Here is a 57,671-nt window from a genome sequence, read left to right as displayed (position 1 = left end):
TTACATTGATTTGGTTGCAGTTATAGGTGTTCCCAATATAATAAGACGTCTTAATATCTTAGGCTTGTCGATTTTAAAACCTTTGCGGATTAGGTTTGTTTTGGCTATAACAATAGGTTTAAGTAATTCCAATCGAATGTTATTTAAACTTTTTTTTAAAGCTAAACTGAAAATCAAACCTCTTAATAAATCGATTATGAAAAAACTACTCTTTCTATGCCTGATTCTACTATTTACTAGTTCAATTCAAGCACAACAAGAAACAGGACATTACACCAATGGTGTTGAAGGGATTAAACCAGCATCTGTTCCTCCTCCAGGATTTTATTACAAAATGTATAATGCTTACTATTCTTCAGACAAATTAATGGATGGGAATGGTGATGAGATGGATATTGACTTCGATGTAACTGTTTTTGCTAATGTGCACCGATTCGTTTACATCACAAATAAAAAGTTTTTGGGCGCTGATTATGGTGTGAACGTAATTATTCCTTTAATTTCTACAGATATTAGTATTGGAGCTTTTGGAATCTCTGATTCTCAATTTGCCCTTTCCGACATTACCGTAGAACCTTTTGTGCTGGCATGGCACGGCGCTAGATACGACGCAGCCTTGGCCTTAGCTGCTATTGTGCCAATTGGTAAATATGATGTTACAGAAGCTGCATCGGCAGGAAAATCAATGTGGACTGGAATGTTAACTTTTGGGGGAACCTATTATCTGAACAAAAATAAGTTGTGGGCTATCTCGGCTTTAGCCAGGTACGAAACACATAGCGAGAAAAAAGATTATAAAGTAACTCCAGGCGACGATTTTCATTTTGAATGGGGCCTTTCCAAAACTTTCCCTAAAGAGAATGCCGTATGGGAACTTGGACTAGCTGGTTATGCTGGTTGGCAGGTAAGCGACGATAAAGGAGATGATGTTTATTACGATGCAAATGACCACGATCGTCAGTTTGCTATCGGTCCCGAAGTAAACCTTATTCTTCCAAAAGCAAAATTTCTGATTTCGTTACGAGGACAAAAAGAATTTGGAGTACGAGATCGTTCTGAAGGTTTTATGAGCTGTTTAACACTCACAAAAATATTTTAAGTAGATAATTATCAACACTTAAAGAAACGAAGATGAACAAAAAGAATTCTGAAGGTTCGAATGCCATAAATAGGAGAAATTTCCTCAAACTAGGTGCCGCGGGTGCTGCTATTGGAGCAGTAGCATTCCCAGCGAAAGCTAAGGAAGAGATAATCAATAAAATTAATGAAAAAACAGCCGGAGATTTCATTAAAACGCATGATAAATTTCCTTATGAAATTAATGAGGATTATAAACCCCACAGCAACAAAGACATCATGTTTACCGGTAGTTTTTGGAACTTTCATTCCGAAGATGAAGATGTGATTAACTCCGGAAAAGAATTCTCCTACAAAACATTTATGCATTTTGAGGAGAAAAAAGGATTTGATCAGCTATCAAAAGCTATGAATGCAGGAGGTTGGGCGCTTCACAATACTGTGTCGCCACTAGGTTCTCAAGCAATTTCAGGTTCCGGAATTCTTAAATGGGATCAGTATCGAAAAAAAGAAGGCGAATTTATCCCGCATCACGATTGGATTAATGAAAGTCAATATCAATTTGGCAATAAACAAGAAGCTGCCGATGCGATTAAAAGAGCTGCCAGACTTTATGGTGCTGATTTGGTTGGAATTACTCATCGAGATAAGCGTTGGGATTATACCGATTTTGTTGATGCGCAGGCCATAATGGAAGGTAGACACGAAGATGCAGTTTATGGTTGGGAAAGATTTCCTTTCGAACCAAAATCGGTAATTGTAATGGCATTTGAAATGGATTATGAAGCCATTGCCACCGCACCAACCGATATACAAGGTGCTGGTGCTGGTGCCGAATATTCGTCAATGACCAAAACAGCTTATCAATTATCCATCTTCCTAAAACAATTGGGATACCATGCAATTCCGTGTAGTAACGATACCGGATTAAGTATTCCGTATGCCATTGCCGCTGGCTTGGGAGAAGGTTCACGAATGGGTAATTTAATTACCTACAAGTACGGACCTCGTGTACGATTGGCTAAAGTTTATACCGATTTTGATTTCACAGAATACGACAAACCCATTGAATTTGGCGCAATGGAATTTTGCAAGAACTGTATGAGATGTGCTGATGCTTGTCCGGGGAAAGCAATTTCTTTCGACAAAGAACCTAGCTTTTATCCTACACATGAAAACAAGGACAATGCATGGTATAACGCCCAAGGAATTAAAAAATACTATATGGATGCTAAAAAATGTTTCCATACTTGGGGCGAATTTGGTACCGATTGTGGCTCGTGCATGGCTTCATGTCCATATAATAAACCAGATTTCTGGCACCACAGATTAGTAGATAAAATTACCGCCGCAATGCCAGGTCCGGTTCATGATTTCATGAGAGAAATGGATGAACTTTTTGGATATGGAGATGTTGGAAATCTTGAAAAAATTGATGTTTTCTACAATCCAAAAGGTAGAAGTTACAATGGTCATTAATCTATAAAACATTCATATTATGGTTTTTACAGGAACAGAAACATTATTCTTCCTATTGGGAATAATTACCACATTATTTATTTTAGGATTAATAAAATACAATAAACAGTTAAAATTTAACGCTTTAAGCTGGGCTTTATTAGGAACAGGTAGCTTTTTATGCATCTTTTGCATTGCTTGGTCGGTTAGTGCAGTACTCGAAGGAGTTCCTAGAGCTGCAAGTATGGGCATGGTGGTATTCGGAATACCATCCCTCCTTATGCTACTGCTAGGAAGACGTTTTGCGATTAAAAAAAGTAAATAATGGCCTTTACTAATTTAAAAAAATCAATGATCAATGGGTTCGCTATCGTGAGCCTATTGATCTCTTTTTACATCGGTCAGTCCGATTCCAAAGAAATCGATCAAATTTCAAAAACGCAATTATTTCAAGAAAACCTAATTACCAAAATATGCAAAGAGCATGGTAGTATTACAGCCTACCACAAAAACAATTTAGTAGGTTATGTTTCCACTGGGCAATCACAAGGTTACGGTGGACCATTAAAAGTCCTTATTTTATCGGATACTTTAGGAAATACCATTAACACCGAATTAATTCATAATACGGAAACACATGCTTATCTCGAAAAGTTAAAAAGAAAAGAATATTTTGAGCAATATGTAGCTAAAAAGTTAAATGATAAATTTTTAATTGATGCTGATATTGTTGCCGTTTCGGGAGCTACAATTAGTTCCAATGCAATTGCCATAGCAAGTAGAGAAGCTGCTTGGCAGATTGCAAAACACGATTTCACGATGAAATTACCCGATATTGGCAGCGAATGGCGTATCGGAACTTACGAACTAATTGTAGTAGCACTATTAATTATAGCCACTTTGGCAGTTTATTTAAAAAATAAAAAGTTAAGGTATTTTACTCTTTTTAGTTCGTTCATAATCATCGGATTTATTATTAATGCTTCCCTATCCTTATCGAGTATTTCTCGAGTTCTATTAGGTTTTATTCCCGATATCAGGCATCATTTAATATGGTGGATTTTAATGTTTGGTAATTTAATTGCAATTCTCGTATTGGGAAAAAATATTTATTGCAATGCATTATGCCCTTTTCATGCAACACAAATTCTACTCAATAAAATATCAGGTATCAACTTTAAAATTGCACCTAGTTTCAGTAAATATTTAATTCAAAGCCCTAAATACCTTTTGTGGTTTTCATTAATGATCATTTTTATATCAAAAAACCCAACCATAGCATCTTACGAACCTTTCGCAATGTTTTTCTCATTAGATGGTATTGGTATCCAATGGTATATTCTGCCAGCAGCTCTAATTGGCTCCTTATTCATGTCTGATTTTTTCTGTCATTATTTTTGCCCTGTTGGTGCCAGTTTTACTTTATTGGTAACTACCCGACAAAAATTCATTAAACAAATTAAGAAAAACCATGAATAAACGACAACAACAACAAATAGTAGCTTTGTTTTTTTATGGAGTACTACTAATCGCAATATTGGCTTTTTTAGCCTCAAACATAAACTTTTAGTTGGCGCTAGGGGTTTAAAAAAAACGGTTTTATTGTCCAAATTTGGTACAATAAAACCGTTTCTGGTTCTAAAACAAAGGATAGTTAAGCTTCGTTCTTTAAACAACATTGCTTGTATTTTTTACCCGAACCACAAGGACAAGGATCATTCCTATTGATTTTTCCCCCCTGCTCTATTGGCGAATCGGCTGAAGAAAAGATGTGTTCCATGTGCTGATAATGGTTTTTCCATTCCGGATCGCGCATTTCACAAAATGCTACTCCCTTCTGAAAATCAGTAGCCTTTCCTTCCATCACATCAATATAGTATTGCAACTCAATAGCGGTATGCGTTCCCTTAAACTTAGGAAGAATGTCTTTAAACTTTTGAAGCGTATCAGTACGCTGTAAATCACCCAACACACGAATGTAATGATCGACCCAATGAAAATTCTTTTTGTCTAGTACCGAATGAATCCTGTTAAACTGCTCATTAGTTGAATAATACAACGCCTCAAAACAATAAAGGTATGGTTTCTTATTATCTGCTTTTATATTTTCTTCAATAAAATCGAGCACTTTATCTGTAAATTGCACTGGAAATTTTTTGGCTAATGAGCCAACCAAATAAACTGCCTGCTCATTTAATAAATCCCAATCTTCTTCAACAGAGAACATATCCAATAAAGGTTCGAATAAATCCTCGCTAAGATGCTTCTCGGCAACAATAGCATACCAAAGTGGTGTTGGTAACATTATTCTAAACTCGTCAGAATAGTATGCTTCCCCATTGTAAGCGTTCTTAAGAGCAAAAACCAATTTCTTTGTCAACTCCTCACTATTTTCCTGATTTCTCAGAAAATCAATTGCTTCATAGGGAATTCCCTTCACTTGGGTATCGATTATTTCGAATGCTTGTGCTGTAGTTTGTATCATAGTTCTTTATTATTCGGCAAATATAGAGAATAATCGAGTTTTTTGAAGAAATATAACTATGCTTTATGGCTTTTTACTAGTAAAAAGTATCCCTTCCAAGTCAAAAAGTATCTTTATAAAGAATAAAATTTTTGTTAGTAACATCGGATTTAAAATGTAAAAATAACTGCTTAACTAAAGATTATTTGTATAAGAAATCAATTAACAGCAAAAAAATAAAGCCCTGAATTTGCATTCAGAGCTTTATACCCAAATTAGAATTAAAATGAATTAATTTTCCACTTTAAAAACTTTCTTTAAAATATCATCTAACAAACACCATTTGGTAATGGATGATTGTAATAAATTTAATCCCACAAAAGCAGTAAGCAGCAACCAGTTAATATGCACATAGTACGCCAGTAAAATACTCACCAGTACCATTACTCCAACAATTGCTCTAAATATTCTGTCTCTCATTTTTCAATCATTTAATTTTTAAATAAATTTTTCAACATCCAGCATATAAGCATGCATTGGATTGCAACAATCTATATCATTGTTGAATAGAGTAATTTGATTCAGCAGTTCAGAACCTCTTTCATCATTTAAAAAGGAAAAAGAAGCAATAGAATCATAATAGTCCTTATTGGAGGCAAACCAGTTTGGTACCTGACCATCTTTAATATGTTTTTGAGTATAGCCTTTTACATCAAATTCACTATAAGCATCAACTCCTGAGCTTCGATAAATTTTCTTCAAATCATTGTAAAAAGAACTCGCACAAAATATGATTACAACTTTCATATGATTATAATTTTAAGTTTTTGCCTTATGGAACTTACCATGTTGGGATAATCATTTCCCTGTGTGTCAAAATTGCTTTGCCATGGACGTTTCATATGATTATAATTTTAAGTTTTTGCCATATGGAACTTACCATGTTGGGATAACCATTTCCCTATGTGTCAAAATTGCTTTGCCATGGACGTTTCATATGCTTTAGATTAGTTTAAAATTTATTTCTCTTCGTTAATCACCTTTGTTTCTTGCTCAATTACAGGATATTTCTTTTTCTCTGTCATATAGTAAATTAGTGGTACAATTACCAAAGTAAGAAATGTAGATGCAATAGAACCTCCCATTAAAGATATGGCTAAACCTTGAAAAATAGGATCGAATAGAATTACAACCGCTCCAATTACAACGGTTCCCGCAGTAAGTAGAATTGGGGTTGTTCGTACCGCTCCTGCTTCAATAACCGCCTCTTTTAATGGAACTCCATCCTCCAAACGAAGATTAATAAAGTCGATCAATAAAATCGCATTCCGCACCATTATCCCCGCAAGGGCAATTAAACCAATCATTGATGTAGCGGTAAAAAATGCTCCCATCAACCAGTGTCCAACCAATATTCCCACCAGCGATAATGGAATAGAAATCATCATTACAAAAGGAACTTTAAAATTCTGAAACCATCCAATTATCAGTAAATAGATAACCAATAACACAACGGCAAATGCGGTTCCTAAATCGCGGAAAACTTCATAAGTAATTTGCCATTCGCCATCCCATTTTAAGCTGTAATTATCCTCTAAAAATGGTTGTTGCGTATACTCTTCGGCTAAATCGTAGCCTTCAGGAAGTTTAATCTCACTTAAGTTTTCGGATATATTCATGATTCCATAAACCGGACTTTCTAATTTTCCAGCTACATCAGCAGTCACATAAACTACTCGTTTCTGATTTTTACGATAGATACTTTTGTCCTTAATTCTCTCGTTTATATCCACAATATCTCCCAGCGCAACTAGTTGTCCCGATTGAGTTAAAATATTGATTCTCTTTAAGTCTGCAACGCTACTTCTATCCTGCTCTTGCAATCGTAAATCAATTCCTACCTGATTGTGTTCCGACTCTTGGTACAACTGGGTAACTTCATGTCCGCGTAATGCCATATTTAAAGTATGAACCACCTGCTGGGTGGATACTCCGGCCAACATGGCTTTTTCTTTGTTCACATTAAACTGAAATTCAGTTTGATCATCTTCAACAAACCAATCCACATCAACAACATCTTCTGTTTTTGCAAAAAGAGTTTTTACCTGAGCTGCAATATTTTGTTGTTCTTCTAAATTAGGACCATAAATTTCGGCTACCAAAGTCGACATCACCGGTGGTCCTGGTGGCACTTCTACCACTTTAACATTTGCATGGTATTTTTTTCCAATCTCCTGTAAGCCTGGCCTCATAAGTTTCGCAATGTCATGACTTTGCACATCACGCTCGTCTTTATGAGTTAAATTCACCTGAATATCAGACACGTTTGAACCACGACGTAAATCGTAATGACGAACCAAACCATTAAAATTCATTGGTGCTGCTGTACCTACATAAGACTGATAATCAACAACATTCTCCTGTTGAGAAATATATGCTGCCAATTCTTTAGTAACAACAGCAGTTCGTTCAAGTGTTGTTCCCTCTGGCATATCAATAACTACCTGAAATTCATTCTTATTATCGAATGGGAGCATTTTAACGGCAACCTGCTTAAAATAAACCAAAGTGGTCGAAGCCAATAAAAGAAAAGTAACAATGCCGATAAATCCCCATCTCTTCCATTTCGATTCCAACATTGGTGTAATCGTTGCAGAATAAAATTTATATACTATCGAGTCTTTTAAGCTAAAAGCTTTCTCGGTAGGATCATCCTTTTCTTTAAATCGTAACAAGCGATACGCCAAATAGGGAGTAATGGTAAGAGCTACTAGTAAGGAAAAAATCATTGCAATGGATGCTCCAATCGGCATCGGGCTCATGTATGGACCCATTAATCCGGACACGAAAACCATTGGCAAAACTGCCGCAATAACTGTAAATGTTGCTAAAATAGTTGGGTTCCCCACTTCATCAATTGAGCGCAAAGCCGCTTGCATAAATGGCAACTGTTTCATTTTAAAATGCCGATGCATATTCTCTGCAATAATAATGGAGTCATCCACCACTATTCCCGTAACAAACACCAGTGCAAATAAAGTAATTCTATTTAAAGTATAATCCAGAAAATAGTAGCTGAACATGGTTAAAGCAAAGGTAATTGGTACCGATAAAAATACCACTAAACCACCACGCCAACCCATGGCAAGCATCACAACAAAGGTAACCGCTATAATTGCTCCGAAAAGGTGCATTAAAAGCTCCGAAACTTTATCCGAAGCCGTTTCCCCATAGTTGCGACTTACTTCAACATGAACGTCGGCAGGAATTAATTCCTGTTTTAAAACTTCTACTTTTGTTATAATTTGCTCTGCAACTTTCATCGCATCAGCACCCCTACGTTTCGCCACCGAAATAGTAACCGCAGGATAATCTCCTTTGGCTTGTTCTTTTGCTTCATTTATTTTCCCATAACCAAAGCTTACATATTGCGAAGGAATTTCGGGTCCGTCGATAACTTCGGCAACCTGTTTCAAATAAATAGGACTACCATTATAAACCCCTACCACAAGGTTTGCCACATCTTCCGAATTTTCAAGAAACCGCCCTGTTTCAACTAAGTATTCTTTATCATGATTATTAAATGTACCCGAACCTATTTGTTGATTAGAAATTTCAATTTGTTGAGCAATACTCAAAGCATCAATATTGAAACCAGCCATTTGTGAACGATTCAATACAACTCTCACTTGACGGGAGCGACCACCAATTATTTTGGTTTCCGAAACCTCATTTACTTTTTCTATTTCATTATTTACTTCCTGAGCCAATCTCTTTAATTGAAAGTCATCATAACTATCACTCCAAAAAGTAAGTCCCAATACCGGAACATCATCAATAGCACGTGTTTTAATAAGAGGCATAGAAGTACCTTTTGGCATTTCATCCATATGCTTCATAATTTCATTGTACATCTTCACCAAAGATCTTTCAATGTCTTCACCTACATAAAATTGCACAATTAACATTGCCTGTCCGGGCATGGATGTAGAATATACATATTCAACACCTGGAATATTTGCCACCACTTTCTCGAGTGGCTGCATTACTCTCGATTCAATTTCGGCTGGGCTTGCACCAGGATACCTTAAAAAAATATCTGCTATAGGAACATCAATTTGTGGTTCTTCTTCGCGGGGAGTTAAGTAGGCGCTATACATACCAATTACCATAAAGGCAACCATCAAGAGCGGAGTTAACTTAGAATTTATGAATAATTTGGCCATTTGGCCTGCAAATCCTGTTTTCATATGATTATAATTTGTTTTTGTTGCCATATGGAACTTACCATGCTGGAATAATCATCTCCCTGTGTGTAGAAAGCTTTATACATGGACGTTTCATATAATTATAATTTATTGATAAACCAAAAAGCCCAAGTTACACGTGATTTTCGTTGTGTAAAAACTTACATTGGGACATTTCATGCGTTTGAATTAGGTTTATAACTACCAGTTCTAATTTATTGAATAGTAAGTTTTGCTCCATCCCAAATTTTCCCTGTAAAGGAAACGATGTATTTCTCACCATCGCTTAAACCCGATAGTATTTCCACCTGATCACCAATCGTTTTACCTGTTCTAATCCAACGTAACATCGCTGTCTGGCTCTGACTTACTGCATAAATACCAGTTAGTTGACCTTTGTGTATCAACACGCTTTTAGGAATCATTACCGATGGCATCCCACCTTTTTCAAGCAAAACATTTGCATACATACCACTATACAAATTCCCTTTTTGTTCGTTAGTAGGTTTCAAAACTATTTTTGCTTCAAACTGATTGCCTGTATATTGAGAAGATGGGTTCACCTCCGATACAAAACCATCTATTTTTACATCTCCTAATGCACTAATTTTAACAAATACTGGATCGTTTTGTTTGATTTTAGCAATTTCAGATTCTGGAATTCTAGCCATCACCATAAATTCGCCTTGCTTTTCAATTGCCACCAAAGGCATTCCCGGAGATGCCAAATCCCCTTCATTCATATATTTTCTGGTAATTACCCCATTGTAAGGAGCTTTAATACTTGTATATCGAAGCATTTCCTCTACTTCAACGCCCATTTCGTTAACCGCTTCCAATCTGGCTTTTGCCATATTGTATTGGGTACTCACATCATCCATTTCTTTTTGCGAAGCACTCTTTTGCTCGAACAATACCGTAAAGCGATCGTAATCTTTTTTTGCATTTGTATAAGCCGCTTCCGCCTCCAATTTATTCGCCTTAAGCTGTGCTTTTTTTGCCTGAATATCTTTGGCATGAATTTCAACCAGAACCTGATCTTTAATTACTTTCTGACCAGTTTCAACTTTAATCTTCGCAATTTGTCCCATTATTCGGGTACTAAGATTAGAATGAGTTTCGGCTTCCAATTTTCCTGAAAAACTCATTAATTCAGCTTGATTTGTTAATTGAGCAACTCCAACCTTTACATTTACAGTTGCTTCCTCTACCTCTTTCTGCTTGCTTTCACTTCCGCAAGATTGTAAGGCGAATCCGCCTAAAGCGATTAGTGCTATAATTAAAAATTTGCTTGATTTCATATCTGTAGATTCTTAAGTAAGATTGTTTATTGTAATTCTTTTTCGAGCAATAATTCCAATTGAAAAACTGCTACATGATAATTGTACAAACTATTAATATAATCAAGATTTCGAGCCATCGAAACGGTTTCTGAATACAAAATATCAGTTGTTTTCTCTAATCCTTGTTGGTATCTATTGGTTCGAATTCGAAGGGCTTCTTCAGCTTGTTCTTTCGCTAATTTGCTCAATTCAATTTTATCGTATGCTACTTTTAGGTTTCTCTTAGCAGATTGAATTTCCATGCTGTTTTTTGAAATATATTCAGCGAAGTTTAACTCCGATATTTTTAGTTCGGCCTTCGCCCTTTGAACCTTAGCAATATTCTTATATCCACTAAATAAATTCCACGATAAACTTGCTCCCACCATATAATTATTGGCAGTAGTTCCAAATAGTTTATCATCATTCCATTCATAGGCTCCAAATGCATTTAAACGAGGCAAAAACTGCATTTTTTCTGATTTCAGCATATTTTCTCTTGCTTCAACTCCTTTTCGGTAGGCATTTAAATCAGAACGATTTTCAATTTGCGATGATTGCTCTAAACCATTTAGTAATGATGGTTTTTTCTCTAATGCATCCGTTGTCTCAATCACAACATTTATATCCAAACCTAAAAGATAAGCTAAAAATTCTCCTGCACTTTTCTGATTATTAATTGCATCAGACAATTGATTATCTAACTCCAACACTCTTACTTTAGCAGATAGTAGATCCGCTTCCTTCACAAAACCTTGTGCCAAATTATTTTGAGTTACCTGCAAAGCAGAAGCTGCTGTTTTTTTCGATGACTGAAGAACCAACACTGCTTCTTGAGCTAATTCGAGCTGGTAATATGCCTTCTTCACCTCGTACTTTGTAAAATTGATCGTTCTCTCCGTTTTATAATCGACTGCTTGCAATTTTGCATTTGCAGCTCTTCTACCATAAATTCCATCGATATTAATTAATGGTTGTTGAACCTCAATTTTTGTATTAAAATTTCGAGTTTGCCCCGGGTCATTTAAAACTAACGGATTAAAGTCGGCTTCAGTCGTAATCTCCTGTTTTAATTTGAATCCAAAACTAGTTAGCGGATCGTTCGTAAGCACTCCCGAATGAGAAAGATTTACTATAGGCAGAAAAACAGAATTAGTTTGACGAAATTCAGCTTTAGCAACTCTACCCTCGGCTTTCGCCTTATTAATCTCCCAATTGTTTTCAGAAGCTTTTACCAAGGCTTCTTTCAAACTTAACTTCATTTCTACAGCTTGCGATTTTCCACTAATGGAAATGCCCATTATCAATAGTAAAACGAAATAAATTTTAAGGTTTCGCATGTTTCTTTGTTCTTTTAATTTCAGTTCAAATCTAAGTAAGAATATCCAAACATCCAAATATCTACATGTGTGTAGGCTTATTTATATTTCTATCTTAACTTTGATTTTATTTATAGTAACTGAAATTTAGATAATTAGGAAACTAAAAGCAATACTAGCTGAAGATAATGTGAAATTTATCACAAAAAAGAGCGGAATAAAAAAGCCTTACGACATATATTTTAAAATACTATTTATTTTTCAAGCAATTTACGCAACATATTTAATCCACTTAAGGAAGCCACACGAATATTCCGCTCCCTATTTTTATACAAATCAAATTTATGAGAAATCAATTCATTTTCACCAGCAACAGCAATCCAAACAGTTCCAACTGGCTTTTCGTCCGTTCCACCATCTGGTCCGGCTACTCCAGATGTAGCAATGGTATAATCAGTATTTAGCACTTTTCTGGCACCTGCAGCCATCTGTTCCACAACTTGCTGACTAACTGCACCATATTTTCCCAAATCCTCGGCATTCACCCCTAAAACATTCTTCTTCACCTCGTTCGAGTACGCTACAACCGCCCCTTTAAAATAAGCAGAACTACCTGCATGAGAAGTAATTAATTGTGCTATATTTCCGCCGGTACAACTTTCTGCTGTTCCCAAAGTTTTTCCTTTAGCGGATAAAAGTTTTGCCAAGGCCATTTCCATAGACTGATCGTCGTAACCAAAAATATTCTCAGGAATTATCTTTCCTAATTGTAAAAGTTGATCTGCAACAATTCGCTCTAATTCGTCCCGATTTGTTCCTGTAAGACTCATTCGAAGTCGCACAATACCCGGAGAAGGTAAATAAGCTAATTTTACACAAGAAGGCAAATTAGCTTCCCAAGTTTCCAACATTTCAGCCAAAACAGATTCTCCAATGCCTTGAGTCATAATGGTTTTGTGTAAAATAACAGGAGTTGAGAAATGCTTTGCCAGCAAACCGAAAATATAATCCTGCATAATTCCTTTCATTTCAAACGGAACTCCAGGCATAGAAATAACCACTTTGCCATTTTTTTCGAACCACATACAAGGAGCTGTACCATGATTGTTTGTAATTATCTTTGCTCCATCGGGCACCAAAGCTTGTTCTCGGTTGAAACGATTCATAGGAATTCCTCTCTGTGCAAGTCTTTGCTCAATTTGCGTAAATAAAACATCGTCCTGCACCAAATTCATTCCAAAAAGATCACTTAAGGTCTTTTTAGTGATATCATCATTTGTTGGTCCTAATCCTCCTGTAAGCAATACTAAAGAAACTCTTTCCATTGCCTGCGTTAACGAATCAACGATATCAGCCTTTTGATCGGAAATACTAGTAATTTTTGAAACATTAATGCCTATTCCATTTAATTCTTTGGCCATCCATGCTGAATTTGTATCTACAATTTGACCAATTAAAATTTCATCACCGATTGTAATTATCTCTGCTTGCATTTGTTTATTTTATTAGTTGTAAGGCTTTTAATCGTTGTAATAAACTTGGATGTGAATAGTAAAAAAATACATAAATGGGATGCGGAGTTAAATTACTAAGAGAACTAACGGATAGTTTCTTTAATGCATCCCCTAAGACTTTCGCATCATAATTTTCCGCAGCGTAATTATCGGCCTGATACTCATTCTTACGTGATAATACATTCATTCCCAAACTTAAAAAGGTAGATATGGGAGAATATAAAATTCCAAAAGCAATTAATCCTAAATGAAAACCATGTTGTTTCGCTCCCAAAGCATCGGAAAGTAATGGATTTGCAATAATTAAGGAAAAGATATAGAACATCAATCCTGTTTGTAGTAATGATAAAAATATACCACTAAGCGTATGTTTCTTTTTGTAATGACCAATTTCATGTGCCAAAACAGCAACAATTTCTTCCTTTGTCAAATCAGCTATCAGGGTATCAAATAAAACAATTCTCTTTTTAGATCCTAAACCACTAAAATATGCATTCCCTTTCGATGATCGTTTGGAACCATCCATTACATATACATTATCCAATTTAAAATTGACTTTTGTAGCAAACCTACTAATCTCCTCTTTTAATTCTCCTTCTTCCAAAGGAGTTTGCTTATTAAATAAAGGAACCAACAAGGAAGAATAAAACATGGCCATAAAAATCATAAAAAAAGCGATTACCAACCAAGCCATCCACCAAAAGTTTGTTGTAGTCTGCAAATAAATCCATATCAATAAAGCCAATAATCCTCCTCCAATAAAACAACTTAGCAACGCTCCTTTTAACTTATCTAGAATAAAAGTTTTAAGACTTGTTCTATTAAATCCATATTTTTCCTCTATTACAAACGTAGAATAGTAAGAAAAAGGCAATCCAAGTAGACTTGAAAAAAACATTACTACCCCAAAAAAGGCCAATGCAATTGCTATTGGATGCTCAAAATAATTTCGCACTAAATCGTCGACCCAAGCAAAACCTCCAGCACTTATCATTAAAACCGTAGCAATAAAACCTATTCCTGATGATATTAAAGAAGGAATAAGTTTATCCTTTTGATAATTTTGAGATTGCTGATATTTTTCCTGATCGTAAATTCCATCTAATACTTTAGGAAGAATTGGCGACCATTTCTTCCGATTTAAGAAATCAAGAAATTGTTCTAAAATAAAATCGGCAGTTAAAATGCCGAGTATAATATAAAGTAATAGTGTTGATGTCATTCAGAATTAAATTGAATATTTATTTCCACAAAATTAAAAAACCCTGATAGAATAAAACTCTTCAGGGCTTTTTTTTTGTTTATTAAAATTACTCTCCAAAAAACAAATTCAACATCTTGTTATTTTTAGTTCTTTCGAGTAGTTGTAAGGTATATTTTTCTACTAGTTTAAATTCTGATGGTAAGGACTTTAATTTTTTATAATGAAAAATAGATTTTCGAATCCAATGATTAGCCTGATCAAAATCACCTTTCAACTCATAAGCCACTGCCAAATTAAAACAAGCCCTGCCTGCCAATTTATTATCATCTTCATTCGAAATTTCTGTCCATAATGAAATAGGAGTCTCCCAATCTTCCTGATTGATATAATACTTCGAAATTGCCAAACGATCATCACCAGAAGCAAAATATTTTCGGGAAATATCAATCCATTTGGGCGCAAGTAAGTCGGCATATTGATTTCCTATTTGATAGGAAACATCCTTAAAAATTTCTCCTCTTTTTGGTAATTTATCTATTAATAATTGATTATAGGAAGAAGCTGATACCTCGGTAAACAAGCTATCTATTTGCATTTTTTCATTTAAGTGAGTTTTATTTAAAGGATCGTAAATTCGCCAAACAGCAAAATAATTAACGTCTGTTATTCCATAATGTAACACATCTTCAATAATTGTGTACTTATTGTATAACTGTATATCCTCCAAACAAATTAAGATGTCAGATCCATTACTCGCACAAATACTATCAACCTGCTCCCACTTCATTGGATCATATCTTCTTTTTCCTGGCATTTCCTTTTTATCCAACCGAATAAATGGAATAGAATCCATTAGTAAATACTCCGACAAATTTTCTATAAATCCTAAATAGCAATTACTTGCTGTGCTTGCAGTATAATCTGTAGTATCCTTCAGCACAGTATTATTTAACAGATAGTATTGACTCACCGTATCTAGCTTAAAACTAGTATTTCTATCAACAAAACAAATTGTTTTTACATCGGCAGGAATAACAACTTCTGGGGCCGAAAGTCCTTGAAAACTATACAATGAAAATGTTTGGCATGATGACAATATAAATAATGAGGCGACTACTGTAAATATCCTTTTCATATCTATTACGACAGATTAATTTTAGTTCGTATAATTTAAATCCCTAGCCAATATTTTCGCAAAAACCATTCCAAAATCATTAATACGATAATTATAATCAATACAAATAACATCTCTACGAAATTACCATACTCTATTTCCTCTGATAAAATAGATTTAGAATGCTCATTACCAATCACCTTACTCCTTATTTCGGAAATATTTTCAAGTTGAAACACCTCTCCTGCTGTTAAACTTGAAATTTGTGATAGTATTTTATGATCGGCTTGCAAATTTTTTGCTTCATTACTATTAGAGCTAACAATAAACCGCCCTTTTTGTTCTAAAATAGTTTCACCTTCTTGGGATTTTGCAACAAATGAGTAACTGCCTTTGTTTAAAGCACTAATTTGTAGTTGGTACTTATTCGATCGTTTTTCGAAACTATAATTAAAGGATTTACCTGCTTGATTAAACAAGGTAAAATCCAAATTTACATGATTTACCAATTCGTAACTTTTATTATAGATCTCGGCATCAAATACTATTTCATCTCCTTCCGAAATGTTCTTTGGATGCTTCACCACTATTTGATCCCGATTCACCTTTAATGCTAAATACTGAACCATTTTATTAACCAGGTCATCAAGTACTTGAGAAGACTCATTTATTCGTGACAAATGCAACTTCCAACGCCATATTCCCTCTCCAAAAAACCAAGCTACTTTCTGATTTTCTGCGCAAGAAAATGCAATTTGTGCCTCTTTTGTTTGAATGGACTTAATCCTTTGATATCCTGCCACATGATGCTCCGATGAGAATTCATAAGTAACCAATGGAGATAGTAAAGGTGGCATTTTCTCCAAAATTTCGCGCTTGGTTTTCGTTAAATCGAAGAGACTAAAACTTTCATTCCCAACAAATGAAGTTTCTGCATACAAGCCTTCATTTCGCAGTAAATTAACGCCTAAATTCAACTTATTTATAGCTTCAAGATCCGAATTGCCACCCAACACCAATAAAACAGGCATTTCTCTTTCTTTAATTCGTTGTAAAAAACCAGAGTAATTATGAAGATTCGAAGGAATTTGGTACAATACAACCAAGTTGTAATTCTCAAGATCAACTTGTTTTTTTGTAAGATTAATTAATTCGACCGTAAAATTCAAATTTTGATTAATAGCTGATTGAATAGTGGCTATATCCGGATGATATTTATCAAAGCATATGGCTATTTTTTGTTGATTATCTAATACATCAACTACAAATTCGGAGAAATTATTACGCTTAGAACGTTCGCTTTTACTTGAGACTACCTCCACCCTAAAATTCTGCAATCCTGACTTTTCTGGAGTGATAAATAAATCTTTTTCAATAAAAAAAGAATCATTCGAAATTTTTATTTCATCAGCAATCAGTACGGTAGAACCATTAAAAATTTTTAATTGCACCACCTCCGATTCAAAATTAGTTGCTTTAATACCAATTCTAACGGGTAATTTACTATTTACAAAAGCTAATTCATTTGTTTTTACAGACAAAACAGAAACATCCTTGATACGAGCCGTATCACCTAATTGTAAGGTGTGAATTGGAAAATTCAATTCTTGTACATCATATCGCGGATTACCTCCTTTATTATACAATCCATCGCTAGCAAGAAGAACCTGAATATTATTTGAATATCCATAATTATTCTTCAAAAAATCAAGTAATTCAGAAAAATTAGTGTTGGTTTCAGAATAGTCATAATTCGATAATTCCGTTACTTTACTTCCAAAACTAATTTTCTTAAGCTCAAATTCGGGATTCATGCTCTCAAGAAGTTCCTCTATTTTTATAGGATATTCATTCAAATAAAATAAAGAGTCATTACTTAGTTTAATAGACTTTGAATTATCCTGAGCAAAAATTAGTACTGGTTTTTCAATTTTTCGGAAAGCATATTTTAACTTCGGCTCTAAAAGTAATAGTAGCAGTAATAAGAGGGAAAGTCCACGTAAAAAAGCCAAAAAGTAAATTTTAGGCAAGGAAAAATCCTTATGGTATGGTTTTTTGAAAAAATAAACCAAAACAATAAGCAAAAAAGAAGCTAAAACAAAGGGAAATACCCACCATAATGAGTATTCTGTAACTATGGTGATGTTCAATTTTAATATTTTTATAGTTTTAACAAAATTAACAAACAAACTTTAAATGCTTGTTTAAAAACCAATAATCTCAACAAATTATACAAGAGTTTTTATTTGATTTTAATGGAAAAATAAGGATAATTTAAAGATTTAATCTTCTTTAACACTTGTTTAGACCAATTAACTAGATTGCTTCCTACATTTGTAATGTACAAGAAAACAAAAAATAGTTTTTTCATATAGTAGATTAAGGTTTAAAGTGAATAGCAAAAAAGTCGGCTGGTTACCGACTTTTTTTGTGCAATATATTCTCTTATTTGAAACAAAATCTCCTTTCAAAATTTCATTTTACTAAGCTCCAACACTTCTTTTATAACCCATTTATTAAATATCAAAACCTGGTCTTATAAAATCTCTTGATTCAGGAAATACTTTTTCCACAATTGTTCGTAAACCAGATAATATCAATAATAAAGGTAGCATTCTATCCTCAGTTTCGGGGAACTTATGCATAAAAAAAGTCCAAGCATCAATAGATTCGTCAATCGACAACAATGCCACTTTTCCTGATGCAATACTATCGTGTTTGTAAAATGCATTCCCAGTTTCTTCGGTATTTACCTTACTTCTTAAAGAACGAAAAAGTTTACTGGGAATAATGAATTGATACCAACGAATAATCTCATAAGCATTAAATATTTCCTTTTCCAATTCACTCATTTCTTCTTCATCCCTATAATCAAGCAACTCTTTTAAGCTAATGCTACCAACAAAAAGTAATGCCTCGTATTCAGTAAACCAATTATCTACTAAATCTGAATACTTATCGGCCTGTTGCATTATTTGCCCTTTAAAAATTAAATTATCCTTCTTCTCCTCTGCTTCAGTATCAAAATTCACCGTCTGATCGGGTATCTCCATTCCTAAATCCTTTGCCGATTGTTTAAGCAACTCCATGCTTAACTGAAACATTTCGTCCAGATTATCCATTGCAGAAGACGCATCGGAAGTTGAAGAATCTAAATCAGGAACACCCTCTTCCATCATTTTATAATTAAGACAATTGCTGGTAAAACTGCACCTTTCGCACCAACCGTCGCAATAATTATAAATACCAGAAATTAAGTAAGGATTTTGAATTAAGGCAAAGAGTAAATCTTTATTCATATCTGAAAAACTTCCTTTAAATCATTTTACAATATCTAAATTTATTAATAAAATGGCAATTTCCATTACAATAGAGGTCCCATTTCACTAACATTTTTCTAAAAACCAAGCATAATCGATAAGCTGTTTAGGTAAAATAGATTCGAGCTTTATTCGGATAGCTCAATAGAAAACAACTAATGCAACTATTGGTTCTTGTACTTAATAAAATCGGATTAGTTTCAATTTATCATTGTAAATTAATAACTCGATTAAAATTATCTAATTCAATAAAAATTTAGTTCAAGTACTTGCTAGCAGTAACACTCTCAATAGATGCTAAATACAAAGTTCAGGGAAAGTGGTATACATAAAAAAAAGCCACTTAAAAAAGTGGCTCCATATTCTATAAAAATCGTTAACGTATTAAATTAGCTTAAGTTTTTTCATCTCATTCACTAATAAAACTCTATTTTCATCCATCATTAACGACATCGGCGATCTAAATTTTTCGTCAAGTTTATTCATAATCGCCAAACCTGTTTTCACAGGAATTGGATTCGACTCGATAAAACACAACTGAATTAATCTTAAATATTTAAAATAGATTTCTTTTGATGCTACTAAATCTCCTTTTGCTGCAAAATTCATTAAATCATGAAACTCCTTAGGAATTAGATTCGCAATAACAGAAATAACACCACTAGCTCCCATACAAACAGCCTGAAAAGCCAAAGCATCATCCCCCGAAAAAACCATAAAATTAACGGGCTTATCTCTTAAGATACAAGCCAATTGCTCTAGGTTTCCCGAAGCTTCCTTAATTCCAACGATATTTTCAAATTCATTGGCCAATTCAACCACCAAATCAACAGGAATATTACCCGCTGTTCTTCCTGGAACATTATATAGAAGAATTGGAATAGTAACCGCTTTCGAAATTTGAGAAAAATAGTCTTTTAACCCGTTTCTTGTTGGTTTATTGTAATAAGGTGATACCACCAAAAGCGCATCAACACCAAGAGATGCTGCTAAGCAAGAATTTTGAATTGCTTCGGATGTTGAATTTGTACCCGAACCGGCTATCACCGGAATTCGTTTATTCACCTTATCGACAGTATGTTTTATTAGTTCGGCATATTCTTTCTTACTAAGAGTAGCGGCTTCCCCTGTGGTTCCACAAACTACAATTCCATCGGTTTCATTATTCAAATGAAAATCAATCAAATTATCAAAAGCAGTATAATCAATACTACCATCAATATTAAAAGGTGTTACAATAGCAACAATAGATCCTTGCCAGGCTTTTTTCATTTATATATACTCCTTGATTATAACTTACGGACGTCCGCAAGATTTTATTAACGGGCACAAATATAGATCCTACAATAAAATGAACGAAATTTTTAGAAAAATTATTCATTAATTCTACATTCTGTTAATTTTTGAACATCTTTGTGTAGTTTTTCAACACAAACTTTAATTCATGATAACAATTCCACAAGTTGTAGAAAAAATAGTTAGCTCACAACCCTTTTTAGCTGAAGCTTTAGTAGATGGTTTAATAAACATTTCTTCCTTGGCTCGCAAAATACAAGATCAGGTTGAACAAAGCGTAAAAAAGCCAGTTAAACTAGGCGCTATCATCATGGCATTAAACCGATTAGCACCAAGCTTGGAGGTGAAAATTAATCCAGGATTGAAGGAAGTTATTACAAATGTTGGTGATATTATTGTTCGCTCACAATTGGTTGATTTCACCTATAAAAACTCAAATTCCTTGATCGAAAAACATACAGAATTGTTAAAATCTATTGGTCCGAATCAAGAATTTTTCTATACCATGGTGCAAGGAGTTTTCGAATCCAATTTAGTAGTTAGCAACACTTTAAGAGAAAAGGTTGAACTGGTATTTACTGATGAAATGTTGGTAAGTAAAAGTGAAGATTTGTCGTCGGTAACCTTAAAGTTACCATCTACAAATAGCCAACAGCTTGGTTTCTACTACTTTATTCTTAAAAACATAGCTTGGGCTGGCATTAATATTCGCGAAGTAATCTCAACAACGAATGAATTTACCTTAGTTGTAAATGATACTGATATTGATAAAACCTTTTCCGTTCTAAAAAATATGGGGAAAAGTTAATAGAAAATAAGAAATGGCTGTTTTTGCAAAAAAAAACAGCCATTTTATATATTCATAATTACTACATGCAACACTTTTTAAACTTTTTACCACTTCCGCAATAACAGGAATCATTTCTATTTGGTAAATTCTCTTTTTTATTATTGGCAGGTTTTATATATTCTCCCGACACATATACCCAGCTATCATTTTCTTTCCTGAAAAATGATTTTTCGTGTATCATTTGCTTCTGTCCCTTTTCAATAAAACTTGCCTTAAATTCCACCCATCCAATAGCATCTTCTCCACTTCCCTTCTCCACATTAATAACTTCTAGACCAATCCATTCAACAGATTTAGTCCATTCTAAAATTTCCTTTTTCTGATCGGAAGGACATGTCTCGGATGAATAAGTAGCTAAAATATAATCTACATCGGCAAGAACAAAAGCAGTATACCTGCTACGCATTAAATCTTCTGCCTTAATCGCTTTTCGCTCTCCAGAATGAATTGCTCCACAACACTCTTTGTATGCAATTGTATTGCCACAAAAACAATTTTTATTCATCGATGTTTTAGCTAAATGATTTCTGAAAAAATAGATCTAATTTATCCAAATCCTGTTCCCCAATCAAATCCAAAAACCTGGCAAAATGAGGAGTCGTTTTAACCAGCACATCCTTAATTTTAAACATGGCGTTAAACTCTGTAATAAACTCAGCACGCATATCAAAAGCACTTACCAGGGTTTCGTAAAAAATCCTAAACAAACTTCCTTCAGCATTTAGGGTTTGATCATCAATAGAGATCACCTTCATCAAATTCATCAGTAAGTCATAATTTTTCAATTCAATGGCTACTGCAATTCCTTTCGTGAAATGAGCAAAAAGAACTTGCAACGATTCCTTATCATTGTACTCGGGAATAGGTACTGGTATAAATTTACAATTTGCATAGCTAGCCAAAGCTTCCTCTTTTCTATCCGAATTTAAAAGCATAAAAGCTTTCACATTGGAAAGACATAAAAAATAGAAATCGCGATACTTATCAAAAGGCAAGTCAATTAAAGCCTGATCCAGAACTTTTATTCCATTATTCATTGCTTCGTGAATTTTAGCCTTATCACGTTTGAATGAAAATTCAGCCATAAATTGCAAAGCCCAATTTAAACCATAAACCCACTTACCACTTGTTGAACAAGAAGCATATCCCTTACGATACTCTTCTCCTGCTTCATTTAATTCCCCAAACAAAGAAAAAGAAGCCGCGCGCAATTGGAGTATTTCGAGATAAAACCGAGCATCTTCTTTTAGAAGCTCTACCGAATTATCGTTTAAAAATTCACGAATTTTTTTAGGTTCTTTCGATTGAATCCCATTCTTATACATCTCCAACAGAGACTGATATATTTTTTCTGTTTCTTTCATAATCAATTTTTAGTGTTTGTTCTAATATTTTGAACAAAAGCCAAGGATATTAAACAAAGAATAGCTCCACATACAAATGGAATTCTCCAATTAATCATCCATAACAAACCTCCAATAACTGGTATAACGACGGCAGATATGTGGTTAATCGTAAAACCTACGGCCATGGAAGGCGCAATATCTTTGGAATCTCCGGTTTTCTGAAAATAGGTATTGATTCCCATCGAAAACCCAAAAAAGACATGATCAAGAATATATAATCCAGCTACTACAAGTGCATTTTCGATATAAGCATATCCTAAAAAAACGAAAACCAAACCAATATATTCCAATGTTAACATTTTACGTTCTCCGTACCGATTGATACCTTTCGCAATCAGTGGCGAAATAAAATAGGCGATAACATTATTTATAACAAATAGAATCGCAACATCCTGAACCGTGTAGTGATACTTCTGCACTAGCATAAAAACCGCAAAAACAACAAAAATTTGACGACGTGCACCACTCAAAAAATTAAGCACATAAAAAAGCCAATATCTTTTTCTCAACACCATTCCCTTATTCTGAGGTGGAATGTTTTTATCCACAGGATCCCAGAAAAAAGCCCAAATACCAATACAAAAAACAACTGCTCCAATTAAAATAAAACTAGCTTGCATGGAAATAAAATGGGCAATTCCATAAACAAAAGCTCCCATACTAATATTTGCAATAGCCGACCAACTTCTTTGTTTTGCAAAAACTATGGGTGCCTGCTCTATGGTAAAATACTGAAGAGTAAGAGATTTATTTGTAGTCTCGAAATAATGAAACCCAACAGACATGATAAGAGTAGTAATAATTAAACCTAAAAATGATGGGAAAAATCCGGTTAACGCAACTCCTAAACCAACAAAAAGTACTGATAAAGCAGATAAACGATGCTCTTTAATTACTAATAATAAATACACAACCAAAAGAGCTAAAAAACCAGGTATTTCCCGTATCGATTGAATTACACCAACCTGAAAACCATTAATCCCAACTTCTTCTACTGCAAAATTATTGAATAAAGTTCTCCATCCCTGATGTCCTGCCGTAGCAGCTATAACCAATAACATCAGATATTGGAACATGATATTTTTCTTAATCTCTCTATTCATCATCAATCACTTTCAAAAATTGAATGCCAAAGGTACAAAAATGTTGTTAATGGCATAGAACAAAACCTAGATCCCAACAAAATGAAAAATCATAAGCGTGAAGTCTTATTTATTTTCCATTTTTGTGAAAATTATTACTCGAACACTATTAATTAACACTATGAATTTTAAAGAACTTACTCGACAAAGATACTCTGTTCGGTCCTATTTGCCGAAGGAAATAGAACAGGAAAAACTGATTGCAATATTAGAAGCAGGACGAATTGCACCTTCAGCATCGAATAAACAAGCATGGCATTTTATTGTGGTTCGTGAACCTGAAAATCACAATAAATTCGCCGAAATTTATCATCGCGATTGGTTTAATCAAGCTCCTGTTTACATCGTAATTTGTGGAGATCATTCCCAAACCTGGAAACGAAATGAGGATGGAAAAGATCATTGTGATATTGATGCCGCCATTGCCATCGATCATATGACTCTTCAGGCAACAGAACTAGGTTTGGGTACCTGCTGGATCTGCAATTTTCAAGTTCGAAAATGCATTGATTTCTTTAATTTACCAGATCGGATTGAGCCTATTGCTATTCTTTCTTTAGGATACCCTTCCGACATCGTGACACCAGAAAAAAAACGAAAATCATTGGATGAAATCGTACATTGGGAAAGCTTTTAAATGAATATGATTATGTCTAAAATTCCAGTTACAATTATTACAGGCTTCCTAGGCACAGGAAAAACCAGCTTACTTAATCAGCTAATATCAAGTTATCCTGATAAAAAATTCGCGATTATAGAGAATGAATTTGGCGAAATAAACATTGATTCTGAATTAGTTACAAATATAAAAAATGAAAATATTTTTGAATTAAGTAATGGCTGTATTTGTTGCAGTTTAAATGATGAATTGTATGTTGTACTGCAAAATCTAATTCAATCCAATCATCAATTCAATCATCTATTAATTGAAACTACCGGAATTGCAGATCCTGGCGGTATTCTTGCTTCTTTCATCACTGATCCATTCATAAAAAAAGAATTTGAGTTAGATGCCGTAATCTGTTTGGTAGATGCTACAAATGCTTCCCATATCCTTAACAAAGAAATTGTACTGACTAAACAAATTGCTATTTCGGACCAAATATTACTAAATAAAACCGATCTAGCTGGACGCGAAAAAACAAACTTAGTTAGAGCGGAGATCGAAAAAATTAACCAATTTGCAAAAATTGAAGAATGTGTTTTTGCAAAACCTAAAAACATGAATTTGTTGGATTCTTTTTCTTACGATCCGAGCAAAATTTACCAGTTTGTATTGGGGCTTGAAATAAATTCTAATAGTACGAACGAATTAACGCATGGAATTGAGAACATGTGCTACACCTCTACCATTCCCATGGATCAGATGAAATTAGGAATGTGGTTAGATGCTTTTCTTAAGTTTAATCAGGATAGTATTTATAGAATTAAAGGAATTCTTTATTTACAAGGAGTTGATAAACGCATCATTCTTCAATCTGTGCATACTCAAATACAAGCTACCGTTGGGAAAAGCTGGGAAACTGGCGAATTAAAAGAAAGTAAAATTGTAATAATAGGAAAGCAACTAAATCGAAAAGTAATTGAACGAAATTTAAAGGAATTACATATCCACTAAAAACGAGAGGTCTTTGCCTCTCGTTTCCTTTATTGTCTCAGCCTGTTTCGCTAATTCGTTCCAATTGTTTGGAATTGAGTATTTTTAGTTTTCTACCATCTAAATCGATTATGCCTTCGTTATGAAACTCTTTCAAAATTCTTATGGCACTATCCTTCGACATACCAGTAAGATCAGCAACATCTTGTCTTGATAGATGCAGATCAAAATTTAGGTCTTCGTACACTTTACTCGCAAGGTAGATTAGTCCATCAGCAATACGACCATGCATTTGCTTTTGCGATAAACTCACCATTTTTTCAAAAGAAAAAATTCCTTTTTGCGTACAATTTTTAATAAATTCTTCGGCAAAAAGTGGATTTGTCTGAATTACTTTTTTAAATGCATCTATTTCGATAAAACAGGCAGTTGTATTATCAAGTGCCGCAATGGAATAATGATGTCGATTATCGAAATACAAAGAAGCTTGCCCAATAATCTCCCATGGTTTTATTATTCTAATTATCAGCTGTTTATCCTGAACTCCCTCTACGTACAATTTAGCCAATCCGGTTGTTAAAATCAATAGATGAGTTGCCGAAGTTCCTTGTTTAAAAATTGTTTCTCCGGTTTTAAACTTTACTTCAAATCTACTTTCGTTCAATTCAGTAAGTTCTTGTTTAGAGAGAATACTTAACATTGGAATTCGATTATTGCAATCAATACAATTTTTACAATTCTCTGTTTTTGAAAATTTAGCCATAATAATTTAGAGATATAGGGTACAATTAGTAGTGATTTCTCAAATTTATTTTCAAACATCAAAAAAATAAATAGTCTATTTTAAGCAATTATTGTCTGGAAACGCTTGTGTTAGTTTCAAAACACTATTCAATATAATGAAAAGACTGCGATAAGCCTAGTAAAAGACTGATAAATATCGATTTGAATTAGACAAATTCCTTTTTTTGATAAAATAAATCTCGGTGTGTCAATACCAATGCGGTAAAGGCAAATATTTATCTTTAGTGAAGAAGGTGTATTTCATCGTCGACGCAAATTTGTACTTAAATTTAAAACCTCAATACTATGCAAAAGAACAACTTAGTAAGTCTTTTACTGGTTTTCCTGACAACTCTGTGTTTTGTTTCATGCGAATACGATACCATTGAAGTGGATCAAATAGTGATTCCACCAGATCAGGAAATCTCCTTTAGTGCTGATATCGTTCCTATATTTACTTCGAATTGCATCAATTGCCATGATGGTGGAATTAATCCAGATCTTAGAGCATCTAATGCCTACAATGCATTAACAAACGGATATATCGATACAGATAATCCTGAAAACAGTGAAATTTATAAAGTCCTTTTGGAAGGATCTCATAGTACCCGAGCTTCGGCAACCGAAAAACAATTACTACTTGAGTGGATCACCAGAGGAGCTAACGACAACTAAAACTATACACTATGCTAAGATCTAAATATACAATTCAGAAATTTATGAAGATTGCATTTTCAGGATTAATTTCCCTTTCTTTTCTTCTTATTCTTATTTTAAGTGCATCACAAAGTTGTTTTGCTCAAGAAGATGAATTTGCAAACGATCCGGTTGCCGGGACTTTTGAAACTGGTTTGCTTGGAGAAACCCAAACAACAGTAACACCATATGCTGGCGAATTTGAAATGCACATCCAACATCGTTTTGGGTTAATTGAAAATGGATTAGAAGATGTTTTTGGTATTTACGCCACATCGAACATTCGAATGGGCTTAAATTATGGTATCACCCCAAAATTTATGCTTGGTTATGGTTATACAAAAGAATTTAAGCTACAGGAATTTCAAGGAAAATACCGGGTTTTTACCCAAACAGAATCGAATTCGATACCTGTTTCGGTGGCTTTATATGGAAACCTTTCTATTAACTCCCAAGATAAGCTTGTATTTGGAAACGACTACGCATTTTCGGATAGGCTTGGATATTTCTCGCAAATAATTGTAGCACACAAATTTAATGATAAAATATCTCTGCAATTTGCTCCTAGCTTTACCCATTTTAATAAAACAGATTCACTTGTTGAACATGATAAAATAGCTTTAACTCTTTCTGGTAGAGCAAAAGTAACCCCATCAATGTCGGTGTTTTTCGAATACGATCAACCTTTAAATATTGATGATATGAGAGAATATACCAATTCAGATCAAACAGATCCTGAAGCCAACTTAACTTTTGGTATGGAAATTGGCACTAGTACTCATGTGTTTCAAGTGTTTATGTCGAACTACGAGGGAATTACTCCACAAAGAAACATTTTATACAATAAAAACAAAATTGGAGATGGAGATTTTCTTGTTGGATTTAATATTCTAGTAAGATTCTAATTAATTCTCTTAAAAAAAGAAATAACTTATGAAAAAGATGAAATTTTTAATTCTTATCGCAATTGCGACCATTGGATTTGCCTTTACGGTACAACAACAAAAAAAAGCTGCAGTATGGGAAGTTCCTGCTGAGTACAAAAGTATGGAAAATCCTTTAGCGAAAGATGCTGCTGGCGTGAACACGGGAAAAATGGTTTATATGAAGCATTGCCGTTCTTGTCATGGAAATGCAGGATTAGGAGATGGACCAAAAGCTGCTCGTCTAAAAACATTCCCTGGCGATTTTGCAAGTGCTGAATTTCATGCTCAAACAGATGGTGAAATAATGTATAAATCTATTTTTGGAAGAGATGAAATGCCAAACTATGAAACTAAAATTCCTAGTAAAAAGGAAAGATGGGCAGTAGTAAATTACATGCGTACTTTTAAAAAATAGCACCTACTCAAGCAAAATTTAAGGGTATAATAAATTTATACCCTTTTTTTCTGACAATCGATAAAAACCATATTGCAAACACTTAATCTTTTAAGAATGAAGCAAAACATTTTTAAATATCTATTTCTGATTACTGGTTTCCTTTGCACTGTTTCTTTTGGTTTCGGGCAGGATGCCATTAACGAAAATCAACCAGAAAATCAAAAATGTCTTTCTTGTCACGGAAATCACACATTCAAATATATGAATGAAGATTTTGGCATTGAAATAAAGGAAGCCATGTGCGAAAACAGACTAATAGATACCATTGCATATGCTCAGTCGAACCATGGAATGTTCAAGTGTACCGATTGTCATTCTCCGGAATACGAAACATTTCCGCATGCAGGCAATTTAAGAATGGAATTGATGTATGCCTGTAATGATTGTCATGGTGGTGATCCTGAATATGCAAAATTTCATTTCGATGAAATTGAAGAAGCATTTTACGAGAGCATGCATTACAATCGAGCTCCTGATGCTTTTAATTGCTGGAGTTGTCATAATCCTCATTCCTACAAAACACAAGCCAGTAAAGGTGGAAAAATTTCCGAAACCGTTACTTATGACAATAATATTTGTTTAAAATGTCATGCTGATGTAAGTCAGTTTGAATTACTTACCGAGAGAGAGAGTATTAACATTCTAAAATCTCACAGCTGGTTACCAAATCAAGAGCTCCATTTTAAAAATGTTAGATGTATTGAATGTCACACACAACTTAGTGATAGTCTTCTGGTAAGCCACGTTGTTATGCCCAAAGAAGATGCCATTAGGAAATGTACTAAATGCCATTCCGAAAACTCGCATTTAATGGCTAGCCTTTACAAGTACAAAAGTTTAGAATCACGCAAAAGCGGTGGTTTTATTAATGCGGTAATTCTTAATGAGTCGTATGTAATAGGTGCAAACCGTAATCAGTATTTGAATATATTAAGTGTAATTATTTTTGGACTGGTTCTTACTGGAATTTTTATCCACACACTATTTCGAATCTTTAAACGTAAATAATATGGCAAGCGAAAAACTATATTTATATCCAATTTGGATTCGTATTTGGCACTGGATAAATGCAGTCCTTTTTATTACATTACTGATATCTGGAATTAGTATGCAATATTCAAATCCCGAGAATCCTTTATTAATTTCCTTCGAACTATCTGTTGAACTTCACAATCTTTGTGGCATACTAATAAGCATTAATTACCTACTTTTTATTTTTGGAAATTTGTTTACATCCAACGGAAAACAGTACAAAATGAAAAGCAAAGGCTTGTTTACTAGAATATACAACCAATCGATATACTATCTTTTTGGAATGTTTAAGAAACAAAATGCGCCCTATCCTATTACTGCAGAGAACAAGTTTAATCCCATGCAACGTTTTATCTACGCTATTGCTATGTATGTTGGATTCCCAATAATTATAATTAGTGGAATGGCAATGCTTTTTCCCGAAATTATTATTCCCCAAGTATTTGGTTTTAGTGGACTGTTACTAACTGCAATGGTGCATGTAATTATTGGGTTTGTATTATCTCTTTTCTTATTTATCCATGTGTATGTTTGTACAATAGGAAGCTCTATTAGTAATAATTTTAAAAGCATGATAACTGGTTGGCATTAATATATTACGAACAGTAAATAAATAGCCGAACCCAATGGATTCGGTTATTTTTTTGTTAAAATATTTTTTTTAATATGATATTAGCAGATTCCTACTTACATTTGTTTCAATCCATTTTAACAAATTTTAATATAAATATTTCACTATTGATTCACCCATTTTGCAGGAATGCTTGTCTTTAGTATAACAACCCAAGATGAAACAAACAGTTAAAAATATCATATCTATAGTTCTGCTGGTATTCTACCTTGCAGGATTTTGTGGTATTCATCTTCTTAAGCACAGTTGTTCTTCTTGTAATCATTCAACTATTCAACTGACACAAAACGATTCTCCTGAGTCAGATCAAAATGATTGTTCCTGTAATCACGATCATGCACACAATTGTTCAGATATAACTACAGACTGTGAACACGACAGTTATTGCTGTGATTATCAGCTTATTTATCTGAAAAACAACCCAACAACCACGATAACAAAGCAAAATAAAGCTCCATTGGCAAACGAGACTATTCTTTTCATCTGCCAGAGTATTAAACTATTAGTATTATTATCGGAAGCAAAAGATACAGAACAAACTGCATTTTATCTTCTACCAAATTCAGAAACGGATCTAAACCTACTCTGTACCTATCGTTGTTGATTTCCCAGTACATCTCCCCTTTACATTAGAGACTTTTTTTTAAGATCTCTTTCAAATTATTACAATTATTATTTTTTATTCTCATTTGGATAAGAACAGCATAGCTATGCATTCTCTTATTCCTAAATGCAACTATATGAAACGTCCATGTATAAAGCTTTCTACACACAGGGAGATGATTATTCCAGCATGGTAAGTTCCATATGGCAACTAAAAAACAAATTATAATCATATGAAACGTCCATGTACAAAGCTTTCTACACACAGAGAGATGATTATTCCAGCATGGTAAGTTCCATATGGCAACTAAAAAACAAATTATAATCATATGAAAACTAGAATACTAATACTATTCCTCTCTCTTCTTCCGCTATTTTCTTTTGCAGATCTTATGAAAGGTAAGGTTATTGAAAAATCATCGACAGGAGAGATTCTTCCTTTGCCTGGAGCTTCCGTATTTTGGAAAAACACCAATATTGGAACTGCAACCGACGGCAAGGGTAAATTTGAAATCAACACCACCAATAAATCGAACATTTTGGTAATTCAATTTGTTGGATATACTTCTCAGGAACTTATAATTAATGAATCATACGAAAATGAAATTATAGCTACTTTGGTTCCGAATATAGCACTAAACGAAGTTGTTATTTCTAAAAGAAAGCTTGGTACCGTGCTCGATCGTGATAATCCGATACAATCGCAAAGCATCACTGGTGCCGAACTTTGTAAAGCTGCATGTTGTAATCTTTCAGAAAGTTTTGAAACCAATGCTTCGGTAGATGTATCTTACGCCGATGCAGCAACAGGTGCAAAATCGATTAAACTGCTTGGACTAACAGGAAAATATATCGAAATGATGACAGAAAAAAATCCAAATTTTAAAGGATTAGCATCTGTTTATGGAATGGTATATGTTCCTGGACCTTGGATGGAATCCATACAAGTGTCGAAAGGAGTTGGATCTGTTATTAATGGTTTTGAGTCAATAACAGGACAAATCAATATTGAATATCAAAAACCTCAACAATCACCAAAATTTTATCTAAATACTTATGCAAATAGCATGGGTATGTCCGAGGTTAATGCGATTACTTCTGTGAAGTTTTCACCAAAACTATCAACGTCTATTCTTGCTCATATTCAGGATAATGATAAAGAAATTGATATGAATCATGATCATTTTTTAGATGATCCAATGGTGACTCAATACAATTTTGTGAATAGATGGAATTGGGAAGTTAGTAAGACTTTTAAAACTCAATTTGGCGTAAAATTCATCGACGAACAACGAATTGGTGGTCAAAAAGGCTATAAAACGAACCTTCCGAATGATACCAACAATGCCTACCGAATAAATATTGACACACGCCGATATGAAGCATTTGCAAAAATTGGATACTTATTCCCTAAAAATGATGATAAGAGCATTGCATTAATAACAAATTTTTCATCGCACGAGCAAAATTCCTTTTATGGCTTAAGAACTTACAATGCCGATCAGAAATATTTTTATGCCAATTTGCTATTTCAATCCTATATCGGGAATTTAAAACACAAGTATACTACTGGCCTATCGTATATTTACGATGACTTTAACGATTATTTATCTGGCGATGATTTAGGAACCAACCGCACCGAAAAAATTGCTGGTGCTTATATGGAATACACATGGCTTCCTAATGATCAAATTACGCTGCAAACAGGCTTACGATACGATGATCACAATATCTTCGGTGGTTTTGTAACACCACGTATACATTTTAGATATCAATTTGCACCAAAATCGACAGTTCGTATCGCTGGTGGCAGTGGCAGACGAACTTCAAATCCTATTGCTGAAAACAGTTTTTTACTAGCTTCGAGCCGATCATTCGAGATAGCAGACAATTTACAACAAGAAAAAGCGTGGAACTTTGGCCTAAGCTTTACTCAGTATTTTAACTTGTTTGGAAAAGAATTTACTCTTGCTACTGACTTTTACCGAACCACATTCGATAATCAAGTAATGGTTGATCTTGATAATAGCGTAAACAGTGTTAAATTTTACAATTTAGATGGAAAATCCTGGGCCAACAACTATCAGGCTGAGATCAAATTTGAACCAATTGAACGATTAGATGTAACAACGGCAATTCGCTTCTCGGATGTTAAGGCAGATATCAATAATGAGTTCAGAAAGGTTCCATACGTGAATCGTTTCAAAGGTTTAGTTAACTTTTCGTACGCAACCAACTTTAATAAGTGGCAATTCGATTTCACAACTCAATTTAACGGTGACATGAGAATTCCATCTACTCAAGATAATCCAAATGATTTTCAACGAAGAGAAAAATCACCGGCCTATGCATTACTAAATGCACAAATTACAAAGCGTTTTCGTATTTGGGAATTGTATTTAGGTGCTGAAAACCTTGGAAATTACACTCAAAAGAATCCCATTATTGGCGCTGAAGAACCTTTTGGAGAATACTTTGATGCTTCTATGATTTGGGGACCAATTCAAGAAAGAAAATTTTATTTAGGGCTTCGCCTAACTATTGAATAAAAAGATATAAACATTTAAAAACAAACAACATGAAAAACTTAGTACCTATTTTAAAAAGATTTTTTATTGCACTTAGTATCATTTTTATTTCTTCAACTGCTTTTGCAGGAAATGAGGAAGATAAAAAAATGGATACTGTTATTTTTAAGGTAGAAATGGATTGTACTGGATGTGTTAGTAAAATTGAAAAAAACATTCCATTTGAAAAAGGAGTAAAAGCTTTACTTGTTGATTTTGAAAAACAACAGGTAAGTATCACCTTTAAAACCAAACTTACAAACAAAGCAAAATTAAAAAAGGCAATTGAAAAATTAGAATTTAAAGTAGAAGAGAGCAAGATTTAATAATCAGAGAATGACAAAAAAATAAAAACCGGAAAATTCCGGTTTTTATTTTTCATTTTAATAAGTTACCATTGGAGGTAATTCTTTTGCTTGTTTAATAAAGTCTTCCACTTGAGTTGCTCCGGGAACAGCACGGGTAATCTTTTTTTCTTTTTGAACTTCGATCAATTTAGCATGTAAATTTTCCGCATTTCGGTTCCGTAATTCTTTTACGGTATCAACACCCGACACTTTTAGCAATTCTGCGAACTGACTTCCAATTCCTTTAATCCGAAATAAATCGGCCATATTTACAAAATCCAGAATTTTACCTTCATCAATACCACTTTCCGAAGCAATTAATTTTCGACCAGCCTTGGTACATCCTTTTTCCAATAAACCACTAACTGTCTTAACATCTGCTTTTTCTAACTTTGCTGAGAAGGCTGGTCCAATACCTTCAATTTCTGAAATACTTTTTGTCATCATTTAACTTTTTAAAATTTAAACTTATTTTTTAACATACCTCCTAATTTGTCGGTAATACTACCGCCAACCAGGTCACCCAATAAATCCTTTACACCTTCATCACTACTCGTAGGTGCATCATCTTTATTATTTATGAATTTAAAAACCATAGGAATTATTGCAGAACTAATTGTGTTTGCCATCGAACTATTTACACCTAATTTGGCAATCAGACTCGAGCCATAGTTAGATACAATTGATTGTACCAAAGAACTCGAAGAACCACCAGAAAATGCACTTGTAATATCACCTATTTTTCCTGCGCTTAGAGATTCTGTAAGTCCTCCAATAACGCTTTTATTTGCTAAATCCAGAGCTTTCTTTTGCTTATCGGGTGCTAAGCCGATTCCTTCCAGCAATCCAGCTCCTTCACTGCTTAATGCTTTACTTATTAAATCTTTAATCATGATTTAAATTAATTATCAAATTAACAATTCTAATTCTGTATAAAAATATACAGTTACTTTGTTAGTATACAAACCATTCTGTATGTTACAAGCAAAATCCGTAAAGCATTATCTGTAATAATAAAGGAATACTCTTGTACGAAAACCAGAGGCTTTTTTAATTCAATCTTCTGAAAAAATATGGGAATTTAGTTTGCAACGATAAATACTTATAGAAAAGTATGTAAAAGAGAATTCTCTCCAATTAGTTAATACGCAAATTTCAATAGAGAGCAGATCGCAATAGTTAAAAATATCCAATTCGGATTTTGCAAAAAAGAGCAGAAATAGACTAAAAAAGAAAAATCAAAATATTACAATTTAACTTATTTTTATTTGTTTCTTGCTAAGCAATACTTTTCGCAATACTAATTGGTCTATTAACACTAATTTAATTAAATTTATTAGCATATAAAAATAAAAAGTCAATCGTATAAAAGAAGAAATCAGATGACAAATGAAATAACATTGCTACTAGGAGGTGTAATGGTTAATGCAACTCCGATTGATGGGCAAAAAGTTACATTATCTGCTCAATCATTAAACCGACATGGTTTAATATCAGGAGCTACTGGAACTGGGAAGACCAAATCGTTACAGGTATTAATTGAAGAACTTTCCGGTATTGGTGTTCCTTCGTTAGTGATGGATATAAAAGGAGATATTAGTGGTTTAGGGGCGGAAGGCAGCACCAATAAAATCATCGAAAAACGTGCTCATCATATTCAAATGGATTGGGTGGGGAAAAGCTTTCCGATTGAATTTATGAGTATTTCGGATGAACCAGGAATTCTACTAAAAAGCACAATTTCGGAGTTTGGACCTGTTATTTTAAGCAAAATTCTGTCTTTAAATGAAACACAAACTTCCTTATTATCAATTCTATTTTTATTTTGTGATGACAAGAAACTACCCTTACTTGATTTAAATGATTTAAAAACGGTTCTTCGTTATGCCAGCAACGAAGGAAAAGATGAGATTCAGAAAATGTATGGTTTGGTTCCAATCAGCTCTGCACATGCTATTATGCGAAGATTAACCCAACTGGAACAACAAGGAGGAAATCAAATTTTTGGAGAGCCTTCTTTTGATGTAGACGATCTTTGTAAAGTAGATGAAAATGGATTGGGAATGATAAATATTATCCGTTTAACGGATGTTCAATCGAAACCTACTTTATTTTCGGCCTTTATGTTGGCATTATTGGCAGAAGTTTTCGAAGTTTTTCCTGAAAAAGGAGATGTGGATAAACCAGAACTAGTGATTTTTATTGATGAAGCACATTTAATTTTCAAAAACGCAAGCAAAGAACTTTTAGATCAACTAGATACAATCATTAAATTGATTCGCTCGAAAGGTATTGGAATTGTTTTTATCACCCAAACTCCCGATGATATTCCGGAAAATATTTTGAGCCAACTAGGTTTTAAAATTCAACATGCATTAAGAGCTTTTACTGCAAAAGACAGAAAGGCAATTAAACTATTGTCGCAAAATTTTCCTGAAAGTGACGTTTACAATGTTGAAAATCTGATTACTGAACTGGGAATTGGCGAAGCATTGATTTCTTCTCTCGATCGAAAAGGAAGACCAACACCACTTGTTCATTCATTAATGCGACCTCCTTATTCTCGAATGGATATTTTAAATCCTTCAGAAATAAATAGCATCCTAAAAAAATCAGAGTTAGGCGCTAAATACAATCAGGAAATAGATCGCGAAAGTGCCCATGAAATACTAATGGATCGCATTGAGCATATGCTTGAAAAAGAAGAAGAAGAAGAAGAGGAAAAGGAAGCAACGATTAAAACAAAACCTAAAACCAGAAGAAGAGAAAAAACTCAATTCGAACAAATTATGACCAGTTCCATAGGAACTACCATAGTTCGTGAACTAACCAGAGGAATTTTAGGCGTTTTTGGAATTTCGACTAGTACGAGAAGAACTTCAAGCAAAACAAAGAGTAAAGCAAAAAGATAGTCAAACAATTTATGAATTAAATTCGATTCCAAAAGTCAAAAAAAAAAGTTGCTCCATCGAAAGATAGAGCAACTTTTTTTTTATACTATTTTGTGAACTATGATGGATCTGGAATAGCCTCTAAAGCTTCAATTGAATTTTGTAATAAAGCTTTCACGTATTTTGGATTGTGTACACCTAAACTACGATCTTCATCCAATCCAGCCCAGTTAAAAAATGCACGAGCTTGAACCATTGGATAGGTTCCAACAACAGGTTCGTAAGCTGCATCAGCTTCAACCCAAGCAACAACTCCTAAACGAACTAACTCGTCTCTAAGTGTTTCAAGTTGCCCTTCGACAATTGATTGTACTCCGCCGTAATTAAAATCATCCTCTTCAACACCATGACAAGTATTACAAGCCAATAAAGAAGGATTATAAGTGTGTCCACCTTGATCTTTAGCATCATCAAATTCTGACATATGGCAACCAGTACATGAAGCTTGTGCTAAATGAACTGCGGAACCAGCTGCAGGGTAAGCAACAGAACCAGCAATTTCAGCAAATCCAACACCAGCAACAACATTCGCTTGTGCTCCGTGGTGAGGTCCGTAATGAGTACTTGTAATTGTGTAAGTATCCCCTGGTTTATCAATAATTGGTTCAGCTCTTCGTGATTGGTGACAATTCGCACATAAATTTGAACTTCCATTTAAGTCCATTGTAATGGAAGGATCAAATATTGGTTTCACAGGATCTTTAAGACGTAAGGCATAATCTTTACCCTCAAACGATTCATGCAAACCATGACATGTAGCACATTCCCATGCGGTAGGATTCGTAATATCACCTGCTACGGCACCTGTATTTGCAAATTGTACAAATCCCTGATGAGAATGACAAGCAGCACATGAAGCACGCCCACCAGCATAATCAACTGCATTGATACCGCTACTATGAACAGACATTGCAAATTGAGCATCAATACTAGATTTCGTTTCGGTAGCATGACAATCTAAACAAGTTGAGTTCCCATCGGTTCCATCAATTCCATTTGTACCATCGGCTCCTGCAGGCCCCATAGGTCCCTCCTTTGTACAACTAATTATTAGTAAGGAAATTGCAAAAACTCCAATTCCTATAAGTTGAAAAAATAAGCGAGTTTTTTTCATAATAAAGAATATAAGATTAATTTTAGTAGTTCCATTTTTAGCATAAAGAAGTTTCCTCCTTCTACTTTTTAAATATATAAGAATGCTAAAGGCTTATCAATAAATGGCTGGCGAGATTTATAAACTTGAATAAAGAGGTTTGTTTTGTTTAAAAAACGAGGAATTTGGTTTTTAAATCGACATTTATCACTCCGAAGTCGTTTTTTATCGCTAATAAACGCAATTCGCTATTAATGTGAGATTTACTAGTTGACAAATGCATTAAAACTAAAATATTTTTTATTTAGAGCATAAAAAAAACCAGCCGAAGCTGGTTTTTATTAATTATAAATTAGGATAAAACTTTCTAATAATTCAATATTTCAATTTCATCTCTTAAAATAAGTCGGCCATATTCGCTCAATGCTCCCAACACTTCGGCTCCTGGGTAAATAGTAACAGAAGCAATTTTTTCAACTCTACTTCTAATTTCCTTAACCAGAATTTCATCTTTAGCCAAACCTCCGGTAATAAGTATAGCATCAACAGTTTCAGTTCCAAAAACCGGATACATGGAACCTATTGCTTTAGCAACTTGATAAGCCATTGCGGACAAAACTTCTTTAGCTTTTGCATTACCTGCATCACGCATCTTACAAACTTCAAATCCGCTATGTGTTTTAAAATAAGCATATAAACCACCTTCACCAGTCTGCATTTTCATCATTTCTTCGCGACTGTATTTTCCCGAAAAGCACATTTGAATCATCTCGCCCATAGGCAAGCTTCCACTTCGAATTGGTGAAAACGGTCCATCGCCATCGTATGCCTGATTTGAATCGACTACTTTCCCCTTTTGATGAGCTCCAATACTGATTCCTCCCCCTAAATGAGCAATAATTAAATTCAGTTCTTCATATTTCTTATAGATACTTTGAGCGTATCTTCTTGCGCTTGTTTTCTGATCCAGAGCATGAAAAATAGAACGTTTCTTAAATTCTGGTCGCCCCGTAATTCTGGCAATATCTTCTAATTCATCAACTACCACCGGATCGGCAACAAAAGCTTCAGAACCCTTAATTTGTTCCGAAATACTATTAGCAAGTAATCCACTTAAGTTCACAACATCATTCCCAAATTCGCAATTTGAAAGGTCTTTTATCATGGGTTGATTTACCCGATAAACTCCCGATTTAACAGGCTTAAGAAGTCCTCCCCGACCAATTATGATTTTTATTTCATCAATAGCAATATCATTAGCCTTTAGCTCATCCATAATCACTTTTGTGCGAAATTTTATTTGATCGCAAAAGCATTTAAAATCAGCAATTTCCTCAGGCTTGTGGTTAATTTTCTTCAAAAAAACCGCAGAGTTCATCCGATAAACAGCGATTCGTGTAAATTGCATTCTCGGATTTAAGGCAAGTATCAGTTCTCTACTCATGGTTTAAGTATTTAATATTAAGTATTTTAATGATAGCAACTTATGCTCTCTATTATTTTTTTACATTCGTATTTTTATTTTTTTTAAAATCCTATTAAAATCGGGTCAACACCCAATATATCTTGAAATAACCAATCGTTGAATTTCAGATGTGCCTTCGCCAATTTGAAGAAGCCGTTGATCGCGGTAAAAGCGCTCAACTGGATATTCTTTCATCAAGCCATATCCCCCATGAATTTGAACTGCTTCATCGGCCACTTCTTTGGCAATTTCGGAACAGTACAATTTAGCCATGGCAGCCTCTTTCCCATATTCTTTTCCTGTATCTTTTAACCAACATGCTTTGTATAACAGATTTCTGGCAAGCTCAATTTTCAAAGCCATATCGGCTAATTTAAAAGAAATAGCTTGAAACTTAGACAAGGTTTTTCCAAATTGTTTTCTCTCTTTGGCATAAGCCAAAGCCAGTTCATACGCCCCCTGAGCACATCCCAATCCCATTGCAGCAATTGACAACCTTCCTGAATCTAAAGTTTTTAGCATCACTTTAGATCCCATACCACGCTCTCCTAATATATTTTCTTTGGGAATCCGACAAGCATCAAAAAACATTTCCGAAGTATCGGAAGCTCTCCACATCATTTTTCCGTGCATCGCTTTCGATTTCCAACCAGAAGTCCCTTTTTCGACTATAAAGGTGGTAAACTCTTTCTTTTTACCGTTTATTGCAGTTACTGCCTGCACGGTAACGCCCGAACATAAAGGAGTTGAGCCATTTGTAATAAAAATTTTCGAACCGCTAATTTCCCAACGATCACCAATATCTTTTGCAAATGTTTTTGATCCTCTGGAATCCGATCCAGCCTCAGGCTCGGTCAATCCAAATGCCCACAATTCCTTGCCGGAACAAAGTGCAGGTAGGTATTTTAGTTTTTGTTCTTCATTTCCAAACTCGTACAAGGGACCAATTCCCAAGGAATTATGAGCAGCAAGAGTTGCAGCATGCGAACCATCCACTCTCGCTATCTCTTCAACAGCAATAATATAGGAAAGATAATCGGTAGCGTGTCCGCCATATTTTTCGGGAAGTGTCATCCCAAACAATCCCATTTCGCCCATTTTCTGTGTTAATTCAACAGAAAACTCCTCCTTCTCGTCCAATTGCGGAGCTAATGGCTTTATTTCCCGTTCCGCAAAATCGCGAACCGCTTTTCTTATCGTGTCATGTTCATCATTCAAATATGGAAACATATAATCGCATTTAGTTTTATCGGCAATGTATCAGAGCTTTACCATTCGCAAAGCTTTTAATTCCCTTTGATTAAGTTAGCAACTATCAATGATTTCGCAAATTCCATTCTGATTTATTTTTGAAACTCCTCCGATGAAATAGACGAAAGAACTTCTTCAGGAACTACAATTTCTTGATTTAAAAGTGCTGATGCGAATGTTTTACCCTGAGCATCAATCATTAATGATTTTGTTCCTCCACCATCCAAAGCTTCCTCTAATAAAAAGTTCAAAGCCATTAAATTGTCGATTTCGAATCTTGTTACTTTTCCCTTTGACAAACCTAAAAACAGATCTGCGATTCGTTCCGATGTTAATTCCTGCTTTATGAAGTGGTATACTTCTTTAGAACGAGCCAATACTCCAATATTTACTGTATCACCTTTATCGCCGGAACGAGCGAGACAAATTTCTCGGATAGGTACAGCACACATTTTTACACCTTTTTCTTTATTCTGATTATTGGTAGAAGAATTCGATGCTTTCTTGGCTACTAATTCCTGTTCATTTCCTAGAACAGAAGGTATTTCGGAACTAAATTTAATTTCTCCTTCTTTATCCAACACATAAACCATCGAAGAAATACAAGTTTTAGGAATTAATGTTGGCCAATACGTAATTACTTGTTGCATTCGCGCTCTACCTCCTGTTACAGCAACTCCCGGAGGTCCGCTCAAAATTAGAGGAGCAATACTCATCGAAAAATCCTTAATCTTTTCAACATTGGTATCGTAAACCGATAAGCGCAATAAAATTTCATTCGGATTAATATCTTCCGCCAAATGTTGATGGCAAGAATTATATCCTACAAATTCGGTGTTTTTCTTTAAATAAGTGTGCTTTAACCGTTGCCAAAATATTTTCTCGAACTCCTGTGCTTTAATCAATACTTTTCCGCCACTTATAACAATCGAACTTGTTGCTTTATAACCATCCTCAAATGCCATCGAAACTTTTAAATACGGAGTAGATGGATGCCCTTTTGCATTCTTTACCAATACTTTATTTTCTCCAATCAATTCTAGTTTCAATTGACTAAAATCAGCCACCACATCCGGACTAATATATTGATCGGGATTACCCATTTCGTATACCAATTGCTCGCGAATTGTGTCTATACTAATTAAACCGCCCGTATTCTCATGCTTATAGACTAAAAACTCTCCATTTTTATTCATTTCAACAATAGGATATCCCATGTTATCCCATCGTTTTACTTTTTGCCAATCGGTAAAATTTCCACCTGTTGACTGCGCCCCACATTCAATAATATGACCGGCAATTAAACCTGCGGCTAACTTGTCCCAATCATCCAATTTCCATCCTAATTCGTAAATCATAGGAGCCATTGTTACTGAAGTATCGGTTACCCGACCCGCCAATATTAAATCGGCACCGCTTTCCAAAGCCTTTAATAAAGGTGGAACGCCTAAATAAATATTTGCACTTTGTATGTTCTCGAAAATGTCTTTAAAATCCTCACCGGTATCCATGTTCTTAAAACTGGTTTTACCAGGATAAAACTCGTCTATTCTTTCAATGATATTATCCCCTTCGACCACAGCAATTTTAATCGACACCCCTTTCTTTTTCAATTCCGAGAGAATTTTACGAGCACAACCTATTGGATTTATTCCCCCGGCATTTGTAATCATTCTAACGCCCTTTTCCTTCATTAAATCCGCTACATCTACTATTTGATCCACAAAATCAGTAACATAGCCCAAAGATTCGTCTTTCAACTGTTGCTTACGAAGAATGCTCATTGTTACTTCAGCCAAAAAATCGGACGATATGTAATCCACATCTCCACCTTCCAACTGTCTTCGAAGTACTCCGAGGTCGTCGCCCCAGAAACCACCTGCATTTGCAATTCTGATTTTGTTTTTCATATGATTATTATTTTATGTCTTTGCCATATGGAACTTACCATGTTGGGATAATCATTCCCCTGTGTGTTAAAATTGCTTTGACATGGACGTTTCATATTTTAATAAATTAGCTCTAGATTCTAAAATCGAGACGTGTGATTAATCTTTTTTCCAATACATCTACTTATAATTACTTACTATCTGATATTCGGCTTATTACTATTAATTTGAAACCTTAATTATCCAAGGAATTAAACCATTTCTTCCTTATTTTCTATTGGATTCTTACTTGTTTCCTTCAAGTGCATTAATTTCATTCTGTTTTGCACCTGATCTCCCTCACTCACAAAAACAGTTTCAATTATTGCTTCGAAAGGAGCACGTATGCTATTTTCCATCTTCATTGCTTCTACAATCATCAAAACATCGCCTTTAGCAACCTTCTGTCCCTCCGCAACTTCAATTTTCACCACTTTACCAGGCATTGGAGATATAATACTTCCATCGCTTTCTTTTCGTTCCGAAACACCCGTATTTTCAATACTCGATTGAATCTCCGACCATCTCATCATTTCCCGAACAATCCCATTACAGCTCAAAAAGCTTTGGCCATCAGAATATTTCGATCGGTAAAACAAATATCTAACACCGTTAAACTCTAACATTAGTTGATTGCCATCAATTATCACATTTTCAACACAATAAACCCTATCAGAAATTACAAGCTCACATGGATTTTCACTTCTTATTTCAATATCTATTATTTCATCATCCACAATCCGAAGCTTGGTACCTTGTTGTCGCCAATAACCAATTTCTTCCCAAACAGAATTTGCCTTTTCCCTATTCAATTCAAACAAAGCAAAGCTGATTTGAAAAAGAATAGCAGGTATTTCCAATTTATCTTCCTTCATCTTTCGCATCAGTTCATCGTTATGATCCTGACAAAAATGAGTTGAAATATTATTTTGCTTAAAGAAGCTGGTATTCAATAAAGTATGTAGATACATGATATTATTCTTAATCCCGTGTATCTCATAATTGTGTAAAGCATGATGCAATCCTTCAATGGCTAAATCTCTATTTTCATCCCAAACAATCAATTTTGCGATCATCGGATCGTAATCCGGATGAATCGTACATGGCCCAACAATTGCTGAATCGAGACGCAGTCGACCATCAAACAATTTTGGCGCTTTGTAAAAACTAATTTCACCTGGCGATGGAATGAATTCGTTTTCAGGATCTTCTGCATAAATTCTAGCTTCGATAGCATGCCCTTTTATACGCATATCTTCTTGCTTTAACTTTAACTTACGCCCCGAAGCGATCGACAACTGTTGTTCTACTAAATCGATCCCCGTAATCATTTCTGTTACTGGATGTTCCACCTGAATTCTAGTGTTCATCTCCAAAAAGTAGTAATTCAATTCCTCATCCACCAAAAACTCTATAGTTCCTGCATTGGTATAATTCATTTCCTGAGCTAAGAAAACAGCCATATTGCCCATTTCTTTCCTCAATTCGGGCGTTAATGTTGGCGAAGGAGCTTCCTCAATCACTTTTTGAAAGCGCCTTTGTATGGAACACTCCCGCTCAAATAAATGCACCACATTTCCATGTTTATCTGCTAATACCTGAACTTCGATATGTCGAGGATTCTGAATGTATCTTTCTATTAGAACGGTACCATCTCCAAAATAGCTTAAAGCTTCGCGCGATGTAGAATCCAAAGCGCTCTGTAATTCTTCTTTTTTATGAACAATTCGCATTCCCTTACCACCACCACCGGCTGCAGCTTTAATTAAAAGTGGAAACTGCATTTCCTTGGCTTCCTCTATTAATTTATTCGAGTCACCCACAACTCCTTCCAAGACCGGAACACCTATCGATTTGGCAAATTCACGAGCATTTACCTTATTTCCCATTAATTCGATCGCATTTGCATCTGGTCCCACAAAGTCCATCTCATTATCGGCACATAATTGAGAAAAAACTGCATTCTCGGCTAAAAAACCGTATCCTGGGTGAATGGCATCAGCATTAGCCCTGCGTGCAATTTCAATAATCTGATTGGTATTTAGATAAGTTTCCTGCAGATTATTTCCCTTCAGTGAATAAGCCTCATCAGCTTGCAACACATGCTCTGCCTGACGATCGAGTTCGGAATACACAACGATAGTATGTATGCCCAAATCTTTTGCTGTGCGCATAATTCGAAGAGCAATTTCGCCACGATTCGCGATTAATAGTCTTTTATAGTACATCTTAAATTAATTAGTAATTATCAATGAATAATTGTTAATTCATAAAAATTATTAAAACCTGCATAGTTTTACAATCAAAACCCTGAACAATAACCTCCTACTAGATATCAAGGTGTTACTAATTCAGTTACTTATGCTTCAAATCATAATTTTTCATTCTTAATTATTAATTGTTAATTATTTTCCGTCCAATTGGGTTTGCGTTTCTCTAAGAATGAACTCATTCCTTCCTGACCTTCTGGCGATTGACGAAGCTCAGCAATCATCTTCGCTGTATTTTCCATAGCTTCCTGGTGATTCCACACATTCTCAACATCGTAAAGTAATTGTTTACAAGTAGATACTGCAATTGGACCACTGGATTTTAATTTTGAAATCAAATCTTTCAATTTGTCCTCTAACTTTTTTTCTCCGCCCGACCAATTCACCAAACCTGCTTTATGAGCCTCTTTCCCATTGAATCTCATTCCGGTAAGCATCAACTCTTTCGATTTGTATTCGCCAACCCGCTTCATCACGTAAGGTGAAATACAAGCCGGAACAATTCCAATTTTCACCTCGCTTAACGAGAAGACTGTATTCTTATTTGCCAATACAAAATCGCAAGCTGCCAATAAACCATTTGCACCACCAATAGCCGCACCATGCACCATAGCAATGGTTGGGAACTTGCAGGAATAAACGGCATTAAAGCACATCGAAAGCTTGTAACTCTCCAAGTAATTTTCCTGATATGAATAGTTTGCAACGTCTTTCATCCATGTTAAATCGGCTCCGGCACAAAATGATTTCCCTTTGCCCTTCATCATCACCACACGAATGGTATCGTAATTCATTTGTTCGATTTCTTCGAAGCAGTCAATTATTTCGGCAATCATCACCTCATTAAAGGCATTATGAATGTCCGGACGATTCAAGGTTATTGTTCCTATCTTGTCTTCAATATTAAATTCTATTGTTTTAAATTCTTTCATTTTTACATCTAATTTCGAAACTACGTTTCTACCATATTATCGCACCTACGGCGCTTACTATTTACATTTCTTTTATTCTACCATAATGTTGTATCTCTGACACAACTACCATATTATCGCACCTTCGGTTCTACCATATTGTCGCACCTACGGCGCTTACTATATACATTTCTTTTATTCTACCATAATATTGTACCTACGGCACAAAAGGATCCTTAATTTAAAAAATCATACCCAATTAATGATTTTTCAGCCCCAGAGGGGCAATATTATGATAGAAATATGCATCACCGTTGGCTAAAGCCCCAGCGGGGCGACATTATCCTTGACATCAATAAAATCAAATATATAATCCCCTTCAAATGGAATCTCAAACTTTTCTAATAATTCCAAATACTCTTGTTTAAATGTTTTGTTCTCATGGTGTTCTTTCTGGTTCATAATGTACTTAATAACGTTGTTTCGCTGAGAACGTGAATATGAGAATGCACCATATCCCGATTGCCAAGAAAACTTCCCTTTCACTAATTTTTCTTGATTAATCCATTTTGACGAATTCGTTTTTACAATTCTTAAAATATCCGACAAAGCCATAGTAGGACTCAATTCAAAAAAGATATGAACATGATCTAAATGACCATTTACAGCTAAAGAATACTGACCATTGTTATTCAGAATCCCAGAAATATATTTGAATAAATCTTCTCGAAAACCGTCTCGTAAAACATTCTCTCGTCCTTTAACGGAGAATATCGCATGTACATTTATTTGTGTATAGGTATTTGCCATGCTAAGCTTATTTTATTCGTTATAATATCGCACCTACGGCGCTTACTGATCACATTTGACTATTTTCTACCATAATGTTGTACCTACGGCACAAATATTTTCTTCATTCCTACTAAAAATTCTATTCTCATATTATGTATTTTATTTCAATGATATATCAACATCGTTGTATGCGATGAATTTTACCCTTGAACATTTCATCAGCTAATATAATATCGCACCTACAGTGCTTTTCTAATCCGATTAATTTATTTCTACCATAATTTTGTACCTACGGCACAAGTTTATATTTCCCATCCCTAAACAACTCTAATCTTCTCTTATTCACCACAAAATACATATCCTTATTTCAGCCCCAGAGGAGCAATATTATGGTAGAAATAAGCATTATCATTAGTTAAAGCCCCAGCGGGGCGACATTATCCTTTATGCTACTACAACAATTAATTAATAATCTGCGTCGAATTACATTCTAAACACGCCAAAATTGGGCTCACCGAACTCCTTATTTACGGAAGCAGCAATTCCCATTGCCAAAACTTTTCGAGTATCTGCAGGATCAATAATCCCATCATCCCACAAACGAGAAGTACTATAATAAGCAGAACCCTCCTCTTCATATTTCTTTAAAATGCTTTCTTTCAACTGGTTTTGTTCTTCTTCAAGAAATTCTGTTCCTCGCTTCTTCAATTGATCTTCCTTTACCTGCAACAAAACCCCTGCAGCCTGTTCGCCACCCATTACCGAAATCTTGGCATTGGGCCACATAAATAGTAACCTTGGTTCGTAAGCCCTTCCTGCCATCGCGTAATTTCCAGCACCAAACGACCCACCAACAATTACAGTAAATTTAGGAACCTGAGCATTAGCAACCGCATGAACCATTTTGGCTCCATCGCGAGCAATTCCTTTGTGTTCGTATTCTTTCCCCACCATAAAACCAGTAATGTTCTGTAGAAATACCAATGGAATCTTTCTAAAACTGCACAATTCAATAAAATGAGCTGCTTTCAACGATGTTTCGGAAAAAATAATACCATTGTTTGCAATTATTCCAACCGGAAAACCCATGATTTTTGCGAACCCAGTGACAATTGTCGGAGCATAACGTTCTTTAAATTCATGAAAAGAACTTCCATCTACAATTCTAGCAATCAATTCTCTAGCATCAACTGGCTTTTTCAAATCAATTGGAGCTAATCCATATAGTTCATCAGCAGAATATGCTGGAGCTTTTACTTTTTCCCTCTCTGGTCCATATTTTCGCACCTTCGGCATCGATTCAAATATATTTCTACAAATCTGAACCGCATGTCGGTCATCTTCCGCCAGATGATCAGCAACTCCAGAAACAGAAGTATGCATATCAGCACCGCCCAACTCTTCAGCTGTAACATCCTCTCCGGTTGCTGCCTTTACCAATGGTGGTCCGCCAATAAAAATAGTTCCCTGTCCTTTCACGATTATAGTTTCGTCGCTCATGGCAGGCACATAAGCACCACCTGCAGTACAAGATCCCATTACAATGGAAATTTGTGGAATCCCTTTGGCCGACATTTTAGACTGATTGAAGAAAAATCGTCCAAAATCGTACTTATCCGGGAATACCTTCGACTGCTCGGGTAGAAAAACACCACCCGAATCGACCATATAAATACATGGCAAATGATTTTCCATGGCAATCTCTTGCGCCCGAATGTGCTTTTTAATGGTTTCTTTGATATAAGTTCCACCCTTTACCGTAGCATCGTTGGCAACAATAATACATTCACGACCATGAATAACTCCAATACCTGTCACAATTCCAGCTGAAGGAAACTGGTTCTCATATTGATTGTAAGCTGCCATAGCAGATAGTTCCAAAAATGGAGTATTCTTATCCAACAATAGCTCTATACGATCTCTTACCAATAACTTACCACGCTTTAAATGACGCTCTTTGGCTTTTTCGTCAACACCATGCAATATGGTTTTTAATCGATGGCGATATTCCTCCATCAATTTCTCGTAGCACTTCTTATTCTCTATGAAATCCGGCGATTTCACGTTTACTTTTGATTCTATTTGATTCACGTCTATATTTTTTTTAACACGGACACAAGATCTTGTGTCCCTACAAAATAATTACATATTTCTTCTATATTGTCCACCCACTTCGTACAAAGCATTGGTTACCTGACCTAATGTACAATATTTACAGACTTCCATTAGTGATTCAAATACATTTTCATTCTTCAATGCAACGTTTTTCAAATCTTCTAGTACTTGTCTTGCTTTTTCTTTTTGATTCAACAATATTAACTCTTTGAATTTCACCTGATTGACCTTCTCTTCCTCATCGGAACGAATGACTTCTTTTGGTTGAACCGTTGGCGATCCTTTTGAGCTTAAAAAGGTATTCACACCTACAATTGGCAATCCTCCACTATGTTTCAAACTCTCGTACTGAAGAGATTCTGATTGTATTTTACTACGCTGATACATGGTTTCCATAGCACCTAAAACACCTCCTCGTTCCGTTAAACGATCAAATTCTACCAGTACAGCTTCTTCTACCAAATCGGTTAATTCTTCGATAATAAAAGATCCCTGCAAAGGATTCTGATTTTTGGCCAAACCAAGCTCCTTATTAATGATTAATTGAATCGCCATTGCCCTTCGAACCGATTCCTCGGTTGGAGTAGTAATCGCCTCATCGTAGGCATTCGTATGAAGAGAATTACAGTTATCATAAATTCCAGTTAAAGCTTGCAAAGTAGTTCGAATATCGTTGAATTCTATTTCCTGTGCGTGCAGTGATCTACCTGAAGTTTGGATGTGATATTTGAGTTTTTGTGAGCGACTATTGGCCTTGTAAAGATATTTCATGGTCTTCGCCCAAATTATTCTTGCCACACGACCAATTACTGTATATTCCGGATCCATTCCATTGGAGAAAAAGAAAGATAAATTTGGTGCAAAATCATCAATCTTCATGCCCCTCGAAAGATAGTATTCTACCAATGTAAATCCGTTTGATAAAGTAAATGCCAATTGAGTAATAGGATTCGCTCCTGCTTCTGCAATATGATATCCCGAAATAGAAACAGAATAGAAATTCCGAACCTGATTTTCGATAAAATACTGCTGAATGTCTCCCATCATTTTCAGTGCAAAATCGATAGAGAAAATGCAGGTATTCTGCGCCTGATCCTCTTTTAGCATATCTGCCTGAACCGTTCCCCGAATCTTACAAATGGTTTCTTCCTTTATTTTCTGATACACATCTGCCGGCAAAACCTGATCTCCCGTAACCCCTAACAACATCAATCCAAGTCCGTTATTTCCATCTGGTAAATCTCCTACATAGCCTACTATTTCTTTCCCAGAGAAGATTACTTCAAGTTTTACTTTAAGCTCTTCTTCCAAGCCATTTTTACGAATATACTTCTCACATTCCTGATCGATAGCTACATTCATGTAGTAAGCTACTAACATGGGTGCCGGTCCGTTAATGGTCATCGATACCGAAGTTTTAGAATCGCACAAATCGAAACCGCTGTATAGCTTCTTAGCATCATCTAAGGAAGCAACAGAAACCCCGGCATTACCAACTTTCCCATAAATATCAGGTCGATAATCCGGATCGGCACCATACAAGGTAACTGAGTCGAATGCTGTAGACAGGCGAATTGCCGGTTGCCCTTTTGCTAAATAATGAAAACGTTTATTCGTTCTTTCGGGAGATCCCTCGCCAGCAAACATTCTTGTTGGGTCTTCCCCTTCCCGTTTAAATGGGAAAACGCCTGCTGCGTAAGGAAATTCGCCAGGAACATTTTCTTTTAAATTCCATTTTACGATATCGCCCCAACTTCTATAAGCAGGCAATACAATTTTAGGAATCTTGCTGTGCGAAAGAGTTTCAAAATGCGTTTCCACGGATAATTCCTTGCCACGAACCTTGTATCGAAAGATATCGTCCTTGTATTTTTTTTTCTTTTCGTCCCAAGTATCGATAATATTCTGATGCTTAAATTCCTTTGAAAGAGAAAGTGATTTACTCAACAAAAAACCCTTAACATCCTCTTCTGAAATTATTTTAGATGATTTATCTAAAGTATACAATTGATCTGCTAATTCTGATTGTTCTTCAGCCTTTCGATTGTATCTGCGAACCGTTTCGGAGATTTCAGAAAGATATCTTACTCTAGCTGGCGGTACAATTTCAATCTTTTGACTGGCTTCCAAGAGTAGTTTTGCATTCTGTGAAAATCTGGAAGCGTTCCTAGTTGTTAAAAGTTTAATTAAGGCACGATAGAGCTCATTTACGCCATGATCGTTAAATTGTGAGGCAACTGTGCCATAAACTGGCATATCGTCGGGATTTCGATCCCATAGAAGGTTATTTCGCTGATATTGTTTTTTTACATCGCGCAAAGCATCCTGTGCTCCTTGCTTATCGAACTTGTTAATAGCAATTAAATCCGCAAAATCGAGCATATCGATCTTCTCCAACTGGGTTGCGGCTCCAAAATCAGGAGTCATCACATACAATTTTACATCGCTGTGGTCGACAATTTCAGTATCCGACTGTCCAATTCCTGAACTTTCAAGGAAAATGCAGTCAAATCCTGCCGATTTCATCAAAATAAAAGCATCATCAACATGTTTAGACAATGCTAGATTTGCCCGTCTTGTAGCCAAGGATCTCAAATAAATGTTTGGATGATTGATGGCATTCATCCGAATTCGATCGCCCAACAATGCACCACCACTCTTCTTTCTCGATGGATCTACAGACAAGATAGCCAGCTTTAATTCCGGATAATCGATATGAATTCTACGAATTAATTCATCCGTTAAGGAAGATTTCCCTGCACCACCGGTTCCCGTGATTCCAATTACCGGAGTGTGATTTACTTTTGCGTGGTTCTTTACTTCCAAATACAAATCAGAATCCTGCAAAAGGTCGTGTTCTGCCAAGGTGATCAATCTGGCTAACACATTGACATTCGAACTTGTAATGTCGGCGATCTTCGGCAATTTAAACTCATTCAAGGAGTAATCCGATTTCTCTAAAACTTCATTAATCATGCCTTGCAAACCAAGCTTACGACCATCGTCAGGAGAATACAAACCTGCAATTCCGTATGCTTCCAGCTCTTTTATTTCAGAGGGAAGAATCACTCCGCCACCACCTCCAAAAATTTGAATGTGTCCGGCTTTTTTTTGTTGCAACAAATCATACATGTACTTAAAGAATTCCATATGTCCACCCTGGTAAGAGCTTATGGCAATGGACTGTACATCTTCTTGGATCGCACAATTCACGATCTCTTCCACCGATCGATTGTGTCCCAGATGAATAACTTCAGCACCCGAAGCCTGAATGATTCTTCGCATGATGTTAATGGAAGCATCATGTCCATCGAAAAGCGAGGTTGCTGTCACAATTCGAACCGTATTTTTCAACTTGTATGTGGTGTTTGTTGTCATGCTTTAGTTGTAAATTCTATAAGTTCAAGGCTTTCTCGATAATTTCAGCGATGTCTAAATTTTGCAATTCAGCTTCTTTGTTTTTCAATTTTATACCATCCGTCAGCATCGTCATGCAGAAAGGACAAGCAGAGGCAACTTTATCTACTTTCCGCTCGATAATTTCTTCGGTACGTTCCATATTCACCTCTTTATCCCCTTTTTCAGCTTCTTTGAACATTTGAGCGCCGCCAGCACCACAACACAAACCGTAACTTCTTGCTCGCTTCATCTCTTTTACTTCTCCAAAAATTGCTTTAATTACATTTCTTGGTGCATCGTAAATTCCATTTCCTCTTCCCAAATAACATGGATCGTGGTAAGTGATGCTTTCACCTTTAAATGGATTGTTTTCTAGTTTCAGTTTCCCGGTTCGAATCATCTCATCCAAAAACACGGTATAATTGATCAACTCGTACTTGCCACCTAAATCAGGATATTCATTTTTCAAAGTATTGTAGCAATGCGGACAAGTACAGATGATCTTCTTCACTCCATATCCGTTAAGAATCTCGATATTTTGCATGGCCTGCATTTGGAAAATCATTTCGTTCCCGGCGCGCTTTGCAGGATCACCAGTACAGCTTTCTTCTGTACCTAAAACCGCATAACTAACGCCCAAATAATTTAATATTTTAGCAAATGCCCTAGCCACTTTCTGATACCTATCATCAAAAGCTCCTGCACAACCCACCCAATACAAATATTCAGGCTTTTTGCCTTTGGCAACCACATCTGCCATAACAGGTACATCTATTTTTGTCTCTATCGTCATCTTAAAACTTCAATTAAAGTATAACTTACCTTAAAACACATCAATAAACTTCACAACAACTACTTATGCTTCACTCAGCCCATTTCATTCTATCCTCGGGAGAGAATTGCCAAGGAGCACCATTGTTCTCAATATTTGCAAACATGACATTTAACCCTGCTGGAGCAGTAGCCTCTTCCATCACCAAATATCTTCTCATATCCATAATTAAATTTGGATGACTGATATCTATCGGACATTCCTGAGCGCAAGCATTGCAGCTTGTGCAAGCCCAAATTTCCTCCTCGGAAATATAATCGCGTAAAAGTGATTTCTTATCGTCCTTGCCAGCTATTACTAAAGGTCCTTTCTCATCCATTCGCTTTCGCAGATCAACAAATATTTTCCTTGGAGATAAAAGCTTTCCAGTAATATTCGCCGGACAAACATCGGTGCATCGTCCACATTGTGTGCAGGACAAGGAATCCATATAATTCTTCCAGCTAACATCCTCAACATCCTTCACCCCAAAACGAGCAACCTCAGCGTTCTCATCATAAGCAGCTTCGGGATCGAGCATGAGCTTTACTTCGCGAGTAATGCTATCCAAGTTTGGATATTTGGTGAGTGGCTCTAAATTCGCCAAGAATACGTTGGGAATGGATAGAAACACATGAAAATGCTTCGAGTAAGGCAAGTAATTCGCAAAAATGAATATTAGCAAAATATGCACCCACCAACCTAGCTCCTGCAACCAGCCAAAATCCCAGCCAAACAAATTCACCAAAAAGGCTGAAACAGGATAAACTCCTTCGTATCCGTTTGGATGATTGCTAATGTATCCCATGTTGAAACAAATCAGAGAAACCATTAAAAAACCAATAAAATAAAGAGATAACAAAGCATCCCAATTGGCTTTTGGAGTCATTTCTACGCCCGCAAAACGCTTTATCTTTAAGAACATTCTACGAAGAATAAAAAGTTTAATGAAAACGATAATCAACAAAGCAAAAACATCTCCAGAAGCAATCACAATATCGTAGAACCATCCTGTGGAAGCGAATAGTCTATCCTGTCCACTAACTCCATCCACAACCATCTCGATACTGCCAAGAGTTATTACCAGAAAGCCCCAAAACACCAATGCATGCATTAAACCGATAACGGGCTTCCGAAATATTTTAGTTTGCCCGAAAGCTATATTTAGGGTATGGGAAATTCGTGCTCCAATGTTTTTAATTGGATAAGCTGGCTTTGTTAAGCGAAAGAATCCCCACAAACGCTTTACTGAATAGGCAAAGACGCCAAATGTGATCAATAATGTGATGATGAAGAGGATTTGTTTTATCATGACTCCGTAATTAATGTGATTAATAACAAACTCTTAGCCTTCTTTCGCAGGCTGATATTATTTTGAATTACTAATAGCTTTGGTCAATTTTGGCAATACGTCCATTACATCACCAATAATTCCATAATTGGCAACACCAAAAATAGGCGCTTCAGGATCGGTATTAATTGCAACAATACACTTACTCCTGCTAATGCCTGCAACGTGCTGTATAGCTCCTGAAATACCTGCAGCGAAGTACAAATTCGGTGCAATCACCTTTCCAGTTTGTCCAACATGTTCTTCATGGCCACGCCATCCTTCATCCGAAACTGGGCGAGAGCAAGCTGTTGCAGCTCCCAACACTGCCGCCAATTCTTCTACAATGCCCCAATTATCGGGACTTCTCATTCCTCTACCTGCCGAAACAACAATATCCGCATCAGCAAGATCCATTCTATTTGTTTGCTTTTCTTCCTCCAAAACCTGAATTTTAAAAAGACTGGCATCTAATTGTGGAGCATATTCCTCAATCGAAACATCCACCTGATTCTCTTTAAGTCCAAAGCAATTTTTAGCAATAGTGATTACTTTTACCGGCGAATCTATTTGGACATATTCGAAGGCTTTTCCCGAAAAGGCACCTTTTTTTACCACAAATGGATTTATTGTTATTGGAAGCTCCAATACAGCAGCCACCATTCCCGCCTTCATTTTAACAGAAATTCTTGGAGCTATGGCTTTACCACTCTCATTATCGCTCATTATAATTGTGCTTGCGCCTTCTTTTTCTGCTAATTCGGAAATCACTTGGGCATAAACACGACTTGTTAAAGTATTCATTTGAGAATTATTCACCGAAATAATTCTTTCTGCGCCATATTTTCCTAAACTTTTCAATTCTTCCTCCTTCACCTCTCCAATCGAAACTATTATAAATTTTGTATTTAATTGACTGGCTAAGTTTTTTGTATAGGATACCAATTCATAGGAGGAATTCTTAAATTTCCCGTTCCAATTTTTGGCAAATGCAATCACTGACATAGGCTTTTCTTTTAGATATGAGATAATAGATTTTAGATATGAGACTTGACACTAAAAAAATAAGGCTTTCCGACTCATTAATTTCTCATCTACCATCCATCATACTTGATTAAACATGGTAATCTTATCACTTATAATACCTTAGCTTCGTTTTTCAAAAGCTCAAGCAATTGTTCAACATGCTCGGCATCAAGCATTTTGCAAGCTCCCTTAGCTTCTGGCATTTCAAATTTCACCGATTTGGTCAATATTTGCATTTCGATTGCAGGCTTCACCTCTAAAGGTTTCTTCCGCGCCATCATAATTCCTCTCATGGCTGGAATTCTAGGTTCTGTAGCAATTCCTTTCTGAACAACAGCCACCAATGGTATTTTGGCTTTAATTTTTTGCTTTCCTCCCGGAATTGCGCGATAAAGAATTAATTCGTCCCCTTCAAAAGCTACACTAGTTACCGACGAAACTCCGGAATAATCCATAAATTCTGCAATCATTGCTCCTACAGATGATCCATTATAATCACTAGATTCAATTCCACTAAAAACAATATCGAATGGATTTTCCTTTAAATATGCGGCAATTTGTCCAGCAACGGAGTATGCATCGGCAGGACAAGCGTCTATTCGAATCGCTTTATCGGCACCAATGGCAAGCGCTTTTCTTAAAGTTACATCCGTTTGAGCACCACCAACATGAATCACAGAAACCTCATCTACCGAATTACCAGCATCCTCCTTCAATTCCAATGCGCGGGTCAAGGCTAACTCGTCCCATGGATTAATAATCCACTGAACACCTGAATCGTCAAACAGCGTATTCTCTTCCTTGAATTTCACTTTTGTTGTGGTATCAGGAACGTTACTTATACAGACTAGTATCTTCATATGCATTTAGTTTTAGTATCTGGTACCGAAATACTAGCAAAGACTATTTCCGGCTACAACAGTTTCTATTAAAATATCAACTTAATCTATCTATTTATGAAACATCACATAAACAACTACACAATAACTATTTATGCATATTTAAAATTACATTTTTAAGAATTTTTCAAGCAATTAATCCCCTTGAAATAACAATCTTCTGAATCTCGGAAGTTCCTTCATAAATCTGAGTTAGCTTCGCATCACGCATTAAGCGTTCCACATGATATTCTTTCACATATCCGTATCCTCCGTGAATCTGAACCGCCTCAGTAGTTACCTTCATTGCAGTTTCAGCAGCATATAATTTAGCCATTGCACTTGCATGTCCATATGGTTTTCCTTGATCTTTTAGCCAAGCTGCTTTTAGGCAGAAGAAACGAGCCGCTTCAATCTCAACAGCCATATCGGCTAACTTGAATGCGATTGCCTGATGCTGAATAATCTCTTTTCCAAAGGCTTTTCTCTCCTGAGCATATTTTAATGCCAATTCGTATGCTCCAGAGGCAATTCCCAAAGCCTGAGAAGCAATTCCAATTCTACCGCCTTCCAGCGATTTCATGGCCAATTTAAATCCAAACCCCTCTTCCCCTAAACGATTTTCTTTTGGTACTTTAACATTATTGAACATTACGGAACAAGTATCTGATGCCCGCATTCCCATTTTATTTTCATGAGGTCCCACCGAAATCCCTTCCGATTTGGCATCAACAATCAATACATTAATTCCTTTGTGTTTTAATTCGGAGTGAGTTTGTGCCATTACAATGTAGGTGGAAGCTGACTTCCCATTCGTAATCCAATTTTTGGTGCCATTTACAAGGTAATGGTCTCCCATATCAACGGCAGTAGTTCTTTGCGAAGTTGCATCAGAACCCGCTTCGGGTTCAGATAATAGAAAGGCTCCTATTTTTTCCCCTCGAGCCATAGGTTTTAAATATTTCTGTTTTTGTGCTTCAGTACCATACTTTTCAACACCCCAGCAGACCAATGAATTGTTTACCGACATAATTACAGAAACCGAGGAATCGACCTTTGAAATCTCTTCCATTGCCAATACGTAGGATATGGTATCCATTCCACCACCATCATATTCCAAACCAACCAACATTCCTAAAAAACCTAATTCTCCCAAACGCTTTACTTGCTCGGTTGGATACGTTGCTTTATCGTCTCGTTCAATTACTCCAGGAAGTAATTCGCGTTGCGCAAAATCGCGTGCGGCGTCCCGAATCATTAGTTGCTCTTCGGTAAATTCAAAATTCATAGTTTTAATTTTTAGGTGTGAAATTTAAAACCGGATGAATCCTCTCCTCTATTCCATCTTACATCATCCCCTTATCTTTTTTGCAATCATATTATTCATTCTATCTATTCGCCTCGTTTGTAAACAATAGCAACCAAAGACTTATCGTCTCCACCCATGTTAACCGACATTGCATACGGTTTTTCCTTTGTTATTTCAATTTGTGCCTCTCCAGCCTGTCCTGTTAATTGTTCCCAAATGGTAACAGCCTGATGAACACCAGTTGCACCAGTTGGGTGTCCCCATCCAATTAATCCTCCAGTGGTATTCACCGGAACTTCACCCCCTCTGGAAGTATGCCCTTCCAAAACAAAAGTTGCGCCTTTTCCTTCCTCTGCAAAACCAATAGCCTCCATTGCCATTATCCCAGCAATGGAAAAACAATCGTGTACTTCCACAGTTCCTAACTGATCCACCGTAATTCCGGCCATCTTCATTGCTTTTTCCGCTACTGCCTTCATGGTAGTCAAACTAGTCATTACCTCCGGTTTTTGAGTAACATCGGCTACAATATGTGCGAAACCAAGAATTTCAACAGCATCTTTTGCGTGCAATCCAATTCTTTTTAAACCTTCTTCTGATACAATTGCAATTGCCGAAGCTCCATCGGAAACCTTTGAACAATCAAAAACATTTAAATGATCCACAAAGCCTTTGGGATTTACAGGTGTATTTGCTGTTTCTTCCAAATCCTTATTGGTATTATGAAACTCCTGCGCTGTTTTACACAAACGAGCATTTTCAATGGCATT

Annotated in this window: 48 protein-coding genes (1 of these 48 only partly in view); 15 read left to right on the top strand and 33 right to left on the bottom strand. The window is 35.4% G+C overall.

The window, feature by feature from the left end:
* The first annotated feature begins 196 nt into the window (after window positions 1-196).
* The 4 genes from BZG02_RS15630 to BZG02_RS15615 are packed head-to-tail and all read left to right on the top strand — an operon-like array spanning window position 197 to window position 4,014.
* Window positions 197-1,099 carry a SphA family protein gene (locus BZG02_RS15630; RefSeq protein ID WP_180335750.1) on the top strand — a complete coding sequence of 301 codons (903 nt, stop codon included), beginning with the start codon at window positions 197-199 and terminating at the stop codon, window positions 1,097-1,099.
* A gap of 32 nt (window positions 1,100-1,131) precedes the next feature.
* Complete coding sequence (locus BZG02_RS15625) at window positions 1,132-2,556, top strand: reductive dehalogenase (protein WP_101262378.1); 1,425 nt, start codon at window positions 1,132-1,134, stop codon at window positions 2,554-2,556.
* A gap of 19 nt (window positions 2,557-2,575) precedes the next feature.
* Entirely contained in the window at window positions 2,576-2,860 is a 285-nt protein-coding gene (locus tag BZG02_RS15620; protein ID WP_101262377.1) for a hypothetical protein, read from the top strand.
* Window positions 2,860-4,014, top strand: a complete 1,155-nt coding sequence (locus tag BZG02_RS15615) for an FMN-binding protein (protein ID WP_101262376.1) — start codon at window positions 2,860-2,862, stop codon at window positions 4,012-4,014. The genes BZG02_RS15620 and BZG02_RS15615 overlap by 1 nt, the downstream gene beginning before the upstream one ends.
* Before the next feature lie 175 nt (window positions 4,015-4,189).
* Here the strand turns inward: BZG02_RS15615 and BZG02_RS15610 are convergent, their stop codons facing one another.
* From BZG02_RS15610 to dapA, 12 genes are all read right to left on the bottom strand, one after another.
* Complete coding sequence (locus BZG02_RS15610) at window positions 4,190-5,020, bottom strand: YecA family protein (RefSeq protein ID WP_101262375.1); 831 nt, start codon at window positions 5,018-5,020, stop codon at window positions 4,190-4,192.
* A gap of 270 nt (window positions 5,021-5,290) precedes the next feature.
* A complete protein-coding gene (locus BZG02_RS15605; RefSeq protein ID WP_101262374.1) occupies window positions 5,291-5,479 on the bottom strand; it encodes a YgaP family membrane protein in 189 nt (62 codons plus the stop codon).
* Window positions 5,480-5,497: 18 nt separating this feature from the next.
* Window positions 5,498-5,806, bottom strand: a complete 309-nt coding sequence (locus BZG02_RS15600; RefSeq protein ID WP_101262373.1) for a hypothetical protein — start codon at window positions 5,804-5,806, stop codon at window positions 5,498-5,500.
* 212 nt (window positions 5,807-6,018) lie between these two features.
* Window positions 6,019-9,249, bottom strand: a complete 3,231-nt coding sequence (locus BZG02_RS15595) for an efflux RND transporter permease subunit (RefSeq protein WP_101262398.1) — start codon at window positions 9,247-9,249, stop codon at window positions 6,019-6,021.
* 212 nt (window positions 9,250-9,461) lie between these two features.
* Window positions 9,462-10,547: an efflux RND transporter periplasmic adaptor subunit gene (locus BZG02_RS15590; protein ID WP_101262372.1), complete on the bottom strand. Its 1,086-nt coding sequence runs from the start codon at window positions 10,545-10,547 to the stop codon at window positions 9,462-9,464.
* A 26-nt stretch (window positions 10,548-10,573) separates the two neighbouring features.
* Complete coding sequence (locus BZG02_RS15585) at window positions 10,574-11,908, bottom strand: TolC family protein (RefSeq protein WP_101262371.1); 1,335 nt, start codon at window positions 11,906-11,908, stop codon at window positions 10,574-10,576.
* Window positions 11,909-12,141: 233 nt separating this feature from the next.
* The gene (locus tag BZG02_RS15580) at window positions 12,142-13,380 is read right to left on the bottom strand and encodes a competence/damage-inducible protein A (protein ID WP_101262370.1); all 1,239 of its coding nucleotides are present in this window, start codon (window positions 13,378-13,380) and stop codon (window positions 12,142-12,144) included.
* Window positions 13,381-13,384: 4 nt separating this feature from the next.
* Entirely contained in the window at window positions 13,385-14,623 is a 1,239-nt protein-coding gene (locus BZG02_RS15575) for a M48 family metallopeptidase (RefSeq protein WP_101262369.1), read from the bottom strand.
* An 88-nt stretch (window positions 14,624-14,711) separates the two neighbouring features.
* On the bottom strand, window positions 14,712-15,740 hold the full coding sequence (locus tag BZG02_RS15570) for a DUF6340 family protein (RefSeq protein WP_143470493.1): 1,029 nt from the start codon (window positions 15,738-15,740) through the stop codon (window positions 14,712-14,714).
* Window positions 15,741-15,775: 35 nt separating this feature from the next.
* On the bottom strand, window positions 15,776-17,731 hold the full coding sequence (locus BZG02_RS15565) for a hypothetical protein (RefSeq protein ID WP_143470492.1): 1,956 nt from the start codon (window positions 17,729-17,731) through the stop codon (window positions 15,776-15,778).
* 504 nt (window positions 17,732-18,235) lie between these two features.
* On the bottom strand, window positions 18,236-19,018 hold the full coding sequence (locus tag BZG02_RS15560; RefSeq protein ID WP_101262366.1) for a hypothetical protein: 783 nt from the start codon (window positions 19,016-19,018) through the stop codon (window positions 18,236-18,238).
* Between the two features lie 405 nt (window positions 19,019-19,423).
* Window positions 19,424-20,311: a 4-hydroxy-tetrahydrodipicolinate synthase gene (dapA, locus tag BZG02_RS15555; protein WP_101262365.1), complete on the bottom strand. Its 888-nt coding sequence runs from the start codon at window positions 20,309-20,311 to the stop codon at window positions 19,424-19,426.
* Between the two features lie 172 nt (window positions 20,312-20,483).
* Here dapA and BZG02_RS15550 point away from each other — a divergent pair, with 172 nt between their 5' ends.
* The gene (locus BZG02_RS15550) at window positions 20,484-21,143 is read left to right on the top strand and encodes an aspartate kinase (RefSeq protein ID WP_101262364.1); all 660 of its coding nucleotides are present in this window, start codon (window positions 20,484-20,486) and stop codon (window positions 21,141-21,143) included.
* A gap of 61 nt (window positions 21,144-21,204) precedes the next feature.
* Here the strand turns inward: BZG02_RS15550 and BZG02_RS15545 are convergent, their stop codons facing one another.
* Genes BZG02_RS15545 through BZG02_RS15535 form a run of 3 tightly spaced genes read right to left on the bottom strand, consistent with a single transcriptional unit; the run spans window position 21,205 to window position 23,694 of the window.
* On the bottom strand, window positions 21,205-21,690 hold the full coding sequence (locus BZG02_RS15545) for a YchJ family protein (RefSeq protein ID WP_101262363.1): 486 nt from the start codon (window positions 21,688-21,690) through the stop codon (window positions 21,205-21,207).
* 7 nt (window positions 21,691-21,697) lie between these two features.
* Window positions 21,698-22,549, bottom strand: coding sequence for a hypothetical protein (locus BZG02_RS15540; RefSeq protein ID WP_101262362.1), 852 nt, complete (start codon window positions 22,547-22,549; stop codon window positions 21,698-21,700).
* A gap of 2 nt (window positions 22,550-22,551) precedes the next feature.
* Entirely contained in the window at window positions 22,552-23,694 is a 1,143-nt protein-coding gene (locus tag BZG02_RS15535; protein WP_101262361.1) for an MFS transporter, read from the bottom strand.
* 160 nt (window positions 23,695-23,854) lie between these two features.
* Between BZG02_RS15535 and BZG02_RS15530 the strand changes: the two genes are divergently transcribed.
* Complete coding sequence (locus tag BZG02_RS15530; RefSeq protein WP_101262396.1) at window positions 23,855-24,370, top strand: nitroreductase family protein; 516 nt, start codon at window positions 23,855-23,857, stop codon at window positions 24,368-24,370.
* A 12-nt stretch (window positions 24,371-24,382) separates the two neighbouring features.
* Window positions 24,383-25,351 (top strand): CobW family GTP-binding protein, encoded by a 969-nt coding sequence (locus BZG02_RS15525; protein ID WP_180335749.1) that lies wholly within the window; start codon window positions 24,383-24,385, stop codon window positions 25,349-25,351.
* 37 nt (window positions 25,352-25,388) lie between these two features.
* On the opposite strand, the gene BZG02_RS15520 is transcribed toward BZG02_RS15525, so the two are convergent.
* Window positions 25,389-26,093 carry a Crp/Fnr family transcriptional regulator gene (locus tag BZG02_RS15520; protein WP_101262359.1) on the bottom strand — a complete coding sequence of 235 codons (705 nt, stop codon included), beginning with the start codon at window positions 26,091-26,093 and terminating at the stop codon, window positions 25,389-25,391.
* A gap of 326 nt (window positions 26,094-26,419) precedes the next feature.
* On the opposite strand from BZG02_RS15520, the gene BZG02_RS15515 reads away from it, so the two are divergent.
* The 7 genes from BZG02_RS15515 to BZG02_RS15485 all read left to right on the top strand — a co-directional run bounded on the left by BZG02_RS15515 (window position 26,420) and on the right by BZG02_RS15485 (window position 33,351).
* Window positions 26,420-26,788 (top strand): hypothetical protein, encoded by a 369-nt coding sequence (locus tag BZG02_RS15515; RefSeq protein WP_101262358.1) that lies wholly within the window; start codon window positions 26,420-26,422, stop codon window positions 26,786-26,788.
* Between the two features lie 11 nt (window positions 26,789-26,799).
* The gene (locus tag BZG02_RS15510; RefSeq protein WP_101262357.1) at window positions 26,800-27,714 is read left to right on the top strand and encodes a DUF5777 family beta-barrel protein; all 915 of its coding nucleotides are present in this window, start codon (window positions 26,800-26,802) and stop codon (window positions 27,712-27,714) included.
* Window positions 27,715-27,742: 28 nt separating this feature from the next.
* A complete protein-coding gene (locus tag BZG02_RS15505) occupies window positions 27,743-28,150 on the top strand; it encodes a c-type cytochrome (protein ID WP_218972259.1) in 408 nt (135 codons plus the stop codon).
* Window positions 28,151-28,246: 96 nt separating this feature from the next.
* Window positions 28,247-29,200 (top strand): cytochrome c3 family protein, encoded by a 954-nt coding sequence (locus BZG02_RS15500; protein WP_101262356.1) that lies wholly within the window; start codon window positions 28,247-28,249, stop codon window positions 29,198-29,200.
* Between the two features lies 1 nt (window position 29,201).
* Entirely contained in the window at window positions 29,202-29,816 is a 615-nt protein-coding gene (locus BZG02_RS15495) for a cytochrome b/b6 domain-containing protein (RefSeq protein ID WP_101262355.1), read from the top strand.
* Window positions 29,817-30,787: 971 nt separating this feature from the next.
* The gene (locus tag BZG02_RS15490) at window positions 30,788-33,007 is read left to right on the top strand and encodes a TonB-dependent receptor (RefSeq protein WP_101262354.1); all 2,220 of its coding nucleotides are present in this window, start codon (window positions 30,788-30,790) and stop codon (window positions 33,005-33,007) included.
* A gap of 29 nt (window positions 33,008-33,036) precedes the next feature.
* Window positions 33,037-33,351 (top strand): heavy-metal-associated domain-containing protein, encoded by a 315-nt coding sequence (locus BZG02_RS15485; protein ID WP_101262353.1) that lies wholly within the window; start codon window positions 33,037-33,039, stop codon window positions 33,349-33,351.
* 57 nt (window positions 33,352-33,408) lie between these two features.
* Here BZG02_RS15485 and BZG02_RS15480 read toward each other — a convergent pair whose 3' ends face one another.
* Complete coding sequence (locus BZG02_RS15480) at window positions 33,409-33,816, bottom strand: DUF4332 domain-containing protein (protein ID WP_101262352.1); 408 nt, start codon at window positions 33,814-33,816, stop codon at window positions 33,409-33,411.
* A gap of 11 nt (window positions 33,817-33,827) precedes the next feature.
* Window positions 33,828-34,265, bottom strand: a complete 438-nt coding sequence (locus BZG02_RS15475; protein ID WP_101262351.1) for a hypothetical protein — start codon at window positions 34,263-34,265, stop codon at window positions 33,828-33,830.
* Window positions 34,266-34,754: 489 nt separating this feature from the next.
* Here BZG02_RS15475 and BZG02_RS15470 point away from each other — a divergent pair, with 489 nt between their 5' ends.
* Window positions 34,755-36,284 carry a helicase HerA-like domain-containing protein gene (locus tag BZG02_RS15470; RefSeq protein WP_101262350.1) on the top strand — a complete coding sequence of 510 codons (1,530 nt, stop codon included), beginning with the start codon at window positions 34,755-34,757 and terminating at the stop codon, window positions 36,282-36,284.
* A gap of 97 nt (window positions 36,285-36,381) precedes the next feature.
* Here the strand turns inward: BZG02_RS15470 and BZG02_RS15465 are convergent, their stop codons facing one another.
* From BZG02_RS15465 to BZG02_RS15395, 15 genes are all read right to left on the bottom strand, one after another.
* The gene (locus BZG02_RS15465; protein WP_101262349.1) at window positions 36,382-37,437 is read right to left on the bottom strand and encodes a hypothetical protein; all 1,056 of its coding nucleotides are present in this window, start codon (window positions 37,435-37,437) and stop codon (window positions 36,382-36,384) included.
* A gap of 346 nt (window positions 37,438-37,783) precedes the next feature.
* Window positions 37,784-38,860 carry a butyrate kinase gene (gene buk, locus BZG02_RS15460; RefSeq protein WP_101262348.1) on the bottom strand — a complete coding sequence of 359 codons (1,077 nt, stop codon included), beginning with the start codon at window positions 38,858-38,860 and terminating at the stop codon, window positions 37,784-37,786.
* A 105-nt stretch (window positions 38,861-38,965) separates the two neighbouring features.
* A complete protein-coding gene (locus BZG02_RS15455) occupies window positions 38,966-40,111 on the bottom strand; it encodes an acyl-CoA dehydrogenase family protein (protein WP_101262347.1) in 1,146 nt (381 codons plus the stop codon).
* A gap of 113 nt (window positions 40,112-40,224) precedes the next feature.
* The gene (locus BZG02_RS15450; protein ID WP_101262346.1) at window positions 40,225-42,042 is read right to left on the bottom strand and encodes an acyclic terpene utilization AtuA family protein; all 1,818 of its coding nucleotides are present in this window, start codon (window positions 42,040-42,042) and stop codon (window positions 40,225-40,227) included.
* 230 nt (window positions 42,043-42,272) lie between these two features.
* Window positions 42,273-44,288: an ATP-binding protein gene (locus BZG02_RS15445; RefSeq protein ID WP_101262345.1), complete on the bottom strand. Its 2,016-nt coding sequence runs from the start codon at window positions 44,286-44,288 to the stop codon at window positions 42,273-42,275.
* A 173-nt stretch (window positions 44,289-44,461) separates the two neighbouring features.
* Entirely contained in the window at window positions 44,462-45,262 is an 801-nt protein-coding gene (locus BZG02_RS15440) for an enoyl-CoA hydratase-related protein (protein WP_101262344.1), read from the bottom strand.
* A gap of 297 nt (window positions 45,263-45,559) precedes the next feature.
* Window positions 45,560-46,051 carry an IS200/IS605 family transposase gene (gene tnpA / locus BZG02_RS15435; protein ID WP_101262343.1) on the bottom strand — a complete coding sequence of 164 codons (492 nt, stop codon included), beginning with the start codon at window positions 46,049-46,051 and terminating at the stop codon, window positions 45,560-45,562.
* 465 nt (window positions 46,052-46,516) lie between these two features.
* Window positions 46,517-48,124, bottom strand: coding sequence for a carboxyl transferase domain-containing protein (locus tag BZG02_RS15430; protein WP_101262342.1), 1,608 nt, complete (start codon window positions 48,122-48,124; stop codon window positions 46,517-46,519).
* Window positions 48,125-48,175: 51 nt separating this feature from the next.
* Entirely contained in the window at window positions 48,176-51,526 is a 3,351-nt protein-coding gene (locus BZG02_RS15425) for a methylmalonyl-CoA mutase family protein (RefSeq protein WP_101262341.1), read from the bottom strand.
* 16 nt (window positions 51,527-51,542) lie between these two features.
* Complete coding sequence (locus tag BZG02_RS15420) at window positions 51,543-52,340, bottom strand: (Fe-S)-binding protein (RefSeq protein WP_245868110.1); 798 nt, start codon at window positions 52,338-52,340, stop codon at window positions 51,543-51,545.
* 70 nt (window positions 52,341-52,410) lie between these two features.
* A complete protein-coding gene (locus BZG02_RS15415) occupies window positions 52,411-53,670 on the bottom strand; it encodes a 4Fe-4S dicluster domain-containing protein (protein WP_101262340.1) in 1,260 nt (419 codons plus the stop codon).
* 57 nt (window positions 53,671-53,727) lie between these two features.
* Window positions 53,728-54,693 (bottom strand): electron transfer flavoprotein subunit alpha/FixB family protein, encoded by a 966-nt coding sequence (locus BZG02_RS15410; protein WP_101262339.1) that lies wholly within the window; start codon window positions 54,691-54,693, stop codon window positions 53,728-53,730.
* Window positions 54,694-54,824: 131 nt separating this feature from the next.
* Window positions 54,825-55,574, bottom strand: a complete 750-nt coding sequence (locus BZG02_RS15405; protein WP_101262338.1) for an electron transfer flavoprotein subunit beta/FixA family protein — start codon at window positions 55,572-55,574, stop codon at window positions 54,825-54,827.
* Between the two features lie 166 nt (window positions 55,575-55,740).
* Window positions 55,741-56,880 (bottom strand): acyl-CoA dehydrogenase, encoded by a 1,140-nt coding sequence (locus tag BZG02_RS15400; RefSeq protein WP_101262337.1) that lies wholly within the window; start codon window positions 56,878-56,880, stop codon window positions 55,741-55,743.
* A gap of 104 nt (window positions 56,881-56,984) precedes the next feature.
* Window positions 56,985-57,671, bottom strand: the 3' portion of a protein-coding gene (locus BZG02_RS15395; protein ID WP_101262336.1) for a thiolase C-terminal domain-containing protein. 558 nt of this gene lie beyond the right edge of the window; only the last 687 of its 1,245 coding nucleotides appear in the window; its start codon lies beyond the right edge, outside the window — the gene reads right to left on this strand; it ends in the stop codon at window positions 56,985-56,987.

Source organism: Labilibaculum filiforme (assembly GCF_002843315.1).
GTDB classification, from domain to species: Bacteria; Bacteroidota; Bacteroidia; order Bacteroidales; family Marinifilaceae; genus Labilibaculum; species Labilibaculum filiforme.
This window is presented reverse-complemented; position numbering and strand designations above follow the sequence as displayed.

Excerpts from the sequence above, each read along its gene's own strand:
- BZG02_RS15630 (WP_180335750.1), top strand. The coding sequence starts at position 197 with ATGAAAAAACTACTCTTTCTATGCCTGATTCTACTATTTACTAGTTCA.
- BZG02_RS15625 (WP_101262378.1), top strand. The coding sequence starts at position 1,132 with ATGAACAAAAAGAATTCTGAAGGTTCGAATGCCATAAATAGGAGAAAT.
- BZG02_RS15620 (WP_101262377.1), top strand. The coding sequence starts at position 2,576 with ATGGTTTTTACAGGAACAGAAACATTATTCTTCCTATTGGGAATAATT.
- BZG02_RS15615 (WP_101262376.1), top strand. The coding sequence starts at position 2,860 with ATGGCCTTTACTAATTTAAAAAAATCAATGATCAATGGGTTCGCTATC.
- BZG02_RS15610 (WP_101262375.1), bottom strand. The coding sequence starts at position 5,020 with ATGATACAAACTACAGCACAAGCATTCGAAATAATCGATACCCAAGTG.
- BZG02_RS15605 (WP_101262374.1), bottom strand. The coding sequence starts at position 5,479 with ATGAGAGACAGAATATTTAGAGCAATTGTTGGAGTAATGGTACTGGTG.
- BZG02_RS15600 (WP_101262373.1), bottom strand. The coding sequence starts at position 5,806 with ATGAAAGTTGTAATCATATTTTGTGCGAGTTCTTTTTACAATGATTTG.
- BZG02_RS15595 (WP_101262398.1), bottom strand. The coding sequence starts at position 9,249 with ATGAAAACAGGATTTGCAGGCCAAATGGCCAAATTATTCATAAATTCT.
- BZG02_RS15590 (WP_101262372.1), bottom strand. The coding sequence starts at position 10,547 with ATGAAATCAAGCAAATTTTTAATTATAGCACTAATCGCTTTAGGCGGA.
- BZG02_RS15585 (WP_101262371.1), bottom strand. The coding sequence starts at position 11,908 with ATGCGAAACCTTAAAATTTATTTCGTTTTACTATTGATAATGGGCATT.
- BZG02_RS15580 (WP_101262370.1), bottom strand. The coding sequence starts at position 13,380 with ATGCAAGCAGAGATAATTACAATCGGTGATGAAATTTTAATTGGTCAA.
- BZG02_RS15575 (WP_101262369.1), bottom strand. The coding sequence starts at position 14,623 with ATGACATCAACACTATTACTTTATATTATACTCGGCATTTTAACTGCC.
- BZG02_RS15570 (WP_143470493.1), bottom strand. The coding sequence starts at position 15,740 with ATGAAAAGGATATTTACAGTAGTCGCCTCATTATTTATATTGTCATCA.
- BZG02_RS15560 (WP_101262366.1), bottom strand. The coding sequence starts at position 19,018 with ATGAATAAAGATTTACTCTTTGCCTTAATTCAAAATCCTTACTTAATT.
- dapA (WP_101262365.1), bottom strand. The coding sequence starts at position 20,311 with ATGAAAAAAGCCTGGCAAGGATCTATTGTTGCTATTGTAACACCTTTT.
- BZG02_RS15550 (WP_101262364.1), top strand. The coding sequence starts at position 20,484 with ATGATAACAATTCCACAAGTTGTAGAAAAAATAGTTAGCTCACAACCC.
- BZG02_RS15545 (WP_101262363.1), bottom strand. The coding sequence starts at position 21,690 with ATGAATAAAAATTGTTTTTGTGGCAATACAATTGCATACAAAGAGTGT.
- BZG02_RS15540 (WP_101262362.1), bottom strand. The coding sequence starts at position 22,549 with ATGAAAGAAACAGAAAAAATATATCAGTCTCTGTTGGAGATGTATAAG.
- BZG02_RS15535 (WP_101262361.1), bottom strand. The coding sequence starts at position 23,694 with ATGAATAGAGAGATTAAGAAAAATATCATGTTCCAATATCTGATGTTA.
- BZG02_RS15530 (WP_101262396.1), top strand. The coding sequence starts at position 23,855 with ATGAATTTTAAAGAACTTACTCGACAAAGATACTCTGTTCGGTCCTAT.
- BZG02_RS15525 (WP_180335749.1), top strand. The coding sequence starts at position 24,383 with ATGTCTAAAATTCCAGTTACAATTATTACAGGCTTCCTAGGCACAGGA.
- BZG02_RS15520 (WP_101262359.1), bottom strand. The coding sequence starts at position 26,093 with ATGGCTAAATTTTCAAAAACAGAGAATTGTAAAAATTGTATTGATTGC.
- BZG02_RS15515 (WP_101262358.1), top strand. The coding sequence starts at position 26,420 with ATGCAAAAGAACAACTTAGTAAGTCTTTTACTGGTTTTCCTGACAACT.
- BZG02_RS15510 (WP_101262357.1), top strand. The coding sequence starts at position 26,800 with ATGCTAAGATCTAAATATACAATTCAGAAATTTATGAAGATTGCATTT.
- BZG02_RS15505 (WP_218972259.1), top strand. The coding sequence starts at position 27,743 with ATGAAAAAGATGAAATTTTTAATTCTTATCGCAATTGCGACCATTGGA.
- BZG02_RS15500 (WP_101262356.1), top strand. The coding sequence starts at position 28,247 with ATGAAGCAAAACATTTTTAAATATCTATTTCTGATTACTGGTTTCCTT.
- BZG02_RS15495 (WP_101262355.1), top strand. The coding sequence starts at position 29,202 with ATGGCAAGCGAAAAACTATATTTATATCCAATTTGGATTCGTATTTGG.
- BZG02_RS15490 (WP_101262354.1), top strand. The coding sequence starts at position 30,788 with ATGAAAACTAGAATACTAATACTATTCCTCTCTCTTCTTCCGCTATTT.
- BZG02_RS15485 (WP_101262353.1), top strand. The coding sequence starts at position 33,037 with ATGAAAAACTTAGTACCTATTTTAAAAAGATTTTTTATTGCACTTAGT.
- BZG02_RS15480 (WP_101262352.1), bottom strand. The coding sequence starts at position 33,816 with ATGACAAAAAGTATTTCAGAAATTGAAGGTATTGGACCAGCCTTCTCA.
- BZG02_RS15475 (WP_101262351.1), bottom strand. The coding sequence starts at position 34,265 with ATGATTAAAGATTTAATAAGTAAAGCATTAAGCAGTGAAGGAGCTGGA.
- BZG02_RS15470 (WP_101262350.1), top strand. The coding sequence starts at position 34,755 with ATGACAAATGAAATAACATTGCTACTAGGAGGTGTAATGGTTAATGCA.
- BZG02_RS15465 (WP_101262349.1), bottom strand. The coding sequence starts at position 37,437 with ATGAAAAAAACTCGCTTATTTTTTCAACTTATAGGAATTGGAGTTTTT.
- buk (WP_101262348.1), bottom strand. The coding sequence starts at position 38,860 with ATGAGTAGAGAACTGATACTTGCCTTAAATCCGAGAATGCAATTTACA.
- BZG02_RS15455 (WP_101262347.1), bottom strand. The coding sequence starts at position 40,111 with ATGTTTCCATATTTGAATGATGAACATGACACGATAAGAAAAGCGGTT.
- BZG02_RS15450 (WP_101262346.1), bottom strand. The coding sequence starts at position 42,042 with ATGAAAAACAAAATCAGAATTGCAAATGCAGGTGGTTTCTGGGGCGAC.
- BZG02_RS15445 (WP_101262345.1), bottom strand. The coding sequence starts at position 44,288 with ATGTACTATAAAAGACTATTAATCGCGAATCGTGGCGAAATTGCTCTT.
- BZG02_RS15440 (WP_101262344.1), bottom strand. The coding sequence starts at position 45,262 with ATGAAAGAATTTAAAACAATAGAATTTAATATTGAAGACAAGATAGGA.
- tnpA (WP_101262343.1), bottom strand. The coding sequence starts at position 46,051 with ATGGCAAATACCTATACACAAATAAATGTACATGCGATATTCTCCGTT.
- BZG02_RS15425 (WP_101262341.1), bottom strand. The coding sequence starts at position 51,526 with ATGACAACAAACACCACATACAAGTTGAAAAATACGGTTCGAATTGTG.
- BZG02_RS15420 (WP_245868110.1), bottom strand. The coding sequence starts at position 52,340 with ATGACGATAGAGACAAAAATAGATGTACCTGTTATGGCAGATGTGGTT.
- BZG02_RS15415 (WP_101262340.1), bottom strand. The coding sequence starts at position 53,670 with ATGATAAAACAAATCCTCTTCATCATCACATTATTGATCACATTTGGC.
- BZG02_RS15410 (WP_101262339.1), bottom strand. The coding sequence starts at position 54,693 with ATGTCAGTGATTGCATTTGCCAAAAATTGGAACGGGAAATTTAAGAAT.
- BZG02_RS15405 (WP_101262338.1), bottom strand. The coding sequence starts at position 55,574 with ATGAAGATACTAGTCTGTATAAGTAACGTTCCTGATACCACAACAAAA.
- BZG02_RS15400 (WP_101262337.1), bottom strand. The coding sequence starts at position 56,880 with ATGAATTTTGAATTTACCGAAGAGCAACTAATGATTCGGGACGCCGCA.